Annotated in this window: 55 protein-coding genes and 1 pseudogene (1 of these 56 cut by a window edge); 27 read left to right on the top strand and 29 right to left on the bottom strand. The window is 67.2% G+C overall.

What is annotated here, in order from left to right:
- Positions 1-173: 173 nt before the first annotated feature.
- The 6 genes from K309_RS39660 to K309_RS0100030 form a co-directional block, all read right to left on the bottom strand.
- Entirely contained in the window at positions 174-440 is a 267-nt protein-coding gene (locus K309_RS39660) for a hypothetical protein (protein WP_084402316.1), read from the bottom strand.
- Between the two features lie 95 nt (positions 441-535).
- Positions 536-1,318 (bottom strand): enoyl-ACP reductase FabI, encoded by a 783-nt coding sequence (gene fabI / locus K309_RS0100010; RefSeq protein ID WP_029044488.1) that lies wholly within the window; start codon positions 1,316-1,318, stop codon positions 536-538.
- 71 nt (positions 1,319-1,389) lie between these two features.
- Positions 1,390-2,580 (bottom strand): acetate/propionate family kinase, encoded by a 1,191-nt coding sequence (locus K309_RS0100015; RefSeq protein ID WP_029044489.1) that lies wholly within the window; start codon positions 2,578-2,580, stop codon positions 1,390-1,392.
- A 4-nt stretch (positions 2,581-2,584) separates the two neighbouring features.
- Positions 2,585-3,523: a phosphate acetyltransferase gene (locus K309_RS0100020; protein WP_029044490.1), complete on the bottom strand. Its 939-nt coding sequence runs from the start codon at positions 3,521-3,523 to the stop codon at positions 2,585-2,587.
- Positions 3,524-3,589: 66 nt separating this feature from the next.
- Positions 3,590-5,911, bottom strand: coding sequence for a DUF3141 domain-containing protein (locus tag K309_RS0100025; RefSeq protein WP_029044491.1), 2,322 nt, complete (start codon positions 5,909-5,911; stop codon positions 3,590-3,592).
- A gap of 150 nt (positions 5,912-6,061) precedes the next feature.
- On the bottom strand, positions 6,062-6,649 hold the full coding sequence (locus K309_RS0100030) for a hypothetical protein (protein WP_029044492.1): 588 nt from the start codon (positions 6,647-6,649) through the stop codon (positions 6,062-6,064).
- 321 nt (positions 6,650-6,970) lie between these two features.
- On the opposite strand from K309_RS0100030, the gene K309_RS0100035 reads away from it, so the two are divergent.
- Complete coding sequence (locus K309_RS0100035) at positions 6,971-7,492, top strand: hypothetical protein (RefSeq protein ID WP_029044493.1); 522 nt, start codon at positions 6,971-6,973, stop codon at positions 7,490-7,492.
- 70 nt (positions 7,493-7,562) lie between these two features.
- On the opposite strand, the gene K309_RS0100040 is transcribed toward K309_RS0100035, so the two are convergent.
- Positions 7,563-7,748: a hypothetical protein gene (locus K309_RS0100040; protein WP_029044494.1), complete on the bottom strand. Its 186-nt coding sequence runs from the start codon at positions 7,746-7,748 to the stop codon at positions 7,563-7,565.
- A 391-nt stretch (positions 7,749-8,139) separates the two neighbouring features.
- Between K309_RS0100040 and K309_RS0100045 the strand changes: the two genes are divergently transcribed.
- The 3 genes from K309_RS0100045 (at position 8,140) to K309_RS0100055 (ending at position 10,447) form a co-directional block, all read left to right on the top strand.
- Positions 8,140-8,433, top strand: coding sequence for a CppA family protein (locus K309_RS0100045; RefSeq protein ID WP_029044495.1), 294 nt, complete (start codon positions 8,140-8,142; stop codon positions 8,431-8,433).
- A gap of 176 nt (positions 8,434-8,609) precedes the next feature.
- Positions 8,610-9,518 carry a 2-hydroxy-3-oxopropionate reductase gene (locus K309_RS0100050; RefSeq protein ID WP_029044496.1) on the top strand — a complete coding sequence of 303 codons (909 nt, stop codon included), beginning with the start codon at positions 8,610-8,612 and terminating at the stop codon, positions 9,516-9,518.
- Between the two features lie 44 nt (positions 9,519-9,562).
- On the top strand, positions 9,563-10,447 hold the full coding sequence (locus K309_RS0100055; protein WP_029044497.1) for a DMT family transporter: 885 nt from the start codon (positions 9,563-9,565) through the stop codon (positions 10,445-10,447).
- A 158-nt stretch (positions 10,448-10,605) separates the two neighbouring features.
- Here the strand turns inward: K309_RS0100055 and K309_RS0100060 are convergent, their stop codons facing one another.
- Together K309_RS0100060 and K309_RS0100065 are read right to left on the bottom strand one after the other, a co-directional pair.
- Positions 10,606-11,199: a flavin reductase family protein gene (locus tag K309_RS0100060; protein ID WP_064737415.1), complete on the bottom strand. Its 594-nt coding sequence runs from the start codon at positions 11,197-11,199 to the stop codon at positions 10,606-10,608.
- The gene (locus K309_RS0100065) at positions 11,196-12,374 is read right to left on the bottom strand and encodes an acyl-CoA dehydrogenase family protein (RefSeq protein WP_029044499.1); all 1,179 of its coding nucleotides are present in this window, start codon (positions 12,372-12,374) and stop codon (positions 11,196-11,198) included. Before K309_RS0100065 ends, K309_RS0100060 begins: the two co-directional genes overlap by 4 nt.
- Before the next feature lie 148 nt (positions 12,375-12,522).
- On the opposite strand from K309_RS0100065, the gene K309_RS0100070 reads away from it, so the two are divergent.
- Positions 12,523-13,527: an AraC family transcriptional regulator gene (locus K309_RS0100070; protein ID WP_029044500.1), complete on the top strand. Its 1,005-nt coding sequence runs from the start codon at positions 12,523-12,525 to the stop codon at positions 13,525-13,527.
- 90 nt (positions 13,528-13,617) lie between these two features.
- Here K309_RS0100070 and K309_RS0100075 read toward each other — a convergent pair whose 3' ends face one another.
- A complete protein-coding gene (locus K309_RS0100075) occupies positions 13,618-13,761 on the bottom strand; it encodes an entericidin A/B family lipoprotein (protein WP_029044501.1) in 144 nt (47 codons plus the stop codon).
- Positions 13,762-14,023: 262 nt separating this feature from the next.
- Here K309_RS0100075 and K309_RS0100080 point away from each other — a divergent pair, with 262 nt between their 5' ends.
- The 4 genes from K309_RS0100080 to K309_RS0100095 all read left to right on the top strand — a co-directional run bounded on the left by K309_RS0100080 (position 14,024) and on the right by K309_RS0100095 (position 17,728).
- Complete coding sequence (locus K309_RS0100080) at positions 14,024-14,311, top strand: DUF2188 domain-containing protein (RefSeq protein WP_029044502.1); 288 nt, start codon at positions 14,024-14,026, stop codon at positions 14,309-14,311.
- Between the two features lie 191 nt (positions 14,312-14,502).
- On the top strand, positions 14,503-14,700 hold the full coding sequence (locus K309_RS0100085) for a hypothetical protein (protein ID WP_029044503.1): 198 nt from the start codon (positions 14,503-14,505) through the stop codon (positions 14,698-14,700).
- Positions 14,701-14,844: 144 nt separating this feature from the next.
- Positions 14,845-15,174, top strand: a complete 330-nt coding sequence (locus K309_RS0100090) for a hypothetical protein (protein ID WP_064737416.1) — start codon at positions 14,845-14,847, stop codon at positions 15,172-15,174.
- A gap of 358 nt (positions 15,175-15,532) precedes the next feature.
- A complete protein-coding gene (locus tag K309_RS0100095; RefSeq protein WP_369796383.1) occupies positions 15,533-17,728 on the top strand; it encodes a VTT domain-containing protein in 2,196 nt (731 codons plus the stop codon).
- 27 nt (positions 17,729-17,755) lie between these two features.
- Here K309_RS0100095 and K309_RS0100100 read toward each other — a convergent pair whose 3' ends face one another.
- Together K309_RS0100100 and K309_RS0100105 are read right to left on the bottom strand one after the other, a co-directional pair.
- Positions 17,756-18,238: a DUF1579 domain-containing protein gene (locus K309_RS0100100; RefSeq protein ID WP_029044506.1), complete on the bottom strand. Its 483-nt coding sequence runs from the start codon at positions 18,236-18,238 to the stop codon at positions 17,756-17,758.
- 157 nt (positions 18,239-18,395) lie between these two features.
- Positions 18,396-18,761, bottom strand: a complete 366-nt coding sequence (locus tag K309_RS0100105; protein WP_029044507.1) for a DUF2880 domain-containing protein — start codon at positions 18,759-18,761, stop codon at positions 18,396-18,398.
- A gap of 156 nt (positions 18,762-18,917) precedes the next feature.
- On the opposite strand from K309_RS0100105, the gene K309_RS0100110 reads away from it, so the two are divergent.
- From K309_RS0100110 to K309_RS35650, 3 genes are all read left to right on the top strand, one after another.
- Positions 18,918-19,409, top strand: a complete 492-nt coding sequence (locus K309_RS0100110; RefSeq protein WP_029044508.1) for a flavodoxin family protein — start codon at positions 18,918-18,920, stop codon at positions 19,407-19,409.
- Positions 19,410-19,492: 83 nt separating this feature from the next.
- Positions 19,493-19,765, top strand: coding sequence for a hypothetical protein (locus tag K309_RS0100115; protein WP_029044509.1), 273 nt, complete (start codon positions 19,493-19,495; stop codon positions 19,763-19,765).
- Between the two features lie 84 nt (positions 19,766-19,849).
- On the top strand, positions 19,850-20,728 hold the full coding sequence (locus tag K309_RS35650) for an SDR family NAD(P)-dependent oxidoreductase (RefSeq protein ID WP_232232281.1): 879 nt from the start codon (positions 19,850-19,852) through the stop codon (positions 20,726-20,728).
- A 72-nt stretch (positions 20,729-20,800) separates the two neighbouring features.
- Here the strand turns inward: K309_RS35650 and K309_RS0100125 are convergent, their stop codons facing one another.
- Together K309_RS0100125 and K309_RS0100130 are read right to left on the bottom strand one after the other, a co-directional pair.
- Positions 20,801-21,751, bottom strand: coding sequence for a BON domain-containing protein (locus K309_RS0100125; protein WP_029044510.1), 951 nt, complete (start codon positions 21,749-21,751; stop codon positions 20,801-20,803).
- Positions 21,752-22,024: 273 nt separating this feature from the next.
- Positions 22,025-22,237, bottom strand: coding sequence for a hypothetical protein (locus tag K309_RS0100130; protein ID WP_029044511.1), 213 nt, complete (start codon positions 22,235-22,237; stop codon positions 22,025-22,027).
- Between the two features lie 195 nt (positions 22,238-22,432).
- Here K309_RS0100130 and flhC point away from each other — a divergent pair, with 195 nt between their 5' ends.
- From flhC to K309_RS0100145, 3 genes are all read left to right on the top strand, one after another.
- The gene (flhC, locus tag K309_RS0100135) at positions 22,433-23,017 is read left to right on the top strand and encodes a flagellar transcriptional regulator FlhC (protein WP_035876450.1); all 585 of its coding nucleotides are present in this window, start codon (positions 22,433-22,435) and stop codon (positions 23,015-23,017) included.
- A gap of 133 nt (positions 23,018-23,150) precedes the next feature.
- Positions 23,151-23,531: a hypothetical protein gene (locus K309_RS0100140; RefSeq protein WP_029044513.1), complete on the top strand. Its 381-nt coding sequence runs from the start codon at positions 23,151-23,153 to the stop codon at positions 23,529-23,531.
- A gap of 395 nt (positions 23,532-23,926) precedes the next feature.
- A complete protein-coding gene (locus K309_RS0100145; RefSeq protein WP_029044514.1) occupies positions 23,927-24,805 on the top strand; it encodes a lipid A biosynthesis lauroyl acyltransferase in 879 nt (292 codons plus the stop codon).
- A gap of 7 nt (positions 24,806-24,812) precedes the next feature.
- Here K309_RS0100145 and K309_RS0100150 read toward each other — a convergent pair whose 3' ends face one another.
- On the bottom strand, positions 24,813-25,670 hold the full coding sequence (locus K309_RS0100150; protein WP_035876452.1) for an IclR family transcriptional regulator: 858 nt from the start codon (positions 25,668-25,670) through the stop codon (positions 24,813-24,815).
- Between the two features lie 113 nt (positions 25,671-25,783).
- Between K309_RS0100150 and K309_RS0100155 the strand changes: the two genes are divergently transcribed.
- From K309_RS0100155 to K309_RS0100170, 4 genes are all read left to right on the top strand, one after another.
- Complete coding sequence (locus K309_RS0100155) at positions 25,784-26,554, top strand: enoyl-CoA hydratase/isomerase family protein (protein ID WP_029044516.1); 771 nt, start codon at positions 25,784-25,786, stop codon at positions 26,552-26,554.
- Positions 26,555-26,564: 10 nt separating this feature from the next.
- Positions 26,565-27,779, top strand: coding sequence for a CaiB/BaiF CoA transferase family protein (locus K309_RS0100160; protein WP_029044517.1), 1,215 nt, complete (start codon positions 26,565-26,567; stop codon positions 27,777-27,779).
- Between the two features lie 13 nt (positions 27,780-27,792).
- A complete protein-coding gene (locus K309_RS0100165; protein ID WP_029044518.1) occupies positions 27,793-28,959 on the top strand; it encodes an acyl-CoA dehydrogenase family protein in 1,167 nt (388 codons plus the stop codon).
- A 63-nt stretch (positions 28,960-29,022) separates the two neighbouring features.
- A complete protein-coding gene (locus K309_RS0100170; RefSeq protein WP_029044519.1) occupies positions 29,023-30,015 on the top strand; it encodes a Bug family tripartite tricarboxylate transporter substrate binding protein in 993 nt (330 codons plus the stop codon).
- 15 nt (positions 30,016-30,030) lie between these two features.
- On the opposite strand, the gene K309_RS0100175 is transcribed toward K309_RS0100170, so the two are convergent.
- A complete protein-coding gene (locus tag K309_RS0100175; RefSeq protein ID WP_029044520.1) occupies positions 30,031-30,915 on the bottom strand; it encodes a LysR family transcriptional regulator in 885 nt (294 codons plus the stop codon).
- A 119-nt stretch (positions 30,916-31,034) separates the two neighbouring features.
- Between K309_RS0100175 and K309_RS0100180 the strand changes: the two genes are divergently transcribed.
- The 7 genes and pseudogenes from K309_RS0100180 to K309_RS41475 all read left to right on the top strand — a co-directional run.
- Positions 31,035-32,588 carry an AMP-binding protein gene (locus tag K309_RS0100180; RefSeq protein ID WP_029044521.1) on the top strand — a complete coding sequence of 518 codons (1,554 nt, stop codon included), beginning with the start codon at positions 31,035-31,037 and terminating at the stop codon, positions 32,586-32,588.
- 18 nt (positions 32,589-32,606) lie between these two features.
- Entirely contained in the window at positions 32,607-33,812 is a 1,206-nt protein-coding gene (locus K309_RS0100185; protein WP_029044522.1) for an acyl-CoA dehydrogenase family protein, read from the top strand.
- Between the two features lie 63 nt (positions 33,813-33,875).
- A complete protein-coding gene (locus K309_RS0100190) occupies positions 33,876-34,865 on the top strand; it encodes a tripartite tricarboxylate transporter substrate binding protein (RefSeq protein WP_029044523.1) in 990 nt (329 codons plus the stop codon).
- A gap of 28 nt (positions 34,866-34,893) precedes the next feature.
- Positions 34,894-35,994 carry a CaiB/BaiF CoA transferase family protein gene (locus K309_RS0100195; RefSeq protein ID WP_029044524.1) on the top strand — a complete coding sequence of 367 codons (1,101 nt, stop codon included), beginning with the start codon at positions 34,894-34,896 and terminating at the stop codon, positions 35,992-35,994.
- Between the two features lie 135 nt (positions 35,995-36,129).
- Positions 36,130-37,293 (top strand): AAA family ATPase, encoded by a 1,164-nt coding sequence (locus K309_RS0100200; protein WP_029044525.1) that lies wholly within the window; start codon positions 36,130-36,132, stop codon positions 37,291-37,293.
- Between the two features lie 162 nt (positions 37,294-37,455).
- Positions 37,456-38,148: an aspartate/glutamate racemase family protein gene (locus K309_RS0100205; RefSeq protein WP_029044526.1), complete on the top strand. Its 693-nt coding sequence runs from the start codon at positions 37,456-37,458 to the stop codon at positions 38,146-38,148.
- Positions 38,149-38,533: 385 nt separating this feature from the next.
- Positions 38,534-38,824 (top strand): annotated as a pseudogene (locus K309_RS41475) (DUF1016 N-terminal domain-containing protein); the annotation flags it as partial.
- A gap of 26 nt (positions 38,825-38,850) precedes the next feature.
- Here K309_RS41475 and K309_RS0100220 read toward each other — a convergent pair.
- The 13 genes from K309_RS0100220 to K309_RS0100280 all read right to left on the bottom strand — a co-directional run bounded on the left by K309_RS0100220 (position 38,851) and on the right by K309_RS0100280 (position 55,202).
- Complete coding sequence (locus tag K309_RS0100220; RefSeq protein WP_029044528.1) at positions 38,851-40,350, bottom strand: aldehyde dehydrogenase; 1,500 nt, start codon at positions 40,348-40,350, stop codon at positions 38,851-38,853.
- Complete coding sequence (locus tag K309_RS0100225; protein WP_029044529.1) at positions 40,347-41,249, bottom strand: DMT family transporter; 903 nt, start codon at positions 41,247-41,249, stop codon at positions 40,347-40,349. Before K309_RS0100225 ends, K309_RS0100220 begins: the two co-directional genes overlap by 4 nt.
- On the bottom strand, positions 41,246-42,493 hold the full coding sequence (locus tag K309_RS0100230) for a Zn-dependent hydrolase (protein ID WP_029044530.1): 1,248 nt from the start codon (positions 42,491-42,493) through the stop codon (positions 41,246-41,248). The genes K309_RS0100225 and K309_RS0100230 overlap by 4 nt, the downstream gene beginning before the upstream one ends.
- A gap of 32 nt (positions 42,494-42,525) precedes the next feature.
- A complete protein-coding gene (locus K309_RS0100235; RefSeq protein WP_029044531.1) occupies positions 42,526-43,605 on the bottom strand; it encodes a histone deacetylase family protein in 1,080 nt (359 codons plus the stop codon).
- A gap of 32 nt (positions 43,606-43,637) precedes the next feature.
- The gene (locus K309_RS0100240; RefSeq protein WP_029044532.1) at positions 43,638-45,350 is read right to left on the bottom strand and encodes a thiamine pyrophosphate-binding protein; all 1,713 of its coding nucleotides are present in this window, start codon (positions 45,348-45,350) and stop codon (positions 43,638-43,640) included.
- Positions 45,347-45,679, bottom strand: coding sequence for a cupin domain-containing protein (locus K309_RS0100245; protein ID WP_029044533.1), 333 nt, complete (start codon positions 45,677-45,679; stop codon positions 45,347-45,349). The genes K309_RS0100240 and K309_RS0100245 overlap by 4 nt, the downstream gene beginning before the upstream one ends.
- The gene (gene gabD, locus K309_RS0100250; RefSeq protein ID WP_029044534.1) at positions 45,676-47,145 is read right to left on the bottom strand and encodes an NADP-dependent succinate-semialdehyde dehydrogenase; all 1,470 of its coding nucleotides are present in this window, start codon (positions 47,143-47,145) and stop codon (positions 45,676-45,678) included. Before gabD ends, K309_RS0100245 begins: the two co-directional genes overlap by 4 nt.
- 35 nt (positions 47,146-47,180) lie before the next feature.
- Positions 47,181-48,443 (bottom strand): 4-aminobutyrate--2-oxoglutarate transaminase, encoded by a 1,263-nt coding sequence (gene gabT, locus K309_RS0100255; RefSeq protein WP_029044535.1) that lies wholly within the window; start codon positions 48,441-48,443, stop codon positions 47,181-47,183.
- Positions 48,444-48,495: 52 nt separating this feature from the next.
- Positions 48,496-50,133: an ABC transporter ATP-binding protein gene (locus K309_RS0100260; RefSeq protein WP_029044536.1), complete on the bottom strand. Its 1,638-nt coding sequence runs from the start codon at positions 50,131-50,133 to the stop codon at positions 48,496-48,498.
- Positions 50,134-50,164: 31 nt separating this feature from the next.
- Entirely contained in the window at positions 50,165-51,004 is an 840-nt protein-coding gene (locus tag K309_RS0100265; RefSeq protein ID WP_029044537.1) for an ABC transporter permease, read from the bottom strand.
- Positions 51,001-52,005: an ABC transporter permease gene (locus K309_RS0100270; protein ID WP_029044538.1), complete on the bottom strand. Its 1,005-nt coding sequence runs from the start codon at positions 52,003-52,005 to the stop codon at positions 51,001-51,003. Before K309_RS0100270 ends, K309_RS0100265 begins: the two co-directional genes overlap by 4 nt.
- Positions 52,006-52,164: 159 nt before the next feature.
- Positions 52,165-53,769 carry an ABC transporter substrate-binding protein gene (locus K309_RS0100275; RefSeq protein ID WP_029044539.1) on the bottom strand — a complete coding sequence of 535 codons (1,605 nt, stop codon included), beginning with the start codon at positions 53,767-53,769 and terminating at the stop codon, positions 52,165-52,167.
- Between the two features lie 77 nt (positions 53,770-53,846).
- Positions 53,847-55,202, bottom strand: coding sequence for an ArgE/DapE family deacylase (locus K309_RS0100280; RefSeq protein WP_029044540.1), 1,356 nt, complete (start codon positions 55,200-55,202; stop codon positions 53,847-53,849).
- A 172-nt stretch (positions 55,203-55,374) separates the two neighbouring features.
- Here K309_RS0100280 and pdxR point away from each other — a divergent pair, with 172 nt between their 5' ends.
- Positions 55,375-55,675: the 5' portion of a MocR-like pyridoxine biosynthesis transcription factor PdxR gene (gene pdxR / locus K309_RS0100285; RefSeq protein WP_029044541.1), read on the top strand. It continues 1,295 nt past the right edge of the window; 301 of the gene's 1,596 nt are visible here — the first part of the coding sequence; it begins with the start codon at positions 55,375-55,377; its stop codon lies beyond the right edge, outside the window.

Genomic DNA, 55,675 nt, shown 5'->3' on the forward strand with positions numbered 1-55,675 from the left:
CAACACGTGCCCATCGCGTGCGACCGGATCGCAACAAACCTCGTCCGCCTCGCCCAAAGCCTCATCGACATGCCGCTTATAAGGCTTGTTGATGCTTACAGTAACTTGGGTGGATTGCCTGTCGGCCGGGGCTTGCATAGCCCAGGGATGCGAGCGCGAGCGCCGCCCGGCTTCTAATATTTAATGTCCCGAGCGGTCTCGCGGCCCTGTTGCTTGGTTTGACGCTTGTCTTGCCGGCAATTGGCATTGCTTTGCTGGTTGGCGGCACGGCAGTCCTGCTTTGTCTGCCTGGAGTCCTGGCGTGTTTCTTGGCGAACGTCACGGCCGGCACGGCGCTGTTGCGCCTGCTCCGTCGCCCATGACACGCTGATAAATGTGGCATTGGCAAGCACCGAAGCTGCCACCAGAGAAATCAGCCGCACAGAATAGTAATGGCGCATATCACCTCCCCGATGGATCACCCTTCTTCCGTCAAACTACTTTAGTTTCCGCATGGAAGCCTGGCTAGCTGGTACGGTCGCGCATAGCCCCCGTTTCACGCCATGATATTGACGCCGCCATCCACATACAGCGTTTCGCCCGACAGCCGCCGGGCGTACGGCGTAGCCAGGAAGGCGCAGGTGTACCCGACATCCATGATGTCGACCAGCTCGCCTAGCGGAGCGCGCTCCACGGCGTCGGCAAGCATCAGGTCGAATCCCTTCAGCCCTGACGCTGCGCGGGTCTGCAGCGGCCCGGGCGAGATCGCATGCACGCGGATGCCGCGTGGGCCCAGCTCGTACGCGAGGTAGCGTGACACCGCTTCCAGCGCCGCCTTCACCGGACCCATGACGTTGTAGTTCGGCACAACCTTGTTGGCGCCGTGGTAGCTCATGGTAAGCATGGTGCCGCCATCGGCCATCAGCGGCGCTGCCAGCCGGGCCATGCGCACGAAGGAGTGGCAGGACACATCCATGGCCCTGGCAAAGCCTTCGGCGGAGCAATCGAGCAGGCCGCCTTGCAGATCTTCCTTCGGCGCCCAGGCGACCGAATGCACCAGGATGTCGAGCTTTCCCCATTGCTCTGCAATTCGCGCGAACAACGCGTCCATTTCCGCCTGGCTCGTGACATCCAGCGGGAGAAAGATGGAAGCGTCAAGCTGCTGCGCGAGCGGCTCGACATACTGGCGCGCCTTTTCGCCGGCATAAGTCATCGCGATCTCCGCGCCCAGCTCGCGGAAGGCCTTGGCGCACCCATAGGCAATGGAATGTTCGTTCGCAATCCCGCAGACCAGTGCGCGGGCGTTGGCGAGGATCGGATGTTGCTGCACTGCAGTCATGTCACTCTCCGGATTCATCATTGCCAGTGAGCCGTCGGACCATGCCGGTCCCTGATCGGCAACGGCGGCGATCATTGTGCGGGCGCTGCGAGGACCTCCCTGGTATGCCGGGCAATCATCAGCTCCTCGTTGGTCGGGATGACCCAGACCGGGACCTTGCCCGAAGCCGGGCTGATGCGCGGCCCGTCGCTGGCGTTTGCCGCAGAATCGACGCTCACCCCCAGCCATGCCGCCAGCTGGCATACGCGCTCGCGGATCGGCGCGGCATGCTCGCCAATGCCTGCGGTAAAGACCAGCGCGTCCAGCCCCTGCGCGGCGGCGGCCAGCGAGCCAAGCTCACGGGCGATGCGGTACGTGTACAACTCCACCGCAAAGCGGGCCTGCGCATCGTCGCTGGCGAGCAGCGCGCGCATGTCGCTCGACAAGCCGGAGACGCCAAGCAGCCCGGATTTTCGGTAAATCATGTCCTCGATGGCGTGGGCATCCATGCCCAGCTCGCTGATCAGGTACAGGATCACGCCCGGATCGAGGCTGCCGCATCGGGTCCCCATCGGCAGGCCGTCCACCGCGGTAAAGCCCATGGTGCTGGCGACGCTGCGCCCTGCCACCAGCGCGCACATGCTGCTGCCGTTGCCGAGGTGCGCCACCACCGTGCGGCCCGCGGCAGCGCCCGCATCGACACTTGGGAGGACGCTGGCGATGTACTCGTAGGACAGTCCGTGGAAGCCATAGCGCCTGACGCCGCGCGCGGTGATCTCCGCCGGCAAGGCGAATGCCTGTGCCACTTCCGGCTGCGCCCGGTGGAAGGCGGTATCGAAACAGGCGACCTGCGGAAGCTCCGGACGCCGCTCGGCGAGGATGCGGATCGGCTTCAGGTTGTGGGGCTGGTGCAAGGGAGCGAGCGGGCAAAGCGTGTCCAGCTCGGCCAGCAGCGCATCGGTCACCCTTGCCGGCTGGGTGAAGCGTACCCCGCCATGCACCACCCGGTGCCCCACCGCGCTCAGCGTATGCCCTTCCCCGTGGCCACGCAGGAAGTCCGCCAGGAAGGCGATGGCCCCTTCGTGTCCGAGCTCGGTGCCGGCGTCCCACCGCCTGGATTCGATCTCGGCGCCCGCCGCGTCGGTCGCGCGAAAGGCCGGCGCCGTATAGAGACCTTCGAGGCTGCCGCGCAGGACGAGCCTCAGTGCGTCCTCATGGGTGTCATAGGCGCAATACTTGATGCTCGACGAACCCGCATTCAGGACCAGGATCAGTTCGGCCATGGCATCACCCCGAAACCTGGCCGGAATCCCGGCGTGCCTTGGCCACCAATGCGGCCACCGCGCACGAAGCCAGCCGGGTCGTGACGGAGTCGGCGCGACTGGTCAGGATGATCGGGACCCGCGCACCGAGCACGATGCCGGCGGCATCGGCGCCGGCCAGGAAGGTCAGGCTCTTGGCCAGCATGTTGCCGGCGTCCAGATCCGGCACCAGCAAGACATTGGCGCGCCCGGCCACCGGCGAATCGATCTTCTTGATCCGTGCCGCATCCAGGTTGATGGCGTTGTCCAGGGCAAGCGGCCCGTCGACGACGGCACCGGTAATCTGGTGGCGATCGACCATCTTGCACAACGCGGCGGCATCGAGCGTGGATGGCACCTTGGGGTTGACCGTCTCCATCGCCGAAAGAATCGCCACGCGCACCTCCTTGACCCGCAAGGCATGGGCCAGGTCAATCGCGTTCTGCAGGATGTCGGCCTTTTCGGCCAGCGTCGGGGCTATATTGACGGCGGCGTCTGTGACGATCAACGCGTCCTCGTGCCCGGGCACATCCATCACGAAGCAGTGGCTGATGCGCCGGGCGGTGCGCAAGCCGCTGTCGCCCCTGACCACGGCTCCCATGAGCTCGTCGGTGTGCAGGCTGCCTTTCATCAGCGCCTCAGCCTTGCTTTCGCGCACCAGTTGCACGGCGGCAGTCGCCGCCGCATGGCTATGCTCGGCGTCGACGATCGGATACTCGCGGATGTCGATGCCGGCGGCCCGCGCGGCGTCCTCGATGCGCGAACGTGGCCCCACCAGGATCGGTGCGATCAGGCCCAGCCGGGCGGCCTCTACCGCCCCTTCCAGCGAAGCCTGGTCGCACGGGTGCGCCACCGCGGTTGGCGTAGGCGGCATGGTCTTGCAGTAATCAATCAGACGCTGGTACTTCTCATGCTTGGCATTCATGGGTTACTCCTGCGCCAGGATCGTGGGTTTCGGTAGGCTGCGCGGCATGTGCCCGCTGCCCGCTCGCTAGGAGGCGCGGCTGAGCGGCACGGCCGCACCGCGCGCGCGCTCCGGCCTGGCGCCCAGCACCGTGCGGATCCGCTCCAGCATTGCCGCCTGCTCGGCAGTGGGCGTCGCGCCAAGCAGGCGCTCATCGGCATGCAGCTTCTCCGCCAGCGCCTGCAGCCGCTGGCGGTCGGCCTGATGCCTGAGCAAGGCCGGCAGCGCCGCGAGCGCCTGCTCGGGCGCGTACCGCGTGATCAGTTCCTGCTGGCCGCGGATCTTGCGCCAGGCGTGCGGCTCCAGTTCCGGCAGCAGATCCGCATAGTCCGTGACCAGTTCCTTGCGCAACTCGAGCCGGGACAGCGGCAGGGGCTCACCCTTGCGGCTCAGCAGGCATGCCAGCCGGGCCGTGGCCTCGGCGTATCCGCCCTCTCCCACGGCGGCCAGCGCCGCCTGGACTTCCGGCAGGTCCTGCGGCGCGGTGGCCGCTGGCGCACCCGTGCGGGCGAGAGTCTCGCTCCTGGGCTTGAACGGGAACAGGTTGGCGTACACATTGAAGAAGGTGTATTCGGTCATCGCATCGCGCACGGCACGGTATGCGTCCAGTCCGGCGCTGAGCATTTCCGCGCCTGCCTGCTCCTGCTGCCGCAGCGGATGCTCCGGTTCCAGCGCTTGCCGGTTGGCGCGTACCATGTCGGCGGCTGGCTTAAGCCACGCCATCCACGGATTCAGGTCCGAGAACAGCCAGTTCTGCACGCGCAACGGATGGAATTCGCGCAGCACGCGCGCTGTCATGTCATTGGAAAGCGCCTGGACGTAAGGCTGCGCGAACAGCTCGTAGGCGCGCTGCGTGAAGTCCGACAGGTTGGCGACCGTCTCGAACGGCTTCTCGTCGACGCGCTCGAAGCGGTTGAGCCTGCTGGCAATCTCCTCGAGCGAGTGCTCCTCGAGTTCAACCTCATACTCCACGCCCTCGCTGCCCTTGCGCTCGTGGATAACCATGCCGTAGAGCCCCGGCGGCAGCAGTTCGATGCTCTTGAGCACCGAGACGATCTGCGCATGCTCCTTCTGCGCGACCTTGCCGGAGACAAAGATGCCGAGATGGCCGACACTCCGGTGCATCATGCCGACAATCACCTGGCCGCGAGCCTTGATCTCCTCGGTACTGCCGTAGATGTCAACAACCCAGTTGAAGGCCTGCTGTGGCGGGGTGATGTTGTCGCCCATCGAGGCAAACAGGACGATAGGCGCGCGGATCTCGCGCAGATCGAACGCCTTGCCGCTGGCCGCCTTGACGTCTCCGCTCCAAAGCCTGTTGCCGACGAACAGATTGCGCGTGATCCATTCGATCTCCTCGCGGTTCATCAGGTAGTAGCCGCCCCACCAGCGTTCGAACTCCAGAAAGCGCGGCGGCTCGGTATCGGCCTTTTTGTACAGGTTGTAGTACTTGTCCCAGAGACTGTTGGCCGGATTCAGGTTCTCGAAATTCTGGACCAGCCAGGCGCCGTCGAACTTGCCGTTGCCGAGGTCCGCCGTGTACGAAGCGAGCCATGTTCCACCCAGGAGCCCGCCGGAATAGCGCATCGGGTTGTCGCCCTCGCCCTCGCTCCAGGCACCGCTCCAGTACGACATCGGCGCGCCGTTGATCACGATCGGCCCGGTGTCATCCGGGTCCGAGGCGCCGAGCATCATCGCAGCCCAGCCGCCCTGGCAATTGCCGATGATGGCCGGCTTGGCGCTGTGCGGATGCAGCGAACGCACCTTCTTGATGAACTGTTGCTCGGCCTCGCATACGTCCAGCAGGGTCTGTCCCGGCTCGGGATCGCGAAAGAAGATGACGAAGTACACCGGATGACCCGCACGCATTGCCACGCCCACCTGCGAGTCGTCCTTGAAACCGCCGATGCCTGGGCCATGGCCCGCGCGCGGATCGATGATGACGTAGGGGCGGCGGCTGTCATCGATCTTCACGCCATCGGGCGGCGTGATCTTCAGAAGCGCATAGTTGACGGGCCGTTCGAACTGGCGCCCATCCAGAACCGTCTCGTAGCCGAAATGCAGGACCGGCTTGAGGCCCTGCATGGTGTTTTCGACAAAGTTGTTGCCCCGTTGCCTGAGCGTGTCCCAGAACAGGATGGCCCGCTGCATGCTGTCGATGGCATAGGCATAGCCGCTCATCGGGTCCATGCCGGCCATCGCCCTGGACGGACCGGTGCCCGGATCTCCAACGGCTTGCTGCATGCGGCCACCATAGGCCTCCTGCGCATGCTTCAGCCGCTTTTGCAGCACCATGCCGGTCTTGAGACCAACTTCACGCGCGTGAACCAGTTGCTTTGCTGCGTCCATGCCGTTCTCCGCTAGACAATTCTGTGACAGGGGAGCCAAGGAAGCGGGGCGGCCCCGGTTCGACACGATTCCGCGCCCCGACCGCGGCCACCAGAAGGGGGCCAGGGGGCCACATGGTTGGCGCGCCTGGCCTGGGATAATCCTGCGCTGCTACTTGCCTGCGGCCGGCTGGACGGACACAGCAACGGCCTCGGTATAGACCGCTTCGACCCGGTCGCCCTTCTTGATTTCCTTGAGACGTTCCGGATCCTCCACCATAAGGTCCACGGTGCGTCCTTTCGGACCTTTCAGGGTTACGGTCCTGGCGCTGGTGTTGACCGCGACAACGTCCGCTGTGACGGTAACTTCCCGCCCGACCGTGCCGCCTGGCTTGGCTCCCGACGCGGCACGGTCCGAGATCTCGCGCTCAGTCATTGCAAGCGGGCCCTTCCCCTTCTTGAGGCTCATGGTCAGCGCTTCCTTGTACTCGATCGTGACGGTATCGCCGACCTTGAGTTGCTCGAAGTTCCTCGCCTCCGGTCCCACGACAAGATCCGTGGTCTTGCCATCGGCGGATTTAAGCGAGACCGTTCGCGTCGGCGCATCGATCTTGACGATCCTGGCGGTGAGCTTCGCCGTGCCGGTCGCTGTCGCCTGTCCGGGTGACTGCGTGACACCCACGCGGGTTTCGGGCTGCGCCCACGCAGAAGCGGCCGCCGCCACCATCACCGCCGCAGCCAATAGGGTTGTCCGTTTCATGCTGATTTCCTCTGATCAGGTTTGCACTACGCTCATCCGGGATTGCCGCCCCTCGCTTCAGGTGAAGCGCTCTCTCGGCACGAGGGCGGTGATCTTGTGGCTTTTCCGGAACATGTCGGGGATGCGCCCGCGCGGCGTGTCCAGGGTGTCAGCTCCAAACTCTAGCGTCAGCCGCGATGGCAGCCGTACTGAATCTTTTCGGACGATGAGATAAGAAAAGTTTCCGTCTCGGGAGGCCCAATGAATGAGTGAGCATCCGATTGGACTCTGCCTGCTCTAAGCTGAACTGGCGCGGAGTCACCAATCGACTGGAGAATGATCATGCGTTATCGCCTGTTCGCCTGCTTGACCGCTATCTTGGCGACCCTTGTGCTGGGCGCCTGCGCTAGCCTTCGGCCCCTTGAAACGGCACAGGGGATGCTCGGCGGCCCGCAGAGTGCCGTGCGAGATACGTTCGGGGCTCCCACGGAAACCTTCCAGCTCGCTGACGGCACTACCCGGTGGATCTATTCGAAGCAGCCGCTCGGCTTTGAAGTCTACGCGGCAGACTTCGACGCAAACGGCAAGCTGACAAGATTTCGGCAGATGCTGACCGAGAAAGAGATTTACGAGGCGCGCCCCGGGGTGTGGACCAAGCAGGATATTGCCGAGCGCTTTGGCCATCCGCGCGAGCCCATCGAGTATTACCCGCTGATGAAGCGCGAAGCCTGGTCCTACCGGCTCTATGCGGGTGCTTACATGCCGGCGCATTTCAGCGCCTACTTTGATGAACGCGGCGTGCTCGACCGGACCATGATCATTGTCGACGCGATCGGAGGCGACGCGCGCGACAGTAGCAAGTAGGTACGGCCTTGGCATCGCTAACGCGCTTTGCCTGCCGCATCCGATGTTGCCTGCGGCAGCAACTTTAGTGTCAGGCTACATGCGGCGAAACGTCGGAGCGGGTTCGTTTCTTGTCAAAGATGGCCACCAGTATCAGGCCAAGGGACGGGCTGAACAGCATCGAGAATGCCGTCCAGGCGACACCGGAGCGGCCCAGCGCATTGGCAACGAACCCGACTGAAATGGAGAAGATCAACCAGCAAGCGATAGCGAACATGACTCAAGCACGAATGGGATCCGAGGGGCGTCGCCGGAACGGTGGAAGGAGAGCGACGGCTTCCACCAGTTTCGGAAATCCTGGCCCATGCGTTTGATTTCCCGAGACAAAATCTTTGCAATTCGGGACAGCCGGGAAAGTACTACACCGGCTTCCCTCGCCACCGGGCGCTCTCGCTATCGCCGCCGCGATCACTCCATGGCGTGTCCTGGCTGCCAGGAGATCACCAGCAACGGCTTCAACCCGCCGGAAGCCAGCCCGCCCGACATCCCGAGCAGCAAGCCTGCCCCGATATGAGCTCGTAGCCAGAACGCCACAGACTTTTCTTGCATCCACCAGAATACTGTATATATTTACAGTACCTGTATGGATGAACAGTAGGAGTCTGGCCATGGAACACCTGATCCGCGTGCAAAACGACTACGACCGCCAGGTGCTGGGCTGGCTGCGCGGGCGCATCGGCGATGCCGCGCTGCAGACCGTGGCCCTGCGCCTGGGCCGCGAGCGCAAGCCTTACCTGTCGACGATCTGCCGCAGCCTCGGCATCCGCCCGCCTGGCCGGCGCCAGTTCGCCGCAGAGGCAGCGCGCATGCACCGGACCGTGGGCGACCAGTACCTGGCCCGCATCCGCGAGATCCTGGGCCAGCGTCCGGGCGATCCGGCCAAGGATGCCGCATGCCGCTGAACCCGCCAGCGCGGCGCACCAACGTGCGATAAGCCCCGCTGCCAGCATTGGCTCGGGGCTTTTTCTTTGGTCCGGCCGGCGCACCTATCCGCAGCCTCGTCGGCGCGCGACTGACTATGATCAGAGTTATGCGCCCGCCCATGCGCGGCGCTCCTACGCAACCACCGGACACTGTCATGAGCAAGATCGGATTTATCGGGCTTGGCGTGATGGGCAAGCCCATGGCGCAGCACATCGTCGACGGCGGGCATACCGTGTTCGCCCATACCCGCAGCGGCGTGCCGCAGGCCCTGCTGGACGCGGGCGTGCAGGCATGCAGCAGCGCCGAGGAATTGGCGCGGCAGTCGGAAACCATCATCCTGATGCTGCCTGACACGCCCGACGTGGAGCAGGTCCTGTTTGGCAAGGAAGGTGTCGCCGACGGCCTTGCCGAGACGGCGGGCGGCGTCACGGTGATCGACATGAGCTCGATCTCGCCGATTGCCACGCGCGAGTTCGCGCGCTGCATCGAGGCGCTGGGCGTGGACTATGTCGATGCGCCGGTGTCCGGCGGCGAGGTTGGCGCCAAGGCCGGCACGCTGTCTATCATGGCTGGCGGCAAGCAGGAAGTGTTCGACCGCGTGCTGCCGCTGCTGCAGCTGATGGGCAAGAACATTGTACGCGTGGGCGAAGTTGGCGCGGGCCAGGTGGCCAAGGTGGCCAACCAGGTGATCGTGGCGCTGACCATCGAGGCCGTCGCCGAGGCACTGGTGCTGGCCGCGCGCGCCGGCGCCGATCCCGCGCGCGTGCGCGAGGCGCTGATGGGCGGCTTTGCCAGCTCGCGCATCCTTGAGGTCCATGGCGAACGCATGATCAAGCGGACCTTCGATCCGGGCTTCCGCATCGCTTTGCACCAGAAGGACCTGGAACTGGCGCTATCCACCGCGCGCCAGCTGGGCGTGGGCTTGCCCAATACGGCGTCGTGCCAGCAGCTGTTCAATGTGTGCGACGGCCTGGGCGGCAGCGGCTGGGACCATTCCGCGCTGGTGCGGGCAATCGAGCACCTGTCGTCGTTCGCCATCGGCGACACGCCGCCGGCAGCCTGAGCCCGGCCGCCGCTTTGTCTGGCCTGCATAGACCCCTGGCCCGCATGCCGAGTGCGAACACCGTCCTGCAGACCACGCTGGCCATGCTGGCCTTCGCCGGCAATTCCCTGCTATGCCGGCTGGCTCTGGAAGGCACCACCATCGACGCGGCCAGCTTTACGCTGGCGCGCGTCACCGCGGCGGCCGCGGTGCTGTGGATCATCGTGGTGGTGCAGCACCGTCTGCTGCGCTCTGACACCATGGCGCGGTTCCCGCCCCTGGCCGGCAACTGGGTCTCCGCGCTGGCGCTGTTCTGTTATGCCGCGGCGTTTTCGTTCGCCTACCTGCGCCTGGGCGCCGGCACAGGCGCGCTGCTGCTGTTCGCTGCCGTGCAGGCCACCATGACGGGCTACGGACTGGCGGCCGGCGAGTCGCTGCGCATGCAGCAATGGATCGGCCTGGCGCTCGCGCTTGCCGGGCTGGTGTGGCTGTTGCTGCCGGGACTGGCCACGCCGCCGCTGTTGTCGTCGCTGCTGATGATCCTGGCTGGCGTCGCCTGGGGCATCTATTCGCTGCACGGCCGGCGCAATGCCGATCCGGTAACGACCACGGCTGGCAATTTCCTGCGCGCGGTGCCGTTGGCGCTGGCGCTGGCCGCGGTGATGCAGGCGCAGCGTTCGCTGGACCAGGCTGGCCTGGTGTACGCGCTGCTGTCCGGCGCGGTGACGTCCGGGCTTGGCTACGTGGTCTGGTATGCGGTGGTGCCGCGCCTGCGCGCGGCCACCGCCGCAACGGTGCAGCTGAGCGTGCCGATCATCGCCGCGGTGGGCGGCATCGTCCTGCTGGATGAAGCGCTGACGCTACGGCTCGCCGTCAGCGCCGTGGCAGTGCTCGGCGGCATTGCGCTGGTGATTGCCGGCAAGTCCCGCGGAGCAAGGGTGCTGCGCTAGTGTCCTGTCCCGGAAATAGCTTGCCAAACTGAAATCGTCCAGTTGGCCGTCAGGCTAGGCGCGAGGAGGCGCCATAGCCGTAGCTATGGCAACGACGAGCAACGACGCATGGCGGACAACTGGGCGATTTCAGGGTGAGCTATTTGCGGGACAGGACACTACGCCGCGCCGGCGTCGATGCTCGCCATCCCTTCGCCAAACCCGCCGCCATGGAACACCAGCGGCGCACCGGGCGACGCGCCGTAGGCCACCACCTCGACCACAAACACCACGTGATCGCCGAACCTGCGCAACGCGCGGTGCCGGCAGATAAACGTCGCCAGCGCGCCGGCCAGCAGCACTGTTCCGCACGGCCCGGGGCGGCAATCAACGCCGGCAAAGCGGTCGATATCACGCCCGGCAAAACGCCGGCACAAGGCCAGTTGTCCGCTGCCCAGCACGTTGATGGCATGGCAGGGCGCGGCGCGCAGCGCCGGCAGGCTGCCGGATTCGCACGCCAGGCACCAGAGCAGCAGCGGTGGCGCCAGCGATACGGAAGTGAAGGCGTTGATCGTCACGCCGACCGGCCTGCCTTCCGCATCGGCCGCGGTCACCACCGTCACGCCGGTGGCGAACTGCCCGAGCGCGTCGCGCAACGCGCGCCGTGCCCCGGCGTCGTGGCCCATGCCGCCGGAGGCCCCGCCCAGGTCATCGCCGCCGCTGTCGTTGCAGGCCTCGGTGGCATACGGCAGCGGGGCAAGTGCGGGCATCATTGCGCGGCCTGCCGCACCTCGCCGGAAGGCGCATCGATATCCAGGCCCAGCGCCATGCGCCCGGCGTACTCCTGCTGCGCACCGGCCTGCAACGGATGGAAGCGCGCGCCCTGCGCATCGCGGAAGCGCCGCTCCAGCCCGGCGTCGCGATAGAAGCCCGCGCCGCCGGCCAGGTCCATGGCCACTTCCACTGTCGCCAGCACCGCGCGCGCCGCCAGCGTGCGTGCGCACATGATGCGGTTGGTGGTCACCGCACCCGGCGCTTGCCCCGCCGCTGCGTCGAACATCGTATCGAGCGCGATGCGCGAGGCTTCCGCTTCGTTGCAAAGGCGGCCGGCCGCCTCCACCGCATGCGCGTTGAGGCGGCGCTGCCGCGCCAGCCGCAGCGCGATGTCGCGCGCCGCTTCGGCAATGCCGACGTAGACCGCATAGATCAGCGGCAACGCAATCATCGAGACGGTATGCATCATCGGATGCCAGACGCCCTGCGGGCGGCGCGCGGCGACGGCGGTGTCGGGCACCAGCACGCCTTCGAGCAGCACATCATGCGAGCCCGTGCCGCGCATGCCCAGCGTGTGCCAGTTCGACATCACGCTTACACCGGGGCTCTTCATCGGCAGCGCGAAATGCAGCACCGTGGGCCCCGCGTCGGGATCGTCGTACACCGCGCAGGTCATGAACAGGTCCGCCGCCGGCGCGCCGCTGGCGAAGATCTTGCGCCCGTCCACGCGGAAGCCGCCATCGACACGCGTGGCCTTGCCGCTGCCCTGCAGCCAGTCCGAACCACCGCTGCCCAGCAGCACCATCTGCTCGCCCGCCACGCGCTTGAGCAGCCCTTCCACCGGCGCCTTCTGGTTGCGCCAGCGCCATGCCGCGGTGGCCACCGGGTGCGTGTGCATGGCAAAGGCCAGGGCGGTCGATCCGCAGTACTTGCCCAGCTCGCGCAGCACGGCGCCCAGCTCCTGGTGCGACAGGCCGGCACCGCCCAGCTCCTGCGGCACGGCGGCGGCAAAGAATCGGTGCGCACGCAGGTCGTCGTAGTTCGCGCTGACGAACTGCTCGCTCGCGTCGATCTCGGGGGCGCGGGTGTCGAAGGTGCGGCCCAGCGCCGCGGCAAGTGCGAGCCAGTCGGCCTGCGCACCTGCGCTGGCATCGGGGGCGGTAACTGTTTCCATGGTGTTGTCTCCGGCTTGTCTGAACCGTGCCCCGCTGTCGTTGTCCGGCACCGTGGCACGGTGCTAGTATCGGAGCCCGGTCCCCTTGCCCGTATGATCGGGCGTCCGGCTTTCTTGCGCGAAACACCGGATCTGGAGGAAAGTGACCATGGATGCCTTGTCCGACCTGCTGCGCGCCGTGCAACTGAGCGGCGCCGTCTTCCTCAACGGCGAATTCAAGTCGCCGTGGTGCCTGGTGTCTGAAGCGGATGCTGAATTGCGCGCCGCCTTCCTGCCCGGCACCGATCGCGTCGTCTCCTACCACCTGATCACCGAAGGCGTTTGCTGGGCCCGTCTTCTCGGAAGCACGGGGCCGGGCGTGCGCGTCGAGAGCGGCGAGCTGCTGGTGGTGCCGCAGGGCGAGCCGCACGTGCTGGGCAGCGACCTGCACCTGCAGCCGGTGCAGTCCGCACCGCTGGTCGCCGACATGCTGCGCAACAGCCCGGGCGAAGTCATGCGCGTGTCATACGGCGGCGGCGGCGAGACCACGCGCATGGTGTGCGGCTTTCTCGGGTTCGACGACACCATGGGCAACCCGCTGCTGACCTCGCTGCCGCGCCTGTTCAAGGTGGGACTCGACAACGGCATCGAGTCGGCGTGGCTTGCCACCGCGCTGGCCTTCGCCACATCGGAAGCCGCCGAGCCGCGGGCGGGCACCGCCACGGTGCTGGCCAAGCTGTCGGAACTGCTCTTCGTGCAGGCGGTGCGGCGCTGCATCGACACGCTGCCGGAAAACGAAATCGGCTGGCTCGCCGCGCTGCGCGATCGCTACGTGGGGCGTGCGCTGTCGCGCATGCACGCGCGCCCGGCCTACCCGTGGACGGTGGACGAGCTGGCCGGCAACGTCGGGCTCTCGCGCTCGGCGCTGGCGCAGCGCTTTACCGACCTGCTCGGCCAGCCGCCAATGCAGTACCTCGCGCACTGGCGCCTGCGCACCGCGGCGGCGGAACTGCGCAGCGGCAACCGCTCGATCGGCGAAATCGCCGGGGCGGTCGGGTATGACTCAGAGGCGGCGTTCAGCCGCGCTTTCAAGCGCGAGTTCGGCCTGCCGCCGGCGAGCTGGCGCCGCAGCCGCACCGACGAAGAGCGCGTGGCCGTGACGGCCGCGCATTAGACCCGCTCTCAGAGATTCCCTGCGAACGAAAACGGCCCGTGCCTGGGGCACGGGCCGTTGGCCTCCGTGTCGCCTGCGATCCGCAGGCGATTACATTTTCTGCTTGGTGTTTTCCGCCGCGCCTTGCACTTTCTCGCCGCCGCGTTCGATATCCTTGCCTGCACCGGCCATGGTGTTGCAACCCGTGACCAGCATCACGCCAGCGAGGGCAAACAGAGCAAATAGCTTTCTCATGACGATCTCCTTGCTTCTTGTGGAAGCGGCATGCGCCGCAGGATGGAATAGCTCGGGATGGCTTGACCGGGCAGCTTCATGCCCAACCGGCAATTGGATCGTAGCAACCGGCAACCGCGCGAAAAGTCGGCTTTCGTCCTACCCCGATGTCAGCCGACGGCGCGACCTGTCCGCGCGGTGTAGGACAGCGACCGATACCCGCGCGGCGCGGCTTCGCTTAGAAATGTAGGGCCACACTTGTCCACTTCCCTGGGAGACCACCATGACGTCACGCAGTATCCACGTGCTTCCTGCCGCCACCGAGAACGACAACGACAATGCCGCCCGCGACGGCGAATGGGCCCTGACCATCGAAGGCATGGACGGCATGGGCGCTGGCGAGGAAGCCACGGCGCTGCACTTTCCCACCCAGGAAGCCGCCATCGCCGCGGGCTGGGTGCGGGCGCGCCAGGATGGCGTGCCACTGTGCATCCATGGGCGCGATGGCCTCGTGCGCGAGCGCAAGATCTATTGCCGCGACGCCAGCACGATGTCCGGCCTCAGGCATTGAATACGGTCCAGCGGACTGGAAACGGCGGCCCGCACCCGGCATTCGCACCCGTCTGGCTGTAGCCGGCAATCGTTCACTGGTTCATTGCGCAGTCAAGATTAAGCCAGATCGATCAACGGCGTGGAAATTGCTGGATGCAATCGACGGGTTCAGTGCCAATACTAAGAACAGGCACTTACAGAGATCCCGTCATGTCCCGCATCCTCAGGTTCCGTCCGCTCGACATCTATCCCGACCCGCTTGAGGCCAGGATCGCCGAACTGCGCGAAATGGCCACCGACGTGCACGACAGGCAGGTCCGCCGATGGCGCCGCCAGAACGACGCCGCCGGGTCGGCCGGCGGCCCGGACCACCGGTTTCCGTGTGGCGATCCGCAAACCCGGCACTGAAGGCGTTCCCGACGACGCGCCGCAAATGTGAACAAGTGTCATATCCGGTTGGCAAAGATATGACCCCTGCGAAAGAATGGATTCCCGCATCCGGCATGGCCCGAAAAGGGTCAGGCGGATGCACCAATCCTCTGACGCAGCGACATGGATCGAACCACCCGGGAATGCGTGCTGGCTCTGATGAACTGCCTGCGTGCCAAGGGGCCCATGCCCCGGCACCGGCTTGCCGCCGCCAGCCGCCTGAGTGCCGCGGAACTGACCCGCGCCCTGAAATCGGCCCGCCAGATGGGCGTGGTCGCCTATGCCGGCGAACCAGATGTGGCCGCGCAGGCCGATACCTTGCTGGTACTGACCGGCAGGCCGCTGCCGCCGCCGCGCAAGGTCACTCCGGCCGTACGCGAGAACACGCCGCACTTCCAGCCGTTGCTAGACGCCTGGGGCATCGCACGCCCGGCGCGCCGCCCGGCATCGTAAGAACTGCCGGCGCCGCTTCGCCGGCAGTGCGGTTCTTACAAAGGCGGCTACGGCGAACAAAACAAGCGACGCACACGCGCCGCACATCCAGCGCCCCACCGCACCGTCAATCCCGTAGCGGCGTGCGCCGCTTCCATTGCGCCAACGCTCGCCGGCCTCCCGGCACGCCCCTCCGGTATGGAATTTGCGTGACGCTTAAGGCTTATCCCCGTGAGCGCGCGACATGAGGCCAACGAATCCGCCCGGCACCCCGGCGCAGCCAACGCCGGACACTCCGCATCCATTGCATGAACCGCCTCCCTTTACGCTGGAACCGGGGCGCAACTGCTGGCGTGTCGAACCTTGCCGCCGCTTTGCCATGCTCGTCGACGGCGACGCCTATTTCCGCGCGCTGCGCGAAGCATTGCCGCGCGCCGAGCACACCATCTTTATCCTCGGCTGGGACATCGACAGCCGCATGGAACTGGTGCCTGAAGGCGCGCAGGACGGCCTGCCCGACGGGCTGCGCGACTTCCTCTGCGCACTGGCCGACCGCCGTCCCAATTTGCGCATCTACATCCTGAGCTGGGACTACGCCATGGTGATGGCGATGGAGCGCGAATGGCTGCCTTCGGCCAGCGCGCACTGGCAGGCGCACCGGCACCTGTCGTTCCGCCTGGACGGCAACCATCCCCCAGGCGCCTCGCACCACCAGAAGGTGGTGGTGATCGACAGCAAGGTCGCTTTCGTGGGCGGGCTGGACCTGACGCTGCGCCGCTGGGACGACAACAGCCACGCGCCATGCGCGCCGCTGCGCGTTGCCGAAGGCAAGTCCTATCCGCCTTTCCATGACGTCCAGTGCGCCCTCGATGGCGAGGCCGCCACCGCGCTCGCCATCCTGTGCGCGGCGCGCTGGCTGCGCGCGACCGGGCGCAAGCCGCGTCCGCCAGCGGCAACATCCTCGGATCCCTGGCCGCCCAGCCTGGCGCCGGAACTGACCGACGTGCGCGTCGGCATTGCCCGCACCATGCCGGTGTGCGAGGACGAGCCAGGCGTGAGCGAGATCCGCAGGCTGATGCGCGACGCCATTGCGTCAGCCCGGCACAGCATCTACATGGAAAACCAGTACTTCAGCTCGGGCGAGATCGCCAAGGCGCTGGCCGCGCGGCTGGGGCGAGAAGACGGGCCGGACATCGTGCTGGTGTCGCGGCGCAACGAAAGCGGCTGGCTGGAGGCGCACAGCATGGGGGTGCTGCGCGCGCGCCTGTACCGGCGCCTGCGCGCGGCGGACAGCGGCGACCGTTTCCACCTGTACTGCCCCGAGATCCCTGGCCTGCTGCCGGAATGCGTCAACATCCACAGCAAGGTCACGGTGATCGACGACGATATCCTGACCATCGGCTCATCCAACCTCAGCAACCGTTCGTTGGGCCTGGATACCGAATGCAACGTGGTCGTGACCTCGGGCGGCGACCCGCGCGTGCGTGAAGCCATCGCGGCGATGCGGGCCCGGCTGCTGGGCGAGCACCTGGACGTCGCGCCCGAGGCATTCCAGGCCAAGGTGGCCGAAACGCGCAGCCTGCTGGCGGCCATCCGCGCACTGCAGCGAACCGATGGCCGCACGCTGCAAGACTACGCGCCGCCGCTCCCGGACGACCTTGATGCCGCCTCGCCGGCCGACCACCTGCTGGACCCCATCGAGCCCATCGATACCGACCAGGTGCTGGCCGAGTTCGTCAGCCACGAAGCGCGCCCGCGCGTGATGGGCCGTGTCGGCGTGATGGTGGCGCTGGCGCTGGGGCTGGCGGGGCTGGCTTTCGCCTGGCGCTACACGCCGCTGCGTGAATGGGCGGATTTCCGCGCGCTGCTGGCCGTCGTCGAGCGCCTGGACGACATGCCCATGGCGCCGCTGGCGATGATGGGCATGTACCTGGCCGGAGCCGTGACCATGCTGCCGGTGACGCTGCTGATCCTCGTGACCGTCGTGGTGTTCGGGCCGCTCTACGGCGCCGCGCTGGCGCTGGGCGGCACCATGCTGAGCACCGGCGCGGGCTACCTGGCGGGCCGCCTGCTCGGCCGCAATACCGTGCGGCGCTTCGGCGGCCGCCGGCTGAACCGGGTCAGCCACCAGCTGAGCAGGCATGGCGTGCTGGCGATGGTGGTGTTGCGGCTGGTGCCGATCGCACCGTTCTCGCTGGTCAACCTGGTGGTCGGCGCCTCTCGCATCAGCCTGCGCGACTGCCTGGCAGGCACGGCGCTGGGGATGCTGCCGGGCATCGCGATCTCGGCCTTCCTGGTCGACCGCGTTGCCGCCGCGGCGCGCGACCCGGGGCTGGCGACTTTTGCCCTGCTGGCGCTGGTGCTGTTGCTGCCCGCATCGCTGCTGCTGTTGCTGCGGCGCCGGCGGCGGCGCAATGCCGAACGCCGCAAGGCGGAACGGCGCCGGCCAGTGAATCGACAGGATGGCCAGCCCGATAGCCCGCCGGACAACCAGCAGGACGACCAGCATCACGGGCCAGGCGGTCCCGGGCGCCGGATGGCGCGCGTCGCCCATGCCGCGGGCGAGCGCACCTGAACCTGAGCCTCAGGAACGGTCGCCGCGCTAGCGCTTGCGGCGGTAGGTGGCCTTCATGATCTCGGTCCACTCGCCGTTCTCGCCTTGCATGAACGACGTCAGCGTCCGTTCGTTGTCATCCTTGAAGGCGATCACATCGCGGTACTGGACCGTGCGGCCATTGCCCGAACAGTCCGGTCCCTCGGCGCGCAGCGTCAGCTGCTGGCCGCCGGCATCGAGGTCACCCTCGTAGACCCACAGGTAGGTCATCATCGAGCCGATGAAGGTACCGACGAAATGCTTGCGGGCCGGGTCGTAGCCCAGCGTCATCAAAGTGGTGGCGGGGCCGCACCCCGGCATGTCGCCCTGCGCCGTGCCCTGTACCCAGAGCTCGCCAATAGCGGTCACGCGCTCGGGGATGTGCCACTTCTGCGCAGGCAGGTCCGGTCCCATCACGGCCTCGCCTTCGGCCATCCATTCGCCTACCAGCCGTTGCAGCCAGCGGTGTTCCTTCTGTGCTTCGGTCTTCATGCAGGGTCTCCTCGCGTTTGCGGCCACTGCGCCCGGCACGGGCGTTTGTGGATGCCGTACACATAGACTAGCAAACGAAATGGACAGCATCCACATTTCTTTGCCAGATGCCGCGTATGCTGCGCAGGGAGCGCACTGCCTGACTGTCCGGCTGGATTTACTGCGGCAGACGCACCTTGGGCACCACGAACTGGTTGCCGGGCGCACGCATGACGTCGCACTGGACCTTGGCCTTGCGCACCGCGCCGTCCTGCGCGAGGTACTCGACATCGCCCACCACGCTGTAGGCGTCTTCCGCGACCTTGCGGGTCTTGCCACTGACCCACTTGAAGCTGCCGGGGTTGGGCAGCGCGGCCTTGACCGCCTTCATGCACGCGATCGGGGCTTCGGGTGCCTCGTCGCGCCCGCGCGGCTTTGGCGCGTCTTCCGCAGCCTGCACAGCCGCTGCGCAGCCAAGCGACAACGCCAGCACCAGCGTGGCGGACAGGGAACGCGGAGACAGCGGCGGGCACGGCGAAAGCATCTTGGAAACTCCTGGGAGCGGGGGCGTAAACTTGCACAGGCGCCACATTCTAACGCCGGCGCCCATGCCGGTCAGTCCGCCGGCGCGTTGTAAAAGTTCCCAGGTCGCCACTGGCTCCCGGCGTGCTACAGTGACCCGGCGCATCCCATTCGCACCATGAAAACGCTGTTGATCGTCTACCACACCATGACCGGCGGCACCCGCCAGATGGCCGAGGCCGCCGCGGCGGCGGCGCGCACACAGGAAGGCGTGGTCGTCGTGCTCAAGCGTGCGGCCGAGGCCGGCCCGGACGATGTGCTGGCTGCCGACGGTTACCTGTTCGCCACGCCGGAAAACCTCGCCGCCATCGCGGGGATGATGAAGGACTTCTTCGACCGCTGTTATTACCCCGCGCTGGACCGGATCAACGGCCGCCCCTACGCCACCATGATCTGCGCCGGCAGTGATGGCCAGAACGCACTGCGCCAGGTCGAGCGCATCGCCACGGGCTGGCGCCTCAACCCCGTTGCGCCCGGGCTGATTGTCTGCACGCACGCGCAGACGCCGGAGCGCATCCTCGCCCCCAAGCAGGTCGAAGCGGACGACCTGGCACGTTGCGCGGCGCTGGGCGAAGGCCTGGCGGCGGGCCTGGCGCTGGGAGTCTTCTGAGCGGCCTGAGGCCCATGCCTGCGTGATTCCGCCCGGGAACGGGACTTGCACGGCAATAGCATCCGCCCCTTGAGCGCAGCGCCATGGAAGATCCCGAAGTCACTGCCGCGGAAGCCCGCCGCGATCCGCTGGACAGCACCGCCCGCGGCTCCATGCGCGTGGTCGAGGCGCTCACGCAGACCGCGCTGGTACTGATGGCGGCCACGCTCGCCTGGGTACTGTGGCGGCGCACCGACGCCTTTGCGTGGTTCGGCTCGCTCGCGCCCGCGGCATGCGCGGCGCTGGCCCTGCTGGCGACGATCGTGGCACTGCTGGGCGTCTGGTTCGGCATACATGCCTGGCGGCGAGTGGGCTGAGGCAGTCCCGGCTGGCGGCATGTGTCGCTAAACCTTACAACGCGGCGGTAAGAATGCCCTCCGCTGCCCGTCCCGGAGGCCATCGTGGCTGATATTTCGTCTCCTTCTCCTTCCCCGGTCCGCACCGGCCTGCTTGCCGTAGTCACCGGTGCCTCGTCAGGCATCGGCTATGAATTGGCGCGCTGCTGCGTGCAGCGCGGCTATGACCTCGTCATTGCCGCCGATGAGCCGCAGATCGAAATTGCCGCCGTGCAACTGCGCGACGAGGGTGCCCAGGTGGAGGCGCTGGTGGCGGACCTCTCCACGCCGGCCGGCGTGGAGCAGTTGTGCGCGGCCTTCGACAACCGCCGCGTCGACGTGCTCTGCGCCAATGCCGGCCGCGGCCTCGGCCACGCGTTCCTTGACCAGGACTTTGCCGACATCCAGCGGGTGCTGGAGACCAACGTGACGGGCACCGTCCACCTGTTGCACCGGGTGGGCCAGCGCATGCGCGAGCAGCGCAGCGGACGCATCCTGATCACGGGTTCGATCGCCGGCTTCATGCCCGGCACCTACCAGGCGGTTTACAACGCCACCAAGGCGTTCCTGGATTCGTTTTCATACGCGCTGCGGCACGAATTGCTGGGCAGCGGCGTCACCGTGACCTGCCTGATGCCCGGCGCAACCGAGACGGAGTTCTTCGAGCGGGCCGACCTGCTTGACACCAGGATCGGCCAGCAGAAGAAGGCCGACCCCAGCGAGGTCGTGCGGATGGGCTTCGATACGATGATGCGCGGCGAAGGCGAAGTCATCACCGGGTGGCAGAACAAGCTGCGCGCGGCGATTGCCATGGTCACGCCAGCCGACGTGCTGGCCGAGCAGCATCGGCGCATGGCGCAGCCGCGCAGCGAGGCCGACGACCGGCTGCCGCCGGAGGAACCGCCTGACACCCCATCACCTGGCCAGCCGCGCCGCGACGCTTGAACGCAACGGCGAGCGGGCCGCGCCAGCGGCGCAGCCCTGTGCCATCGCGCGGGAAGCGCAGAAGCGCGGGAATCAGATGCGCGTGGTGCCCCCGGTGCTGTCCCGGCCGGCACCCGGGCCGCCGCTGCCCGCTTCCATGCCGCCACCATAGCTGCTGGCGGTCGACCCGGTCGCGCTGCCGGCACTGCTGACGCCGCTGACATGGCCTTGCCCGCCCCCGGCGGAACCGGTGCGGCGTGTATCCCCGGCACCCTCGGAAATTCCCGAGACGCCAAACGGTCCCGCAGCGCCGAGCCGGATCCCGTTATGGACCTCGCGCACGCCGAACACGTCGTCGGCGATGTCTTCGATGCAGTACTTCTGGCGGCGATCACACACGTTGCCGCTCAGCCGCACCACCCCGCCCTCCACGTCGACCTCGACGTCCTGCACATCGACATGGGGCGCATGGGCCAGGCGCTCGCAGATTTCTTCACGGATACGCTCGTCGCTGCGCTGGTAGCCCCTCGGGCCGACGCGATCGCGCCCGCGCAACTGCTGGCCAATCCTCCCTTCGCCCGGACCCTGCCTGCCGAAATCGGCGGCGCTGCGCCCGGGCGAAGCGTAATCGGAAATGCCGTAACCCTGGCCATGCTCGCTTCGGCGCGAGCCCGTGCCGCCCTGGCGGCCGGTCATAGCCTGGCCGCCGTGACGGCTTTCCCCCCACTCGTCGCGCACGTTGCCGCCCTGGTCCGAGCCGCTGCCGCGCCACGCTTCCTCGTCGTCCCACGGTGCCCGCTGGCCGGACCTCTGCCAGTCTTCGCCGCCGCCCTGACGGCTGCCGTAATAGCCTTGCCCCTGGATATCGCCGCCGTGGCGCTGGCGGCCTTCGTATCGCCCTTCGCCATAGTCGCGGGCCGGCCCGCCCGACTGCCCGTAGCGTCCTTCGCCATAGCCGCGCGGGTCGTCCGCGCGGTCGCGGCGCGGCGCCTCTTCGTCGCGCCACCACGAGCTGCTGCTGCCTTGATTGCGGAATGGATGCATGGTTGGTCTCCTGCCGATCGGAACTGCGGGATGGGAACTGCGGCGCCGGCATGCAGCCGCGCCGCACCGGTTGCCAGAGGGCGCAAGTTCCGTACCACTGAGGCAGACATCCCGGCGCCGCTTGCTGTGATGCAACGCAAGCCAACGCACGCCAACGCAACGGCGGGCGCCCTGTAAAAAGCGCCCGCCGTTGTAAGGCATCCTTGCGATGCCTGGGAGACCCCGGATGTTCGTCAAGAGGATCCTGGCGTGGATCCCCGATGATGCATCGCCTCAGGCTGCCAGTGACTCCGCAAAGCCCAGCGCGGATTCGCTGCCGTCCTGGTCTTCCTGCATGAGCAGCTCGACGCCACGCCGCTTTGCCGCGGCTTTGCCGATATTGACGGCGACGTCCCGGTCCTCGCAATGAACCAGGCCCTTGCGTGCACTTTCGACCGTCAGTTCCCAGCCCTGGGGCGTCTGCCTGATGAGGAAGTTCGCAGCCATGGGTAGCTCCCGAGTCGTTTACGTGTTCCTGAAGCGTAGCGCATGGGTGCCAGGGAAAAATCGGCGTCCGTCCTAAACCGTGTGGGCACTTCTCCTACACATCCGGCCGAAAAGCGACGTTTGATGCATATCAGAGTTATAACAACACCCCGATTCATAAAATCCATCGCAATTTAGCGAAAACAACCTGAAACGATGGATCTGCGCACCGCCACGGCCCCGCCAAACCCGACCCCACTGTCCCCCGGCAAGAGCGTGCTGCATGACGTCGAGCAGACCCAGCTGGCGATCGAACTGATCGGGGTGGGTGCACGCCTGCAGGTGCTGGAATCGGCGCTGTCGTTGCCGCGCGTGCGGCTGGTCCGGCTGTACAAGGAATTGCGCGGGGCATCGCCGCCAAGGGGCATGCTGCCCTTTTCGACCGACTGGTTCGTGACTTGGCGGCCCAATGCGCATGCGTCGATGCTGCTCAATGCCTATCGCTTCATGCGCGACGCCGGCGGGCTGGCGGGTATCCGCGCGGTGCTGTCGGGCTACCGCGTCTACCGGGAGCAGCTGTCCGTAACCGGGGAAACCGCGGAACTCAGCTTCACGCGCGCCTGGACGCTGGTGCGCTTCCACGAGAACGGCATGCTGCAGCTGGAGCGCTGCCGGCGCTGCGCAGGCGACTACGTGGTCCACGCCCATGGCCCGCGCCGGCACTATGTTTGCGGCCTGTGCATGCCGCCCGCGCGTGCCGGCAAGGGCCGCAAGGCGGCCGCGCGCAGGACGGTGGCCTGAGCGCGCCGTGGCGGGCATTGTTTCCTGCCGCACTGTCAGCGCCGCCTCGGCCTTCCAAGATAGGCAAGTCAGCCAGACCGGCCAGCCGCGCGCATGCACGCGGTCTTCACGATTGTCCTCGGGGAGCCTGCCGATGTTCAGGATCAACCTGCTGTCCCGCATACTCGGCGCCGCGGCGCCACCCCAGGCCGCCAACGATGCAGGCAACCTGGCGCCCGCGCACGCCGTGCCCACTGCGCCCGCGGCGCCAGCCAGCCCGGACCCGCTGGCCACCAACCTGAAGACCCAGGGTGATGCCATGGTCCAGTACGGCGCGCGCCTGCTGGTGATACGGGAACTGCTCGGCGCCCTGGCCGCCGGGCTGCCGCCGGCGGCCCAGGCCGGGGTGGAGCGGCGCTTCCGCGTGCGCGTCGACCAGTTGCTGACGCTGACCGACGACCGGGGCCTGCCGGCGGAATTCCACGACACGCTGCTGGCGGAAATCAACTACTACCTCGGCGAACTGAAACACTGAGGGCGAAGCGCTTCCGCGGGGCGCCAGCGCAGCCGTAAGCCTGTGCGTGTGCGCCTGTGCCCCGCCCGTTCGCGCGGTGCGTGACGGGCACTTGTCGTCGTTGTAACACCTCGCTACAAGCCACCCTGCCGCAACGTGCTACAGTGCGCGTTTAGCATCAGGGCAGCGCAAATGCGCGCCATGGTCCGCTTTCCGGCATCTTTCTTGCCATTTCCGACGCGCACACAGTGCGCACCAGGCGGCGCCCATTGACGTGCCGGGGCCGCCGGCCATCGTTCTTGCCGACCGCGCGCGCCCCGCCCGCCCTCGCCCGCCACCTGCCGTGGCGCCGAATCATCGCTGTGCAGCCGCGCGCCTGGACGCCGCGCTGCCGCCATCGCCCCCACAGGATCCACATGACCCATCGGCTCCGGGCCGCGCTCACCGTCGCTGTCTTCAAGCTGTTTGCCGCACTGCCTTATGGCGTGACGGCGCGCCTGGGAGAGGCGATCGGCAAGCTGCTGTACCAGATCCCCAGCCGCCGGCGCCGCATTGTGCTGACCAACCTGGCGCTGTGCTTCCCCGACATGGATGAAGCCAGCCGCCAGCAGCTGGCACGGCGGCATTTCGGCCACGTCTTGCGCAGCTACCTCGAGCGCGGCGTGCAATGGTTCGGCGATGCCGGGCGGCTGGACCAACTGATCGAGCTGGACAGCCGCATCGACCTGTCCACCTGCGCCGAGCAGCCCACCATCTTCCTGGGTTTTCACTTCGTCGGAATTGAAGCCGGGTGCATGTTCTATTCGATCCGCCACCCGGTCGCATCGCTGTACACCAAGATGTCGAGCCCGCTGCTGGAAGAGATCGCGCGGACGCAGCGCGGACGCTTTGGCGCCGAGATGATTCCGCGCAGCGGCAGCGGCAAGCAGGTGGTGCGCACGCTGCGTGCCGGCTGCCCGGTCATGCTGGCGACGGACATGGACTTCGGCCTGCCCGATTCGGTGTTCGTGCCGTTCTTCGGCGTGCCGGCGTGCACGCTGACGTCGGCCTCGCGGCTGGCCAGCATGACGGGCGCGCGCGTGGTGCCGTTCACCACCGAAGTGCTGCCCGACTACCGGGGCTATCGCCTGCGTATTTTCGACCCGCTGGAAGGCTTTCCGTCCGGCTCCGTGGAGGAGGATTCGCGCCGCATGAATGCCTTCCTGGAAACGCAGATCGCGACCATGCCGGAGCAGTATTACTGGGTCCACCGCCGCTTCAAGAACCGCCCCGCCGGCATGGCACCGGTGTACTGAACGGGCGCTAGCCGCCCCCGGCGCGCTGCCACGCCGACTGGATATCGTCCATCAGCCGCACCAGCTTCGCTGCATAGCGGGCGTTGTCGCGCCTTCGCTCGCAGGCTGAATACGGAAAGCTGATGTTCAGGCCATAGAGCTGCTGGTCGGGGCCACGGAATGCCGCGCCCACCGCCAGCAAATGCCCGAGCTGATAAGCGGCGGTGCAGAAGCCGCGCTGTTGCGACTGCTCGATCGCCCGCAGCACGCGTGCGCGCATCTCCGGCCAGGCCTCTGCCTGCCGCGCCGCAATGCCTTCCAGCAGGTCCTCCCGCACGCCGTCCGGCTGTGCTCCCAGCCATGCCAGCCCGATCGATGTCAGTTCCATCGGCACGCGCGTGCCCGGCACCACGCGCCGCGTGCGCGAAACGCTGTCGCGGCTGTGCCGGATCGAGGCCAGGTACACCATGTCGAGCTTGTCGCCCACCGCCAATCCCACGTTGACCTTGCCGGCCTCGGCCACCCTGCGCATCAGCGGCAGCGCAATATCCGCGGCGCGGTTGGCGTGGCGGAAGGCATCGGCCAGGCTCAGCACCACCGGTGCAAGCCGGTAAGCGCGTTCGTTGACGTCGTAGCGCAGGAAGCTGGCGTCCACCAGCGAGCGCGTCAGCCGGCTGACGGTCGGCCGTGGCAGGCCGGTGCGCGCGGCCAGTTCGGCATTGGTCAGGCTGGTGGTGCCCACGCGGAAAGCGCGCAGCAGCACCAGCCCCCGTTCCAGCGACTGGCTGCCGGCGGTGTCGCGGGTAAAGCGGCCGGTCTGGTGGGTCGCGCGGCGCGTCGACACCGCTATGGGTGCTTCGGGTGCTTCGGGTGCTGTTTCGGCCATCTCCGCATAATTTCAGTAAGTGAAATCCGAGTATAGCGGCGAGGCCCGGCAGGGCGAATACTGTGGTCTCTGCCGGCCTTTGCCCCGGCCCACACCACAGAGGAGCGCCCCGCATGTCATCCGACGCCGATATCCAGCTCAGCCGCGACGGCCACGTCGCCCGCATCGTGCTGTCCCGTCCGCCGCACAACTTTGTCGATGCCGACGTGATGCGCCGGCTCGCGGACACCCTGCTGGCGCTGGATGACGACCCGGGCTGCCGCGCCGTCGTGCTGGCCTCCGGAGTCAACGCCTTCTGCGCGGGCGCCGACTTCAGCGGCGCCGGCCAGGGCGAGGTCGCCAACGACCCGGCCAGCTTCTATGTGCATGCAATGAAGCTATACCGCAACCGCAAGCCCATCGTCGCCGCGGTGGAAGGCGCCGCCGTCGGCGCGGGACTCGGCCTGGCATTGGTGGCGGACTTCCGCGTGACCTGCGCCGAGGCGCGCTTCAGCGCCAACTTCAACCGGCTCGGCTTCCACCCCGGCTTCGGCCTCAGCGTGACGCTGCCGCGGCTGGTCGGCGAACAGCAGGCCGCGCTGCTCTTCTACACCGGCCGCCGCATTTCCGGCACCGACGCCGTCGCCATCGGCCTGGCCGATGAACTGGTGGCCAAGGCTGAAGTCAACGGCCGCGCCATGGCGCTGGCGCAGGAGATCGCCAGCTCCGCGCCGCTGGCGGTGGAGACCACGCGCGCCACGCTGCGCGAAGGACTGGCGGACCGGATCGCCGAGGTTAACCAGCGCGAGCTGGCCATCCAGCGCGGGCAGTTCCGCAGCGAAGACTTCCGCGAAGGCGTGGCCGCGATGGCCGAGCGCCGCACTCCGGTGTTCCACCGCCGCTAAGGAGCAACCCGTGCCTGGACAACACACCCGTGCCACGCCCGCAGGCCCGCTCGACGGCATCCGCGTGCTGGACCTCACCGCGGTCGTGCTCGGCCCGCTGGCCACGCAGGTGCTGGCCGACTTTGGCGCCGACGTGATCAAGATCGAAGGCCCGGAAGGCGATCTGATGCGCGCCAATGGCGTCTCGCAGCATGCCGGCATGAGCTCGATCTACCTGGCGCTGAACCGCAACAAGCGCTCGGTCGTGCTCGACCTGAAGACTCCCGAGGGCGCCGAAGCGCTGCGCGCGCTGATCGCCGGCGCCGACGTGCTGGTGCACAACATGCGCGTGGCGGCGATCGAGCGGCTGGGCTTTGGCTACGAGGCGGTCGCCCGCATCAATCCGCGCATCGTCTACTGCGTCGCCACCGGCTTCGGCCAGGACGGCCCGCACCGCGACAAGCCCGCCTTCGACGACATCATCCAGGCCGGCTGCGGACTGGTGGCACTGGGTGCCGGCAACGGCGAGCGGCCGGAATACGTGCCCAGCCTGATCGCCGACAAGACCACCGGGCTGGCGCTGGCCAACGCAGTGCTCGCCGCGCTGCTGCATCGCGAACGACATGGCGTGGGCCAGTCGGTCGAAGTGCCGATGCTGGAGACCATGGCCGCCTTCGTGATGACCGAGCACCTGGGCGGCCTGACCTTCGAACCCGCTCCCGCCGGCGCGGGCTATGCGCGGCTGCTGCAGGGCGGCCGCCGCCCCGCGCCGACGCGCGACGGCTGGATCTGCGCGCTGCCCTATACCGAGCGCCACTGGCATGCCTTCTTCCGCGCGGTCGGCCGCGACGACCTTGCCGACCGCTACGAAGTCAGCGACCGCGCGCAGCGCAATGCCAATATCCGCGCGCTGTACGGCCATCTTGCCGAGCTGACCCCGGAGCGCAACACCGAAGAATGGATGGCGCTGTTCGAATCGCTCGACATCCCCGCCACGCCGATCTACGGGCTCGATGCGCTGGTCGATCACCCACACCTGCAAGCCGTGGGCCTGTTCCAGGCCACGCAGCACCCCACCGAGGGCCCGTTGCGCGAAGTACGCCCCGCCGCGCGCTTCTCGGCCACGCCGCTGTCGTTGCGCCGCCATGCGCCAGCACTGGGCGAACACACCGCCGAAGTCTTGCAGGAAGCCGGCATCACCCTGCCCGCCGTGCATGCTGGCACACCCGCCGGCGCCCAGGACTAACAAGGAGACACGCATGAATTTCCAGCTCGATGAAGAACACCGCATGCTCAAGGACCTGGTCGCGCGCTTCGTGCGCGAGCAGCTGATCCCGCTGGAGCCGGCGGTGCTGGCCCGCGAGGCCGGGGGCGGGCAGCACATGCTGCTGCCTGAAGAACACGCGCGACTCGATGGCCTGTCGCGCGAGCTTGGCCTGTGGGGACTGGACGCGCCCACCGAAATGGGCGGCGCCGACCTGCCCGTGGTGGCGATGGTCGGCGTCAACGAGGAACTCGGCAAGACCATCACACCCTACGACCTGCCGCCGGATTCGCCCAACCTGCGCATGCTGATGCTGACCGCGAACGACGCCCAGCGCGAGCGCTACCTGGATCCGTATGCGCGCGGCGAAACGGTATCGGCCATCGCCATTTCCGAGCCCGGCGCCGGCGGCGACCCCGCCATGATGACCACGCGCGCCGAACGCGACGGCGACCACTGGGTGCTCAATGGCCGCAAGATCTGGATCAGCCGCGCGGCGCGCGCCGACTGGACCATCGTGATGGCAGTGTCCGACAAGGCGAAGGGGGCGCGCGGCGGCATCTCGGCCTTTATCGTCGAGCGCGGCACGCCCGGCCTGCGCGTTGAGCGCCGCATCCCGATGATCGGCGGCCATTCCACCTATGAAGTCGTGCTGGAAGACTGCCGCGTTCCCGCCACGCAGTTGCTTGGCACCGAAGGCCAGGGCTTCGCGCCGATGCAGGCGCGCCTGTCCACGCGCCGCGTGCAGATGGCCGCGTGGTGCATCGGCCGGGCGCAGCGCGCGCTCGACATGATCTGCGAATACGCGCCGCAACGGCAGACCTTCGGCGCCCCGCTGGCACAGCGCCAGGCGATCCAGTGGTGGGTGGCGGACGCCGCCACCCGCATCCACGCCTGCCGCCTGATGACGTACGAAGCCGCCAGCCGCATCGATGCCGGCGAGGAGGCGCGCACACAGGTCTCGATGATCAAGGTCTTCGCCACCGAAATGGCGTGGGAAGTGATTGACCAGGCGATGCAGACCTTTGGCGCGATGGGCATGACCAAGGAACTGCCGCTGCAGCAGATGGCCAACGAGACCCGGCTGATGCGCATCTACGAAGGGCCCAGCGAAGTGCACCGCTGGGTGATCGCGCGCGACCTGCTCGGCCTGCGCCGCTGAGTCTGACCGACCTCTTGCACCGGCGGAGAACACGCCGGGCTTTTCCGACCGAAAGGAGACACCATGCAACAGCCTTACAGTTCGCGCCGCCGCTTCCTCGGGCTCGCCGCCGCGGCACTGGCAGCCGGCATCGCACCGCTGCCGGCGCTTGCCGCCGAGGACGCCTTCCCCTCGCGCCCCATGCGCTTCATCGTGCCGTTCCCGGCCGGCAGCGGCACCGACACCACCGCGCGCATGTTCGCCAAGAAGATCGGCGAGCTGACCGGCCAGGGCGTGGTGGTCGAGAACAAGCCCGGCGGCAACGGCTTTATCGGCGTGCAGACCGCGCTGAACGCGCCGGCGGACGGCTACACGGTGTTCATCGGCAGCAACTCCACGCTGTCGACCAACGCCGCCACCTTCCGCAAGCTGCCGTATGACCCGCTGACGGATTTCGCGCCGATCACGCTGCTGTCGCGCGGGCCGTGCGTGGTCATCGTGCCGGCCGGCTCGCCCTACCGGACGCTGGCGGAATTGCTGGACGACGCCCGCAAGCGGCCCGGCGCGCTCAACTACGGCACGGGTTCGATCTCGTACACGCTGTACAGCGAATGGCTCAACGAGCTGGCGAAGATCAAGACCACGCCGGTGCCGTACAAGGGCGCGGGCGATGCCATCAACGGCGTGATGGCGGCCAACGTGGACTTTGCCGTGGTCGATGCCACCGGCGCGATCGAACTGGTGCGCGGCGGCAGGATCCGCGCGCTGGCCTATACCGCGCCGCAGCGCTCGCCGCTGTTGCCTGACGTGCCGTCGATCGTCGAGGCGGGCCTGCCCGACTTCCTGGCCTACAACTGGGTGGCCGCGGCGATTTCCGCCAGGACGCCGCCGGCGGTTGTGAAGCGCCTGCAGGACCTGTTCACGCAGGCCGGCAACGCGCCCGACGTGCGCGACTACTACACGCGCCAGTCGACCAAGCTGATCCTGTCTTCGCCGGCGGAAATGCTGCAGTACCAGAAAGACGAGATCGTGCGCTGGAAGCGGCTGGCGGCGGTAGCCAAGATCCCGCTGCAGTAATCCGCCGAAGCCCGCTCAGCGGCTGTGCTCCCGCAGCAGCGCCGTCAGGCGCTGCGCCAGCGGCGACAGATATGCGCCGGCGCGGCTCAGCACGCCGATCCGCCGGCGCAGGTCCAGCTCTTCCACTTCCAGCGGCAACGCGCGCAGGCCGCGCTGCATGGCGTCGCCGCCGGCATTGGCGATGCTCAGCATCTGCGTGCCCTGCATCAGCGCGAACAGCGAGGTGCTGCCGAAATCGATCTCGACGCGCGGCTGCGGCGCCGGCAGGCCGCGCTGGCGGAAGGCGGCATCGACCTGCTGCCGCAGCGTGATGTGCGCTTCCGGCAGCAGCCATTCCTGGTCGGCGAGGTCCGCAAGGCGCAGCCTGCGCCGGCGCAATAGCGCATGGCCCTCGTCGGCGACCACCACCAGCCGGTCGTCAAACAGCGGCTCCACCGCAAAATCCGTCGAAGCCTGCACCGGGGCCACCGCGAGATCGAGTTCGCCCGCGGCGAGCAGGTCCAGCAGGTCACGCGCCAGCCGGCGCCGCAAGCGCAGCCGCGCCACCGGGCGCTCGCGCATCAGCTGCTGGCACGCTCCCAGGATCACGCCTCCCGGAATCGACGGCGAATAGCCCACGCGCAGCACGCCCTGCTCGCCGGTGCGGATGCCGAGCATTTCCTTGATGCCGTCCTCGTATTCCAGCCGGATACGCCGCGCCCGCTCCAGGAAGCGCGCGCCGGCGTAAGTGGCGGTCATGCCGTTGGCAGTACGTTCGAACAGCGGCAGCCCGGCCTGCGCCTCCACCCGCTGCACCGCCTTGGTCAGGGCCGGCTGGCTGATCCCCAGGGCCTCCGCCGCCCTGCCGATACCGCCGTGCGCCGCCACGGCGAGGATGTATTCCAGGTCCCGCGTCTCCATTGCCTCACATTCCTGATAGTTATGGCTTTATAGCCATTGCCGCATTGTGGTGATGGACGCCATCTTACAGACTTAGGCGCAGAGCCATAGCACAACATCATTCGCATCACGGAGACAGCATGAGTTTCGCGTATTTCCTGCGCCGCGCCGCGCGCTACTGGGGCGACCAGCCCGCCATCCTCTACCAGGACCAGGTGGTGACCTACCGCCAGCTGGACGAGCGCTCCACCCGCCTGGCCAATGCGCTGCTGGCGCTGGGGCTGCAGCGCGGCGACCGCGTGGCGGTGCAGGCGCGCAACCGGCCCGAACTGGTCGAACTGGAATGCGCGCTGTACAAGGCAGGCCTGGTCAAGGCAGCACTGAATCCGCGCTTCACCGCGGCGGAAGCCAGCGACGTGGTCGAGAACTGCACGCCGCGCGTGCTGATCGCCGGCCCCGGCTACACCGGCTACTCACGCTCCACGCCGGGCTTCGGCAGCGTCGAGACGTTTATCGCCATTGGCGAGGCGCCCGCCGGCTATGTCGGCTACGAATCGCTGCTGGCCAACGCCGGCACCGCCGCGCCCGATATCGTCCCCGCCGCCAGCGACCTGGCCGTGCTGCACTTCTCGTCCGGCTCCACCGGCAAGATCAAGGCGGCCATGCAGACCTACGGCAACCGCATGGCGGCGCTGCGCAAGATGGTGGCCGGCATGGACCGCCCGGCTCGCCCCGGCGACCGGCTGGCGCTGATCGGCCCGGTCACGCACGCCTCCGGCATGCTGATGCAGCCCTACCTGTACCTGGGCGCGACGCTGGTGCTGTTCGACAAGTTCGAGCCCGCGCACTTCCTCGCCGAGGTGGCGCGGCTGCGCATCACGCACGTGTTCATGGTGCCGGCGATGATCAACATGCTGATGGCGGAGCCCTCGCTGGCGCAGGCCGACCTGTCCAGCCTGAAGACGCTGGCCTACGGCGCCGCACCGATGGCGCCGGCGCGCATCCGCGAAGCCTGGGAGCGCATTGGCCCGATCCTGTCGCAGGGCTATGGCGCCAGCGAATCCACCTCAGGCGTCACGCGCCTGTCGACCGCTGACCACGCCGACGCGATCGCCAATCATCCCGAGCGCCTGGCCTCATGCGGCCGCGCGCTGGGCGAGACCGAAGTGCGCGTGGTCGACGAGCAAGGCCGCGAGGTGGCAGTGGGCGAGATCGGCGAACTGGTGATCCGCGGCGAAGACGTGTTCCAGGGCTACTGGGGCGAGCCCGCGCTCACCGCCGAGACCATCGTCGACGGCTGGCTGCATACGGGCGACATGGCACGCGTGGACGACGCCGGCTACCTGTACCTGGTCGACCGCAAGAAGGACATGATCATCTCCGGCGGCTTCAACGTGTACCCGACCGAGGTCGAAGCCACGCTGTACCAGCACCCCGACGTGCTCGAAGCCTGCGTCATCAGCGTGCCCGACGACACCTGGGGCGAGAGCGTCAAGGCCGTGGTCACGCTGCGCCCGGGCCGCGAAGCCAGCGCGCAGCAGCTGATCGCGCACTGCCGCGAGCGCATCGCCGACTACAAGTCGCCGCGTTCGGTCGACTTTGTCGCCGAGCTGCCCAAGAACGCCAGCGGCAAGCTGGCCCGCAAGATCGTGCGCGAACGCTACTGGCAAGGCGTGGCGCGCCGCGTCAACTGACTAGCCGAGGATCCCGCCATGTTCGATCACCTGACCAACCCCGTGCTGGTGGAAACCCGCGCCGGCATCCGCCGCTTTATCGACGAAGAACTGCGCCCGCTGGAGCAGGAACTGGGCCTCGGTTCCGAAGACCCGTGGCCGCGCGAGGTGCTGCGCAAGGTCTGGCGCCGCTCTTACGAACTGGGGTTCTATGCCGCCTGCCTGCCGGAATCGCTCGGCGGCAAGGGGCTGAACATCCAGGAGCAATGCGCGCTCAAGGCCGACCTGGCCGCCAGCGGCTCGACGCTGGCCGCGCACGTGCTGGGCGACCTGGGCGGCCCGCCGCGCGTGGGCAACATGCTCAAGTACGCCACGCCGGCGCAACTGAAGCAGTACTTCGAGCCCGTCATCCGCGGCGAGAAGTCGACCTGCTTCGCGCTGACCGAAACGCATTCCGGCTCGGACGCGCAGAGCATCAGGACCACCGCAATCGCCGACGGCGACGAGCTGGTGATCAACGGCGGCAAGCACTACATCAGCGGCGCGCCGTTCGCGGACTTCGCCATCGTCATGTGCGTGACGGATGCCACCACTACGCCGCCGGCGATCAGCGCGGTGCTGGTCGACCTGAACCTGCCGGGCGTGACCGTGACCAATGAATACGTGCCGATGTCGGGACAGCATATCGACGGCGATATCCGCTTCGACAACGTGCGCGTGCCGCGCGCCAACATCTTCGGCGGCGAGGGCAACGGCTTCAGGCTGGGCATGTCGCGCATCAACGTGAACCGCTTGCTGCACTGCCCGTCGATGCTGGGGCTGGCCATGCGCGCCTACGAGTCGTCGGTGGAATACGCCGGCAAGCGCCGCCAGTTCGGCGGCCCGATCGCGCGCTTCCAGGCGATCCAGCACATGCTCGCCGACATGGCCGCGGCGCTGTGGGCCTGCGAAAGCATGATCGCGCACACCGCGGCGCTGGCCGATGCCGGCGCGGACCTGCGCATGAAAGCCGCGGCATGCAAGCTCTTTGTCTCGGAACGCTGCTTCGAAGTGGCCGACAAGGCGGTACAGATCCACGGCAACGTGGGCGTCACGCGCGGGCATCCGGTCGAGCAGACCTTCCGCAAGTTGCGCATGTTCCGCATCTTCACCGGCACCAGCGAGATCCAGCGCAACACCATCGCGCGCGCGATACTGGAGCCGCTGCAGCAGCAAGCGCAGCCGCCGAAGCAGCAACAGGCTTGACCGTGCCGGCGGCACGGTCGCCGCCGGCATCAGGACAATACAACAAGACCACGGAGACCTAGCATGAACCGCCGAGAATGGCTCGCCACCGCTGGCGCCGCCGCGCTGGGAAGCGCCCTGCTGCCCGCCCGCGCCGCCGCGCCCGCCAATTACCCCAGCCGTCCGATCCGGCTGATCGTCCCGTTCATCGCCGGCAGCACGCCGGACAGTACCGCCCGCACGCTGTCTGCGGAGCTGGGCCAGAAGCTCGGCCAGCCGCTGGTGGTCGAGAACATGCCTGGCGCCGGGGGCATCATCGGCGCCACCGCGCTGCGGCGTGCGGCGCCCGACGGCTACACGCTGGGCATCCTCGCCAATACGCATGTGATCAACGTGCACATGTACCGCAAGATGCCGTACGACCCGGCGCGCGATTTCACGCCGATCACGGCGCTGTCCGGCGGTCCGACCGCGCTGGTCGTGCCCGCATCGTCGCCGTACAAGACCGCGGCCGAGCTGGTCGCCGCGATGAAGAAGGCGCCGGGCAAGTTCAACTATGGCTCCGGCGGCAAGGGCAGCATCGCGCATCTGGCGGTGGAAGCCATGCTGCACCAGACCGGCTGCGACGCGGTCCATATCCCTTACAAGGGTGCGCCGGAAATCATTACCGCCATGCTGACGGGGCAAACCCAGTTCGGCATGCCGGTGCTTGGCACGGCCACCCAGTACGTGCGCAACCAGCAGGTGCGCGTGCTGGCCGTCACCGCCGCGGCGCGCTCGCCGTTCTTCCCGGACGTGCCAACAATGGCCGAAGCACTGCCGCCCGGCTTTGTCATCGACAACTGGAGCGGGCTGTTTGCGCCGGCCAATTTCCCGGCCGAACTGGCGCAGAAGCTGCATGCCGCGGTCGCCGCGCTGCAGAATGCAGGCGTTTTCGACGCTCAGCTCAAGGCCAGCGCGGGCGAACTGCGCCGCAGCGCCACCCCGGCCCAGTTTGGCACCGTCGTGGCCGCGGACAACTCCCGCTACGGCGAGTTGATGAAGTCGATTGGCATGGTCGGCGATTTGGGCTGAGCGCACTGCTTTTGAACCGGGATGACACATGAAGCCAGAATGGTCCTGCCTGAAGGACGTCACCATCATCGACGCCAGCCAGCTGCTGCCCGGCCCGCATGCCTGCAGCCTGCTGCGCCAGTTGGGGGCCGATGTGATCAAGGTGGAGCAGCCCGGCAGCGGGGACTCCATCCGCCAGCTCGGTCCGGCGGCCTATGCGCAGTTCAACCGCGGCAAACGCTCCGTAGCGCTCGATCTCAAGAGCGAGGCTGGCCGCGAAGCCTTCCTTGAACTGGCCCGGAATGCCGACGCCGTGGTGGAAGGCTTCCGCCCGGGGGTCATGAAACGGCTGGGACTCGACTATGCGGCATTGGCCGCCGTCAATCCGGCGATCGTGCTGTGCTCGGTCTCGGGCTTTGGCCAGACCGGACCTTATGCCGGCCATGCGGGACATGACCTCAACTACCTTGCACTGGCCGGCTACTGGGCAACACCGGTGCAGGTGCACGACAAGGTCTCGCGCCCGCGCGTGCGGGTGTCTGACTACGCGGCCTCTGGCTATGCCGCGCTGTCGCTGGCCGTAGCCATCATGAGCGCGCGGCAGCACGGTCGCGGGCAGCATCTGGACGTATCGATCCACGACGCCATCCTGTCGTTGACCGCCCACGGCGCCTGGGCCGCGCGCGGACACGAGGCCGCGCCGCAGGAATCGCCGACGGTGATGCCGGAAAACGACCTGTTCGAGACGCGCGACGGGCGGCATCTGGCGATGGGGATTCTGGAGAACAAGTTCTGGGTCAATCTGGGCGAGGCGCTGGGGGAGGAATTTCCCGCGCTGCGCGATCCGCGATATGCCACGCGGGCCGGGCGCTATGGGCATAAGCTGGCGGTCAATGACCTGCTTGCGGCGGTCTTTCTTACCCGTGATCTGGCAGAGTGGGAGGCATTCTTCGGACCGCTGGATATACCGTTTTCGCCTGTGCTTGCGGCAGGGGAATTGTTTGAGGATGCGCACGTGCAGGCGCGCGGGGTGGTGCGGCGCCCGGCAGGAGAAGATGGGATTGCGGTGAACTTCCCGGTCAGGTTCTCTTTAGGATTGCCAGCGGGGGAGGACTTTGTGGCCGCTGTTGGAAAGGGGGCTGCGGGCTAAGGAGTTCTCGAGGCCGGCAAAAAGCATCTTTTTCATCACTTCTATCCCCGCACAGGGCCGGTCAACCCCATCAATTAGCAAGAATTATTTTCTGGCTATAATTATTGGGATTTCATAATTTCCAATAAGTGCGCCATGACACACATCTATCGTCGCCCGGCCCTTGCAGGCCAGATGGCGCAGCAGTTGCTCCACCCCAGCGTACTGGACGAAGGGCTACGGTCGGGCTTGTTCCTGTCCGGTTTACGGCGCACGGGGAAAACGACGTTTCTTATCAACGACCTCGTCCCTGCTCTGGAGGCCGAGGGTGCGATCGTCATCTACGTCGATCTCTGGAGCGACACGCAACGCAGTCCAGCGTCCCTCATCCTTGCCGCGGTAAAGAAGACGCTTGCCGAGCTGGAGCAGCCGGGCTCAGCGGCCCTCAGGCAGCTCAAGCGGGTGTCGGGTGCCGACTTTGGCGCCTTTGGCCTCAAGTTCGGGTTCAAGCTGGAGAGCGTTGGCGAGCCCGGCGGCGCTACGCTGGCCCAGGCCCTTGCCGAAGTCATCGACAAAGCCAGCACCAACGTGGTCCTGATCGTGGACGAGGTCCAGCATGCCATTACCTCCGAGGAGGGCAATCGCATGCTCCTGGCCCTCAAGGCCGCCCGCGATGCCGTCAATCCGCGCCCCAATACGCCTGGCTACTTCATTTTTGTTGGCACCGGCTCGCACCGTGCGCTGGTTGCCGACTTGACTGCGCGCCGCAACCAGGCCTTCGCAGGCGCTACCTCGGTCTCTTACCCCGTGCTCGGGGAAGACTACGTCGCTCATCTGCTGGAACGCTTGTCGGCAGAAGAGTTCAGCGCCCGCCCATCGCTGGACGTTGCCGTGCAGGCGTTCCGGGCACTGGGCAACCGGCCGGAAGAGATGATCAAAGCCTTGCGGCAACTGCATTTCCATTTGCCTTCCGGAAGCAATCCGGACGAGCACTTGCCGGTCATCGCCAACACGCTCCGCTCGACTGCCGCCGATCTTGAACTGATGAAGCTTGAACAGCTGGGCGGACTGGCTACCGCAATTTTCGATCGCATTGCATGCGCTGAAGGCGACGCCCGCGGCCTGTTTTCAGGCGAGTCCGCCGCTGCCTACTCGGCTGCTCTGGGACGTGAAGTCCGTATCGAGGAAGCGCAGCCTGTGGTCAATGAGATGATGGCGACCAATCTGATCATGCGCAAAGGGCATGGAGTGTATGGCGTGACGGACCCGTTCGTGCAGGAGATCTGGCTGGAGCGCAAGTCGCTTGAAGGCAAGTTGTAGCGGGCGGCAAGGCCGCCGCCGCCTTTCACATCTCGCCTTCATCGCATTTCGTGCCGGCACTGGCCGGGTGGAAATCAGCAGAACTGTCCCTGTCCGCTACCGCCCTTTCCTTGCTAATTTTCTCGACGTCAAAGCGGCCAGCTGCGCAAGGGGAATGAGAGCATGAAGACCATCGGCCTGATCGGCGGCATGAGCTGGGAGTCCTCCGCCGAGTACTACCGGTTGATCAACCAGGAAATGAAAGCCCGGCTGGGCGGGCATAACAACGCCCGCAGCCTTATGGCCACCGTCTGCTTCGAAGAGATCAAGGCACTGCAGCACGCCGAGCAATGGGATCAACTTGGCCAGCTCATGCAGCAGGCCGCACGGCAGGTCGAGGCTGGTGGTGCGGATTTCGTGCTGCTCTGTACCAACACCATGCATCGCGTGGCGCCGGCGATCGAATCTGTGCTCAACGTGCCTTTCATCCATATCGTCGACCCGACGGCGCAAGCGTTGCGGCAGGCCGGCATCAGGCGCGTCGGCTTGCTCGGCACGCGCTTCACGATGGAACAGCATTTCTACCGCGGGCGGATGCGCGAACTGCATGGCATCGACGTGGTGGTGCCCGAGCAGGCGGACCGCGACCGAGTGCACGATGTCATTTACGAAGAGTTATGCCACGGCATCGTGCGCGATGAGGCAAGGGCCGAATACCAGCGCATCGTCGCCGCGCTCGCGGCGGGTGGCGCCGAAGGCGTGATCCTCGGCTGCACGGAAATCACGCTGCTGCTCGGGCAGGGTGACGTGGCGCTGCCGGTGTTCGATACCACGGCGCTGCATGCGCAGGCGGCGGTAACGCTGGCGCTCAGCTGAGCGGCTAAGTCCTTCCTTGGGGAATCTCTGAGGCGCTGGCCTGCGTGATTCCTGCACGCTTGCCGCGCCAAACCTCTGACCGGCGTTTCCAACCTCGCTGTCTGACCCGCCGCCCTCACCTTGCGGATGAGTGGCGAGCATTCACTTAGTGAGGAGTGATTCATGTCGATCGAACCTATCCAAACCAATGTCTGCCTGCATCAAATCCGCGCCGGTATCGAAGGGTGCTCGCGCTATTGAAGCAGCTGAGCGTACGTTCCGAAGAATGCTTCAGTGCGCTGTGCCTGCTGGGCATGGTGCAGGCGAAGCTGGCCGTATTGATGGACGCGGGTCCGCTTTCAGCGTAGCAGCGCATGCGTTGGCGGCGCTTCGGCATCCGCCAATGCGCAACCTCGAGCTTGTAGACAACAACATGACCCACGCGTTGTACCAACATTGGCCAGCAGAGAAGATTTGCCAGACACTGCCTGGCAAATGTGTGCCAAACGAGTCACTCGACCTTTCCATCCTTGCGCAAGCTTTTCGCCTGCCGTGGTCCGCCTATGTGCGCCTGATCTCAGTCAAGAACTCTTACGCGCGGGACTTCTACGAAGCCGAGGCATTGCGCTGTGGCTGGAGCGTGCGCCAGCTTGACCGTCAGATCGGCAGCCAGTTCCATGAGCGCACGGCACTCTCCTGACCATGGGGCCCCTCCGTCCATGGTTACCCCAGGCTTATCCACGTAGTCTTCAAATCGGTGTACTTGTCCAACGCATGCAGCGACTTGTCCCGTCCCGATCCCGACTGCTTGACCCCGCCGAATGGCACCGTGATATCGCCATCCATATAGCAGTTGACCCACACCAGCCCCGCCCGCAGCCGCCGCGAAACCCGGTGCGCGCGCGACAGGTTGGCGGTCCACAACCCTGAGCCCAGCCCATACGGCGAATCGTTGGCCATGCGCACGACTTCGTCCTCGGTGTCGAACACGGTCACAGCCAGCACCGGGCCGAAGATTTCCTCGCGCACGATGCTGAGCGACTGGGTCGGACATTCAAAGATGGTGGGCTGCAGGAAGTAACCGCCGGTATCGGTACGGACGCGCTCGCCGCCCAGGCGCAGCCGCGCGCCTTCGCGCTGCCCGCCTTCCACGTAAGACATCACGCGATCGAGCTGGCGCGCGTCGACGATGGCGCCCATGGCGGAGGCGGGGTCGAGCGGATCGCCGGGCTGCATCGATCGGGCATGGGCCTCCAGCTTCTCCATGAAGGCGTCATAGATGTTGCGCTGGACATAGAGGCGCGAGCCGGCGATGCAGATCTCGCCCTGGTTGTTGAAGATGCCGATGGCGGCCGCTTGCGCGGCGCGGTCGAGGTCGGGGCAGTCGTCGAACACAATGTGCGGCGACTTGCCACCGCATTCGAGCCAGACACGCTTCAGGTTGGACTGGCCGGAATATTCCATAAAGCGCTTGCCGGTGGCCGTGGAGCCGGTGAAGGCGATGCAATCCACATCCGGATGCAGGCCGAGCGCCTGTCCGGCCTGCGCGCCCAGTCCCGGCACCACGTTGAAGACCCCGGGCGGAATGCCGGCTTCAGCGGCCAACTCGGCGAGCCGCAGCGCGGTCAGCGGCGACTGCTCGGCCGGCTTGAGGATGACGCTGTTGCCCGCGGCCAGCGCCGGCGCCACCTTCCAGCTGCCCATCAGCAGCGGATAGTTCCACGGCACCACGGCCGCTACCACGCCGAGCGGCTCGCGCGTGATGGTGGCGAGCACGTTGCCGCCGGTGGGCGCGATTTCGTCGTAGCGCTTGTCGATGGCCTCGGCGTACCACGCGAAGGTGCGCGCCGCTTCCGGAATATCGTAGGCCAGCGTGTCGCCGATGGCCTTGCCCATGTCCATCGTTTCCAGCAGGGCCAGTTCTTCGCGGTGGGATTCGATGAGCGCGGCGAGGCGCAGCAGCACGGCCTTGCGCTCGCGCGGCGCCAGTCCGCACCAGATGCCTTGCTCGAAAGCCTGGCGCGCCGCTGCGACGGCACGGTCGACGTCCGCCGCGCCGCATGCCGCTACTTTGGCCAGTACGGTGCCGGTGGCGGGGTTGATGGTGTCGAAGGTGGCGCCGTCGGCGGCATCGGTCCATTCGCCGCCGATGTAGGCGCGGCTTTGCGGGTGCAGTGCGGCCGCCCGGGCCTGCCAGTAAGGCAGATCGCGTGTTTCGCTCATGGGGTTCCTCGATTGGTTGACAGGGCCGCGGGCGACGGCAGCGTCTGCGTCAGCCCGGCCAGCACGATCAGGGCGATGCCGGCCAGCGCCAGCGCGTCGGGCCAGCGGCCGAACCACAGCGCGCTGTAGACCAGCGCCAGCAACAAGTGGAAATAGTTCAGCGGGGCCAGGCGCGATGCCGGGGCGCGCTGAAGGGCCAGGATCAGCAGGACTTGCGCCGCCGCGCTCATCAGGCCCATGGAAAGGATCGCCAGCCAGTCGGCCAGATCCGGCCACACCGGCGGCGGGAAGAACGGCGCCGGCACGCCGGTGGCGACCATGCAGATCAGCGCGGCAAAGCCGTACTGCACGCGCGCATCGACCTGCCCCGCCATGCGCCGCGTCAGCAGCTGCAGCATGGCATAGGCCAGCGTGGCGGCCAGCATCAGCACCGTGCCAAGCCACGACACGGCGCCGCCGGGGCGTACGATCAGCAGCATGCCGCAGAAGCCCGCGCCTACCGCCAGCCATTGGCGCAGGCCGACCTTCTCGCCGAGCATCCACGGAGACAGGCCCACCACCATCAGCGGCGCCATGAAATAGATGGCGGTGGCTTCGGCCAGCGGCATCCACAGCAGCGCGGTCATGAAGCAGGTGCCGACCACCGCCAGCATCAGGCCGCGCAGCACCAGCAGGCCGCGGTGCGGCGTGCGCCAGAAGTGCAGTTGGCCGGATCCGGCGAGCATAGCCACGGCTACCGCCAGCGTGGCGCCGTAGCGCACCGCGTTGAGAAACGGCGCGGGATAGCGGCCGACAAGGTGCTTGGCGGTGGCGTCCACGGTAGCGAACAGCGTCACCACGCACAGGAACAGCAGCCCGCCACGCCACCAGTCGGGCATACCCCGCGCCGCGGCGGTCATGCGCCCGCCTGCGCGACCATCGCACCGAGCAGCACGTTGGCGCCGGCTTCGAGGTGCTCGGGCCGGGCATCTTCCACTTCGTTGTGGCTGATGCCGTCCTTGCAGGGCACGAAGATCATTGCGGTCGGCGTCACGCTGGCCATGTAGACGGCATCGTGTCCGGCGCCGGTGACGATGCTCTGCTGGCTGTACCCGCGCGCCACGGCCTCGCGGCGCACGTGGTCGACCAGTTCCGGCGCGAACGGGGTCGGCGGGAAGTACTGCACGTCGTCGATCTTCACGTCGAACGTTGCGCCTGTGGTACTGCCCTGCGCCAGCGCCTCGCACGCGGCGCGGAAGCGGGCATCCATCTCGGCCAGCTTGCCGGCATCTTCGTGGCGCAGGTCGACCGTGAATTTCACCGCGCCGGGAATCACGTTGCGCGACCCGGGGTGGAGATTGACCACGCCGACGGTGCCGCGGCCGTGCGGCGCGAAGTCATGGGCGATGCGCACCACTTCCTGCATCACGTGGGTCGCGCCATAGAGCGCATCGCGGCGCAGCGGCATCGGCGTGGGGCCGGCGTGGGCCTCCATGCCGGTCACGGTCACGTCGTACCAGCGCAGGCCCAGCGAGCCGGTGACCACGCCGATCACGTTGTCCGCCGCTTCCAGCACCGGGCCCTGCTCGATATGGGCCTCGAAATATGCGCCCACCGGCCGCCCCCCTACTTCGCCGGTGCCGGCATAGCCGATGGCCTGCAACTCATCCGCCACGCGCTTGCCGTCGGTATCGGTGGCGTCCAGCGCGGTCTGCAGCGGGAAGATGCCGGCGAACACGCCCGAGCCCATCATCACCGGCACGAAGCGCGTGCCTTCCTCGTTGGTCCAGATGGCCAGTTCGAGCGGCGCTTCGGTGGTCACGCCATGGTCATTGAGCGTGCGCATGACTTCCAGCCCCGCCAGCACGCCGAAGCAGCCGTCGAACTTGCCCCCGGTCGGCTGCGTATCGATATGGCTGCCGGTCATCACCGGCGGCAGTGCGTCGTCGCGCCCCGCGCGGCGTCCGAAGATATTGCCGACGCGGTCCACCGTCACGGTCAGACCGGCGTCGCGCATCCAGCCGCAGACCAGGTCGCGGCCCTGCCCGTCGAGCGCGGTCAGCGCCAGCCGTGCATTGCCGCCCTTGGGCGTGGCGCCGATTTGCGCCAGGTCCATCAGCGCTTGCCACAGGCGCTGGCGGTTGATGGCGATCTTGCTAGTCATTGCAGTTCTCCCAGTATTGGTGATTGCGCCATTCATGCTGATGCGGTCGCAGGCGCGAAACCCGCCAGAAATGCATCCAGCCCGCGACCGATGGCCTCGACCTCATAGCCGCCCTCCTGCACCACCACCGTCGGCAGGCCCAGCGCATGGATGCGCTCGCCGATGCCGCGGTAGCCATCCATGCTGACCTTCAGGACGCTGATGGGATCGTTCTCGTAGGTATCGAAGCCCAGCGCCAGCACCACCGCTTGCGGCCGATAGTCGCGCAGCGCGTCCAGCGCGCCGTCCAGCGCCGACAGGAACTGTGCGTCGCCACTGCCGTGCGGCAGCGGGAAGTTGAGGTTGTAGCCGTAGCCCGCGCCATAGCCGCGCTCGTTCGCATAGCCGGTGTAAAACGGGTAGTAGTCGGCCGGATCGGCATGCAGCGAAATCGTCATCACATCGGAGCGGTGATAGAAGATCTGCTGCGTGCCGTCGCCGTGGTGCGCGTCGACGTCAAGCACCGCCACCTTGCCGAAGCGCGCCAGCAGCGCCTGCGCGGCGATGGCGGAGTTGTTGACGTAGCAGAAGCCGGCCGCGCGGTCGCTGTGGGCGTGGTGGCCGGAGGGACGGCACAGTGCGTACGCCATGCCGGCGCCGTCCTGCCGCTCGCAGACATGGCGTGCCGCCGCGACTGCGCTGTGCGCGCCGCGCAGGATCGCGCGCCAGCTGTCCGGCCCGAGCGGGCAGCTGAGGTCGCCCAGGTAGTAGCCGGCCTGGGCGATCACCGAATCGGTGGGACACACCGGACGGCGCGGCTCGCCGACCTTGCCGTTGTGATACGGCGAGAGATTGGGCAGGACCTCGATGCCGGGCTCGAAGCCGGGGCGCGCCAGTTCCTGCCAGCGCGCGTAGGCGCTGGCGAGGAAGTCGAGATAGTCCGGACTGTGCACCGCCTCCAGCGGCGCGCGCCCGCAATCGGGCGGCGCCGCCAGTTCGATGCCGCGCGCGGCCAGCGCGCGCTGCAGTGCCGCTGCGCGGGCCGGCACGTCGGTCGGCTTGCACAACCGGCCCGCGCGCATGAACTGGCGGGGCTCGTGCAGCAACTGATCATCCGAGAAGAAGGCACGCATGGTGTAGATGGGTTGTGATAGGAAGCGCCGGCTCAGCCTGCCGCCTGGCGCGCCAGCGCCGCCGCGCGGATGCCGGACAGGGTCATGCCGGGCGCGATGCCGTCGGGGTCGTAGCGCAGCTCCAGCAGCGCGGGCATACTGTGCGTGCCGGCAAAGTCGAGCGCGCGGTCCAGTGCGGGGCCGAATTCGGCGTCGCTGGCCACCACTTCGCCGTAGCCACGGTAGGCGCGCGCCAGCTCGGCGAATTCCGGATTCTCGAAGCCCAGCGCAATGGTTCGCCCGGGAAACTCGCGTTCCTGGTGGGCGCGGATCGTGCCCCAGATGCCGTTGTTGAACACCAGCACCACGATGCCGAGGCGGTACTGCATGGCCACGCCCAGCTCCTGCAGGTTCATCTGGAAGCAGCCGTCGCCGGCATAGCAGACCACGGTGCGGTCCGGGTGCTCCAGCTTGGCCGAGATCGCCGCCGGCAGGCCGTAGCCCATCGAGCCCACGGTGGGCGCCAGGCTGGTGCCGACGCCCTTGTAGCGGTAATAGGTATGCGGGAAGACCGCGTAATTGCCGGCGCCGACAGTGATGCACGCATCCTCCGGCAAGCGTTCGCGCACGAGGCAGGCGGCCTGGTTCAGGTTCAGCGGACCCGGAGCAGGCAGCGCCTTCTGGCTGTCGAGGTAATCGTGCCGCGCGCGCTCGACCAGGGCCGCGCGGTTGTGTTCGCGCGCCGGGCGCAGGCCGTCCACCGCGGCCGCGAACGAGACGACGTCAGCAACGACAGGCACCTCCGCGCGGAACACGCGGCCCAGCTCCTCCGGATCGGGATACACATGCACCAGCCGCTGGCGTGGCAGCGGACTTTCCACCACGGTATAGCCCTCGGTGGTGGCTTCACCCATGCGGGTGCCGACGGCGATCAGCAGGTCCGACTCACGGATGCGCGCGCGCAATGCCTCGCCCATGCCCCAGCCGACATGGCCGGCGTAGTTCGGGTGGTGGTTGTCGAAGCACTCCAGCCGGCGCCACGCCAGCCCCACCGGCAGGCCGAAGCGTTCGGCGAAGCCCTCCATCTGCCGCATCGCCTCCGGGGTCCAGCCGGAGCCGCCGATCATCAGGAACGGGCGCTCGGCCTGCTCCAGCATCGCGGCCAGCGACGCCAGCGCGTGCGGCGCCGGGGCGGCGTGGCTGCGCACGTAACGCGGCATGTCGGCCACGGTGGCCTTGCCCCACAGCGTGTCCTCGGGCAACGCCAGCACCACCGGACCGGGCCGGCCGCTGGTGGCCACCGCGAAGGCGCGCGCGATGAACTCGGGGATACGATCGGTGCGGTCGATCTGCGCGACCCACTTGGCCATCTGGCCGAACATGCGGCGATAGTCGATTTCCTGGAAGGCTTCGCGCTCGTAGAAGTCGTTGCCGACCTGCCCCACGAACAGGATCATCGGCGTGGAGTCCTGGAACGCGGTATGTACGGCGATGCTGGCATTGGTGGCGCCGGGGCCGCGCGTGACGAAGCAAACGCCGGGCTCGCCGGTCAGCTTGCCGTGGGCTTCGGCCATGTAGCCGGCGCCGCTTTCCTGACGGCAGACGATCGGCGTGATCGCGTCCTGGTGGTCGTACAGCGCATCGATGCAGGGCAGGTAGCTTTCGCCCGGCACCAGGAACACGCGCCGCACGCCCTGGATGCGCAGCTGCTCGACAAGGATCTGCCCGCCATTGCGCTCGTGCAGGTTGTGATGGGCTTGGCTCATTGGCAACTTCCTCCGCCCGCGGCGCCGGCCGCCGGCTTGATCTCGATCTCCACGAACACGCATTCGCCTTCGTGGGCATTGATGACGTTGTGCTCCACGCCGGCCGGGCGGTAATAGGCCTGGCCGGCGACCAGCTGGCTGGTGACCTCGCCGGCTGGCGTCTGCAGGCGCAGCGCGCCGGTGGTCATCGGCACCACCACGTAGTCGTAGCCATGGCGATGCTGGCCGGTCTCGGCGCCGGGCGCGAAGCGCCACTCGGTCACGACCACGCGCTCGTTGTCGACCTGCACGGTGCCGACGGCCCTGGGCCGGTCTTGCGGCGCGCTCATCGGCCCACCCCGCGGTCCAACCCGCCCATGCACAGGTATTTGATCTCCAGGTATTCGTCGAGGCCGTACTTCGAGCCCTCGCGCCCCAGGCCCGACTGCTTGACGCCACCGAACGGCGCCACCTCGTTGGAGATCAGGCCGGTGTTGATGCCGACCATGCCGTATTCCAGCGCCTCGGCCACGCGCCAGACCCGGCCGATATCGCGGCTGAAGAAGTAGGAGGCCAGTCCGAATTCGGTATCGTTGGCCATCTCGATCGCTTCCTCGTCGGTGGAGAAGCGGAACAGCGGCGCCAGCGGGCCGAAGGTTTCCTCCCTGGCCACGCGCATCGCGGGCGTCACGTCAGCCAGCACGGTCGGCTCGAAGAAGGTGCCGCCCAGCGCATGGCGCTTGCCGCCGGTGAGCAGGCGCGCGCCCTTGCCGAGCGCGTCGGCGATATGCGATTCCACCTTGGCCACTGCGTCCTCGTTGATGAGCGGGCCCTGCAACACGCCCGGCTCGACGCCATGGCCGACCTTCAGCTTCGCCACTGCCGCGACCAGCTTTTCGGCGAACGCGTCGTAGACCTTGTCGTGGACATAGAGCCGGTTGGCGCAAACGCAGGTTTGCCCTGCATTGCGGTACTTGGAGGCGATGGCGCCCTCCACCGCCGCATCGAGATCGGCGTCGTCGAAGACGATAAAGGGCGCGTTGCCGCCGAGTTCCAGCGACAGCTTCTTGATGGTGTCGGCGGATTGCCGCATCAGGATGCGGCCCACCTCGGTCGAGCCGGTAAAGCTCAGCTTGCGTACCACCGGGTTGGCGGTAAGCTCGCCACCGATGGCAATGGCGTCGCCGGTGATTACGCTGAACAGGCCCGCCGGCAGCCCTGCACGCTCGGCCAGCACGGCCAGCGCCAGCGCCGACAGCGGCGTGTCCTCGGCCGGCTTGAGCACCATGGCGCAGCCCGCGGCCAGCGCCGGGCCCGCCTTGCGGGTAATCATGGCGAGCGGGAAGTTCCACGGCGTGATCGCCGCGCACACGCCCACCGGCTCCTTGACCACCAACAGGCGCTTGTCGTTGGCGGGCGTGGCCAGCACGTCGCCGCTGACGCGCTTGGCTTCCTCGGCGAACCATTCGAGGAAGGAGGCGGCATAGACGACTTCGCCCTTCGCCTCCGCCAGCGGCTTGCCTTGCTCGGTGGTCATCAGCAGCGCGAGGTCGTCGGCATGCGCCAGCATCAGCTCGTACCAGGCGCGCAGCACCGTGGCGCGCTCGCGCGCGGTCTTGCGGCGCCAGCCAGCCTGTGCTGCCTGCGCGGCGTTGATAGCGCGGCGAGCTTCGGCCGCGCCCATGCTGGGCACGGTGCAGATCAGGGCGCCGCTGGCGGGGTCGGTAACAGCGAAGGTGGCGCCGCTGTCCGCATCTTGCCAGCTGCCGGCGATATAGGCCTGCGCGCGCAGCAGGCCGGTGTCCTTGAGTTGCATGGGTAGTCTCGTTGGTATTGGTGGAAATGGACAGGTCAGCGCGTCAGTGCCTCGGCCAGGATGTCCAGGCCTTCGTTCATCACCGCGTCCTGGATCGTCAGCGGGAACAGGAAGCGGATGACGTTGCCGTACACGCCGCACGACAGCAGCAGCAGGCCCTTTTCCAGCGCGCGGTTCTGCACCGTGCGCGTAAAGTCGGGATCGGGGCTGCCGTCGGCCTGGCGGAATTCCACCGCCACCATCGCGCCGACGCCGCGCACTTCGGCGATCTGCGGCACACGCGGGCGCAGGCTTTCCAGGCGCGTCATCAGGCGCTGGCCCAACTCGGCGCCGCGTTCGATCAGCTTTTCGCTTTCGAGCACGTCCAGCACTGCCAGCGCCGACGCCACCGCCAGCGGATTGCCGGCATATGTGCCGCCCAGTCCGCCGGGCGCGGGCGCGTCCATCACTTCGGCGCGGCCGCACACTGCCGACAGCGGCATGCCGCCGGCCAGGCTCTTGGCCATGGTGGTCAGGTCAGGCGCCACGTCGTAGTGCTCCATCGCAAACAGCTTGCCGGTGCGGCCGAAGCCGGTCTGCACTTCATCGGCGATCAGCAGGATGCCGTGCTCGTCGCAGGCGGCGCGCAGCGCGCGCACGAACTCTGCCGGCGCCACGTTGAAGCCGCCCTCGCCCTGCACGGGCTCGAAGATGATGGCAGCCACGCGCTTGGGATCGATGTCCGCCTTGAACAGGTGCTGCAGCGCCTTGAGCGAGTCTTCTGTGCTGACGCCGTGCAGCGCGCACGGATACGGCGCGTGGTAGACCTCGCCCGGGAACGGCCCGAAGCCGATCTTGTACGGCGCGACCTTGCCGGTCAGCGCCATGCCCATCATGGTGCGGCCGTGGAAGCCACCGGAGAAGGCGATCACGCCGGGCCGGCCAGTGGCGGCGCGGGCGATCTTGATGGCGTTTTCCACCGCCTCGGCGCCGGTGGTGAAGAATGCGGTCTTCTTGGCGCAGCGGCCCGGCGCACGACGGTTGATCTTCTCCGCCAGCTCGATATAGCTGGCGTAGGGCACGATCTGGTAGGCGGTATGGGTGAAGCGCCCCAGCTGCTTCTCGACGGCCTCGACCAGGCGCGGATGGCGGTGGCCCGTATTAAGCACGGCGATGCCCGCGGCGAAGTCGATATAGCGCTTGCCCTCGACATCCCAGATCTCCGAATTCAGCGCGCGCTCGGCGTAGAAATTGCACATCACGCCCACGCCGCGCGGGGTGGCGGCGTCCTTGCGGCGAACCAGTTCGGCGTTCTTCATCACTTCTCTCCAGTTGTCTTTGCGGTTGCGACGTGGTTGGTGCCCGCGCCGCTCAGGCGGCGGCGCGGATCAGTGTGGGATCCCACTCCTTGCCGGGGATCGCGCCGATCAGGCGCTGGGTATAGGCATGCTGCGGCGTGTCGAAGATCTGCCCCGGCGGGCCGGACTCGACCACGCGGCCCTTGTGCATCACGATCACGTGGTGGCAGATCTGCGCGGCGACGCGCAGGTCATGGGTAATGAAGATCAGGCCGATGTTCAGGCGCTTCTGCAGGTCGGCCAGCAGTTCCAGCACCTGCGCCTGCACCGAGACGTCGAGCGCCGAGACCGACTCGTCGGCCACCAGCAGCTTCGGTTCGAGCGCCAGTGCCCGCGCGATGCCGATGCGCTGGCGCTGGCCGCCGGAGAACTGGTTGGGATAGCGGTCGAACGCGGACGCCTCCAGCCCCACCAGTTGCAGCAGCTCACGCGCGCGCGCCTGCGCGGCCGCCAGCGGCACGCCGTTGGCGACCGGGCCATCGGTGATGATGCGTCCGACGGTATGGCGCGGATTGAGCGATGCAAACGGGTCCTGGAAGATCATCTGCACGTCGCGGCGCAGCGGGCGGAACTGGCGCTCGGACAGCCGCGCGATGTCCTGGCCATCGAACATCAGCGCGCCGCCGTCGATATCCGTCAGGCGCAGCAGGCATTTGCCGATGGTCGACTTGCCCGAGCCGGATTCGCCGACGATGCCCAGCGTTTCGCCCCGGCGCACCGTGAAGCTGACGCCATCCACCGCATGCACCACGCGCTTCCTGGTGAAGAGGCCGCCGCCGGTGACATAGGTCTTGCGCAGGTCGCGCACTTCCAGCACGGTCTCGCTCCCGCTGCGCCCGCGCTCGCCGGCACGGCCATGCGGCACCGCGCCGATCAGGCGCCTGGTGTAGGGATGCTGCGGACGGTTGAGCACCTGGTCGGCACTGCCCATCTCGACCAGCACGCCCTTCTCCATCACCGCCACGCGATCCGCGATCTCGGCGACCACGCCGAAGTCATGGGTGACGAACATCACGCCCATGCCCTTCTCCGCCTGGATACGGCGGATCAGGTCGAGGATCTGCGCCTGCGTGGTGACATCGAGCGCGGTGGTCGGCTCATCGGCGATCAGCAGTGCCGGCTCGAGGGCCAGCGCCATGGCGATCACCACGCGCTGGCGCTGGCCGCCCGACAGGCGGAACGGAAAGGCATGCATCAGCGTGGCCGGATCGGGCAGTCCGACGAACTCCAGCAGTTCCAGCACGCGGCGCGCGCGCGCCTCGCCCGGATAGGCGTTGTGCACGCGCATGACCTCGGCGATCTGGTCGCCCACGGTCATCACCGGATTCAGCGCGGACAGCGGCTCCTGGAACACCATGGCCATGTCCTTGCCGCGCATGCCGAGCAGCGTGGCTTCGTCCTGCGCCAGCAGGTCGCGACCCTTGAACAGGATCTGGCCCTCCTCCGGCTTCAGGTAGGCCGGCAGCAGGCCCATGATGGCGTTGGCGCTCATCGACTTGCCGGAGCCCGATTCGCCGACGATGCAGAGGATCTCGCCGGCATGCAGGTCATAGGAGATATCGCGCACCGCATAGGGCCGGTCGCCGCCCGCGGGCAGCGCGATCGAAAGATCGCGGATCGACAGCAGGGGCGCTTGGTCGCTGGTCTTCATCACTTTGTCCTTTGCATTTCCAGACGGGCGCTCACTCGCCGCGGCGGCGCAGTTGCGGGTTCATGGCGTCGTTCAGGCCCTCGCCGATCAGGTTGATCGACAGCACCGTCAGCAGGATCGCCACGCCGGGCCACACGCTCATCCACCACGCTTCGCGGATCATGGTGCGCGCCGCGCCGATCATGAAGCCCCAGCTCATCATGTTGCGGTCGCCCAGGCCCAGGAAGGCCAGCGCCGATTCGGTCAGGATCGCGGTGGCAACCATGAACGACGCGGACACGATGATCGGCGACATGGCATTGGGCAGGATCTGCGTGGCGATGATGCGCACCGGCTTCTGCCCGATTACCACCGCGGCCTGCACGAACTCGCGCTGCTTGAGCGACAGGAATTCGCCGCGCACCAGGCGCGCCACAGGCGGCCAGGACACCACCGAGATGGCGGCGACGATGGAATAGATCGAGGGATTGAAGATCGCCACGATCACCACGGCCATCGCCAGTTGCGGAATGGTCTGGAAGAACTCGGTGATACGCATCAACGCATCGTCGACGCGGCCGCCGCAATAGCCGGCCACCGCGCCCACGGCGATGCCGACGGCAAGCGCCACCGCGGTGGAGATCACGCCCACCAGCAGCGAGACCCGCGCGCCATACAGCATGCCGGCGGTGATGTCGCGGCCAAGCATGTCGGTGCCGAAGGGAAGCGCCGGGTCGGTGAACGGCTGCACCAGCGGCTCGGCCACCATCAGCCAGGGCGACTCTTCGTAGAAGATCGGCGCAAGCACGGCAAGTGCCAGCACTCCCAACAGCACCAGCAGGCCGATCACCGCGCCATAGTTGCGGCAGTAACGTTGCAGGAAGGCTTTCATGCGTTGGCTCCCTTGCCGCCCGCGGCGATGCGCGGGTCGATAAAGCGATAGATCACATCGGTCACCAGGTTGAAGAACACCACCAGCGCCGAGGTCACGAAGAAGATGCCGAGCAGCAGCTGGTAGTCGCGTTGCAGCAGTGCATCAAACATCAGCCGGCCGATACCCGGCCACGAGAACACGGTCTCGGTCAGCACCGCGCCGCCGGCCATCTGGCCCAGCTGGATGCCGGCGAAGGTAATCACCGGCAGCAGCGCGTTGCGCAGCACATGCACGCGGATCACACGGCCGGCGGGAACGCCCTTGGCGCGCGCGGTCTTGACATAGTCCATGCCCATCACCTCCAGCATGGAAGCGCGCGTCAGGCGCACGTACACGGCCATGAAGAAGCAACCCAGCGATACCGTCGGCAGGATCATGTGCAGCGCCACGTCCTTGACGCGGGCCAGGCCGGTGTAGCCGGCGCCGATGGTCTCCATGCCGAAGGCAGGCAGCCAGCCGAGCACCACCGAGAACAGGATGATGGCCATCAGCGACAGCCAGAACAGCGGCGTCGCATACAGCAGCAGCGCGCCCGACATCACCGCGCTGTCGATCCAGCGGCGACGGTTTTCGTAGCGGGTGCGGGCCGCGATCACGCCTAGCAGCACGCCCAGCACGATGGAAAAGAGGAAGGCCCCGCTCATCAGCAGGAAGGTCGCGGGCAGCCGGTCGAGGATCAGGTCCAGCACCGGCAGGTGGTTGCGATAGGAGTAGCCCAGGTCAAGCTGCGCCACGCCCTTGAGATAGATGCCGAGCTGGGTCATCACGGGCTTGTCGAGCCCGAACTGCTCGCGCAGCTGGCTGACAAAGGCGGCATCGCCGGCACCGGCTTCGCCCGCCATCACGGTGGCCGGGTCGCCCGGCGCCATCCGGATCAGGAAGAAGTTGATGACGACCACGCCAAGGACGACCACGACGGCCTTCCCGAGACGCGCGCCAAGAAAGGATAGAAAGTTCACGGCTTGCTCCACGCTGGCGGCCGGGTCTGGCCACCACGGCACTGGGATGCAGCTGGCCCTCGCCATTCCCCATGCGGGGCGCGGCGATGGCAGCGGATTTCAGGCTTCGGGATTACCTGCCCGCGCCGGCTCAGGCGCGGACAGTGGCTCCGGTCTCGCTCAGTTCTTCTCGATCGAGACGTTGTCGAAGGACTCGTTCAGGCCGATGGCGGTAGTCACGAGGTTCTTGACATGCTTGCGGTACAGCGTGGGGAACTCCACCTCGAACAGGTTGGCGTTGGCCACGTCGGTCACCAGGATCTTCTGCAGCTCGCTGTACAGCTTCTGGCGCTCCGCGGTATCCATGGTCGATCCGGCCTTGGCCCACAGCTCGTCGGCCTTCGGGTTGCTGTAGCCCTGCACGTTGGCGAACGGCGTGCCCTTGACGATATTGCGCGTCACGTAGAGCCGCTCGACGCCCAGCGCGGGATCGCCGTACTGGTACGTGTAAGTGGTGGTCAGGTCGAATTCCCAGTTGCTGACGCGCGCCGACCAGGTGCCGGCATCGGCCGACTCGATGCTGACCTTGAAGCCGAGCTGCTCGAGCATCTGCTTGACGTATTCGTCCAGGCGGTCCCAGTTGGCGCCGTACGAGGTCGACAGGATCTTGACCGGGTACTTGCCCACGTCGACGCCCGACGCCTTGACCAGCTCGCGCGCCTTCTTCAGGTTGAAGTCGTACTCGGGCATGTTCTTGTCGAAGAACAGCGTGGTCGACGAGAACGGGCTGACCGCCGGCTTGCCCATGCCGAAGAAGATGTTGTTGACGATCATCTTGCGGTTGAGCACGTGCATCACCGCCTGGCGCACCTTGACGTTGTCGAACGGCGGCTTGCGCTCATTGAGCAGCATGCTGGCCATCGGCGAGAACATTTCCCAGCCCTTGGTGGTGTATTCCACGTTGGGCAGCGCGCGCAGGCGCTTGACGTCGACGTTGTCGACATCGCCGCCGCGCAGCACCTGCACATCGCCCCTCTCGAAGGCGACCGCACGCGAGGCGGAATCCGGGATCACGTAGAACACCAGCTCATCCAGGTAAGGCTTGCCCGCTTTCCAGTAGTTGGGATTCTTCGCCAGCTTGATATAGGCGCCCTTCTTCCACTCCTTGAACATGAAGGGGCCGGTGCCGACCGGCTTCTGGTTGGCCGGGTTGTTGCGGTAGTCGGTGCCGTCGTAGATGTGCTTGGGCATCATCGGCATGGTGCCGGTCTCGAACATCGAGATGAACGGCGGGAACGGTTCCTTGAGCTTGATCTCGACGGTGCTGTCGTTGACCGCGCGGATCGACGCCATGTACTTGTTGATGACCGCGCGCGTGCGCACGTGCACGTCGCGCAGCATCTTGTCGATCGAGAACACCACGTCGGCCGAGGTGAAGGGCTTGCCGTCGTGCCATTTCACGCCCTTCTGCAGCTCGAAGGTATAGGTCAGGCCATCCGGCGAAATGGTCCACGACTTGGCCAGTTCCGGCTGCGGCTTCAGGTCGGGGCTGTAGGTCAGCAGGCCCTGGTAGATCTTGCCGGCGACGTACTGGGTCGGCGCCTGCGAGTTCATCGCGCTCACCAGGATCGGCGGCTCGGGCTGGACGATACCGGACAGCGTGCCGCCCTTGGTCTGGGCCATGGCATTGCCTGCCGGCAATGCCAGCGGCAGCAGCGAGAGGCCGGTGGCGGCGAGCGCCATCGACAGCACACGCTTGGTCAGTCGCATCGTGAATCGGTTCATCGGGCAGTTCCTCAGTTTGGCTCGTTTTGTTGATGGCTTCGGGATGGCAGCGCCGGTTGTGCTTGCGCGCGGCTTCTTCAGGCCGCGTCGCCGGCCGGTTCCACGCCGCACCAGTCCACCAGGAACTGGGCCAGCGTCGTGGTCACTCGCACCATGCTTTCCAGCGACACCGACTCGTCGATGCCGTGGATATTGCGGGCCTCGGGCCCGTAGCAGGTCACCGGCGTTTCCAGTCCGATGCGGAAATGCCTGGCATCGGTGGTTGCCGTGGTCGCCTCGCGGCGGATCGGCGTGCCATTGACCTTGCGGTGCGCTTCGCCCAGCGCCTGCATGCTGGGCACGTCGAGGTCGAATTCGCAGCCGGGGGCGTGGAAGCCTTCATAGCGGATGCGCAGTTCAAGATTGCTGGCCAGGCGCTCGACGGTCGCGCGGATGCGCGCTTCGACCGTGGCTTTGGCCTCGTCGATATCCAAGTTGGGGAAGAAGCCGATGCGCACGCCCAGCGTGCAGGTGCACGGCACCGACGAGTTCCACTCGCCGCCCTGGATCTGGCCGAGATTGAAGTTGATCGGGTGGGCGTGGTCCCGGTACGCCGCCGGCCGGTGTTCCGGGCGGTTCCATTCGGCTTCGAGCTGGCGCAGGTCTTCCATCACCGCGATGCCGGCCTCGACCGGATTGACGCCGCTGGTCATGTAGGCCGCGTGCGCCGGCTTGCCGGTCAGGTCGATGAACATCCAGAACACGCCGACCTGCGCGCTCATCAGGCTCTCGCCCAGCGGCTCGGGAATGATCACGGTGTCGAAGGACGCCAGCTTGCCGGCACCGACCGCGCTGCGCAGCGCGGCCACGGTGGCCAGCGCGCCGTTGCCGGTGTTCTCTTCCTCCAGCACGGCATTGAAGCCGACCGCCCCGGCCGGCTGCAGGCCCAGGCTGGCAAGCGCCTTGAACGCGGCCAGCGCGCACACGATGCCACCCTTCATATCGCCCGCGCCGCGGCCGTAGAGCCAGCCGTCCTTCACCACCGGCGCGAACGGCGACTGGCTCCACATCGATTCCGGACCGGTCGGCACCACGTCGAGATGGCCGTTGAACAGCACCGAGCGGCCGCCCTTGCGGCCGGGCCGGTGCGTCGCCAGCAGGTTGTAGCGGCCGCCATCCGGGCAGCACGCCGGCGAATACATCGGCAGGTGGCGGATGTCCTCGGTGCGCAGCGCGATGCGCTCGGAGGGCAGGCCCAGCCCGGCCAGCGCGCCTTCGATGAAGTCCGCCGCGGGCTGCTCTTCGCCCGACGGGCTCTTGGCCGCCACGAAGCCGGACAGCGTCTCGACCATATAGGGCAGGAGTTCGCGCACGGCTTGCGAGAGCTCGGCGGTGGTGGGTACCGCCACCGGGTCGGAGGACGGGCTGGCCGTGAGGGAATCGGGACCTGACATGAAAGCTCCTGGCAAACGTGGGCGCATGAAGGGGACGCATGAAGGGGGCGCAATGCCAACGCAGCGGGCGCCACTGACAAAAACTTCGCGATGACGCCGACCACGGATGGAAAACTAAACGATCGTTGGTACCATAGGTAGGTCCATATTCACGATATTTGCTGGAGCCACTTTGAAGGAAACGATTCTGTCCGAGTTGTTGCTGCAGCGGCTGGAGCGTCCGGCGGGGACGCAGGCGGAGCGCAACGGGACGCATATGAACCGCCAGCTGTATGAGCTGATTCGGCAGGAAATCCTTGCTGGCTCTATCTCCGCGGGCAGCAAGCTGCCCGCATCGCGGCTGCTGGCGACGGAGATAGCGGTTTCCCGCAATACCGTTTTGTACGCGTATGAGCAGTTGCTGGCGGAAGGCTATGTCACGGCATCGACCGGACGTGGCACCTTTGTCTCGCAGACTTTTCCCGACCATAGTG

The organism is Cupriavidus phytohabitans (assembly GCF_000426345.1).
Classification (GTDB): Bacteria; Pseudomonadota; Gammaproteobacteria; order Burkholderiales; family Burkholderiaceae; genus Cupriavidus.

Bases quoted from the DNA above. Each gene is read 5' to 3' on its own strand.
- K309_RS0100025 (WP_029044491.1), bottom strand. From the start codon at position 5,911: ATGGACGCAGCAAAGCAACTGGTTCACGCGCGTGAAGTTGGTCTCAAG.
- K309_RS0100200 (WP_029044525.1), top strand. From the start codon at position 36,130: ATGACACACATCTATCGTCGCCCGGCCCTTGCAGGCCAGATGGCGCAG.
- K309_RS0100260 (WP_029044536.1), bottom strand. From the start codon at position 50,133: ATGAAGACCAGCGACCAAGCGCCCCTGCTGTCGATCCGCGATCTTTCG.
- K309_RS0100030 (WP_029044492.1), bottom strand. From the start codon at position 6,649: ATGAAACGGACAACCCTATTGGCTGCGGCGGTGATGGTGGCGGCGGCC.
- K309_RS0100020 (WP_029044490.1), bottom strand. From the start codon at position 3,523: ATGAATGCCAAGCATGAGAAGTACCAGCGTCTGATTGATTACTGCAAG.
- K309_RS0100235 (WP_029044531.1), bottom strand. From the start codon at position 43,605: ATGCGTGCCTTCTTCTCGGATGATCAGTTGCTGCACGAGCCCCGCCAG.
- K309_RS0100240 (WP_029044532.1), bottom strand. From the start codon at position 45,350: ATGAGCCAAGCCCATCACAACCTGCACGAGCGCAATGGCGGGCAGATC.
- K309_RS0100125 (WP_029044510.1), bottom strand. From the start codon at position 21,751: ATGCATCCATTCCGCAATCAAGGCAGCAGCAGCTCGTGGTGGCGCGAC.
- K309_RS0100070 (WP_029044500.1), top strand. From the start codon at position 12,523: ATGGATGCCTTGTCCGACCTGCTGCGCGCCGTGCAACTGAGCGGCGCC.
- K309_RS0100105 (WP_029044507.1), bottom strand. From the start codon at position 18,761: ATGCTTTCGCCGTGCCCGCCGCTGTCTCCGCGTTCCCTGTCCGCCACG.
- K309_RS0100050 (WP_029044496.1), top strand. From the start codon at position 8,610: ATGAGCAAGATCGGATTTATCGGGCTTGGCGTGATGGGCAAGCCCATG.
- K309_RS0100085 (WP_029044503.1), top strand. From the start codon at position 14,503: ATGTCCCGCATCCTCAGGTTCCGTCCGCTCGACATCTATCCCGACCCG.
- K309_RS0100175 (WP_029044520.1), bottom strand. From the start codon at position 30,915: ATGGAGACGCGGGACCTGGAATACATCCTCGCCGTGGCGGCGCACGGC.
- K309_RS0100190 (WP_029044523.1), top strand. From the start codon at position 33,876: ATGAACCGCCGAGAATGGCTCGCCACCGCTGGCGCCGCCGCGCTGGGA.
- K309_RS0100180 (WP_029044521.1), top strand. From the start codon at position 31,035: ATGAGTTTCGCGTATTTCCTGCGCCGCGCCGCGCGCTACTGGGGCGAC.
- K309_RS0100035 (WP_029044493.1), top strand. From the start codon at position 6,971: ATGCGTTATCGCCTGTTCGCCTGCTTGACCGCTATCTTGGCGACCCTT.
- K309_RS0100080 (WP_029044502.1), top strand. From the start codon at position 14,024: ATGACGTCACGCAGTATCCACGTGCTTCCTGCCGCCACCGAGAACGAC.
- K309_RS0100015 (WP_029044489.1), bottom strand. From the start codon at position 2,580: ATGGCCGAACTGATCCTGGTCCTGAATGCGGGTTCGTCGAGCATCAAG.
- K309_RS0100205 (WP_029044526.1), top strand. From the start codon at position 37,456: ATGAAGACCATCGGCCTGATCGGCGGCATGAGCTGGGAGTCCTCCGCC.
- K309_RS0100065 (WP_029044499.1), bottom strand. From the start codon at position 12,374: ATGGAAACAGTTACCGCCCCCGATGCCAGCGCAGGTGCGCAGGCCGAC.
- K309_RS0100040 (WP_029044494.1), bottom strand. From the start codon at position 7,748: ATGTTCGCTATCGCTTGCTGGTTGATCTTCTCCATTTCAGTCGGGTTC.
- K309_RS0100185 (WP_029044522.1), top strand. From the start codon at position 32,607: ATGTTCGATCACCTGACCAACCCCGTGCTGGTGGAAACCCGCGCCGGC.
- K309_RS0100225 (WP_029044529.1), bottom strand. From the start codon at position 41,249: ATGACCGCCGCGGCGCGGGGTATGCCCGACTGGTGGCGTGGCGGGCTG.
- K309_RS0100275 (WP_029044539.1), bottom strand. From the start codon at position 53,769: ATGAACCGATTCACGATGCGACTGACCAAGCGTGTGCTGTCGATGGCG.
- K309_RS0100145 (WP_029044514.1), top strand. From the start codon at position 23,927: ATGACCCATCGGCTCCGGGCCGCGCTCACCGTCGCTGTCTTCAAGCTG.
- K309_RS0100055 (WP_029044497.1), top strand. From the start codon at position 9,563: ATGCCGAGTGCGAACACCGTCCTGCAGACCACGCTGGCCATGCTGGCC.
- K309_RS39660 (WP_084402316.1), bottom strand. From the start codon at position 440: ATGCGCCATTACTATTCTGTGCGGCTGATTTCTCTGGTGGCAGCTTCG.
- K309_RS0100095 (WP_369796383.1), top strand. From the start codon at position 15,533: ATGCTCGTCGACGGCGACGCCTATTTCCGCGCGCTGCGCGAAGCATTG.
- K309_RS0100045 (WP_029044495.1), top strand. From the start codon at position 8,140: ATGGAACACCTGATCCGCGTGCAAAACGACTACGACCGCCAGGTGCTG.
- K309_RS0100100 (WP_029044506.1), bottom strand. From the start codon at position 18,238: ATGAAGACCGAAGCACAGAAGGAACACCGCTGGCTGCAACGGCTGGTA.
- flhC (WP_035876450.1), top strand. From the start codon at position 22,433: ATGGATCTGCGCACCGCCACGGCCCCGCCAAACCCGACCCCACTGTCC.
- K309_RS0100170 (WP_029044519.1), top strand. From the start codon at position 29,023: ATGCAACAGCCTTACAGTTCGCGCCGCCGCTTCCTCGGGCTCGCCGCC.
- K309_RS0100220 (WP_029044528.1), bottom strand. From the start codon at position 40,350: ATGAGCGAAACACGCGATCTGCCTTACTGGCAGGCCCGGGCGGCCGCA.
- K309_RS0100060 (WP_064737415.1), bottom strand. From the start codon at position 11,199: ATGATGCCCGCACTTGCCCCGCTGCCGTATGCCACCGAGGCCTGCAAC.
- gabD (WP_029044534.1), bottom strand. From the start codon at position 47,145: ATGCAACTCAAGGACACCGGCCTGCTGCGCGCGCAGGCCTATATCGCC.
- K309_RS0100245 (WP_029044533.1), bottom strand. From the start codon at position 45,679: ATGAGCGCGCCGCAAGACCGGCCCAGGGCCGTCGGCACCGTGCAGGTC.
- K309_RS0100140 (WP_029044513.1), top strand. From the start codon at position 23,151: ATGTTCAGGATCAACCTGCTGTCCCGCATACTCGGCGCCGCGGCGCCA.
- K309_RS0100165 (WP_029044518.1), top strand. From the start codon at position 27,793: ATGAATTTCCAGCTCGATGAAGAACACCGCATGCTCAAGGACCTGGTC.
- K309_RS0100280 (WP_029044540.1), bottom strand. From the start codon at position 55,202: ATGTCAGGTCCCGATTCCCTCACGGCCAGCCCGTCCTCCGACCCGGTG.
- K309_RS0100130 (WP_029044511.1), bottom strand. From the start codon at position 22,237: ATGGCTGCGAACTTCCTCATCAGGCAGACGCCCCAGGGCTGGGAACTG.
- K309_RS0100075 (WP_029044501.1), bottom strand. From the start codon at position 13,761: ATGAGAAAGCTATTTGCTCTGTTTGCCCTCGCTGGCGTGATGCTGGTC.
- K309_RS0100230 (WP_029044530.1), bottom strand. From the start codon at position 42,493: ATGACTAGCAAGATCGCCATCAACCGCCAGCGCCTGTGGCAAGCGCTG.
- K309_RS0100110 (WP_029044508.1), top strand. From the start codon at position 18,918: ATGAAAACGCTGTTGATCGTCTACCACACCATGACCGGCGGCACCCGC.
- gabT (WP_029044535.1), bottom strand. From the start codon at position 48,443: ATGAAGAACGCCGAACTGGTTCGCCGCAAGGACGCCGCCACCCCGCGC.
- K309_RS0100150 (WP_035876452.1), bottom strand. From the start codon at position 25,670: ATGGCCGAAACAGCACCCGAAGCACCCGAAGCACCCATAGCGGTGTCG.
- K309_RS0100115 (WP_029044509.1), top strand. From the start codon at position 19,493: ATGGAAGATCCCGAAGTCACTGCCGCGGAAGCCCGCCGCGATCCGCTG.
- K309_RS0100265 (WP_029044537.1), bottom strand. From the start codon at position 51,004: ATGAAAGCCTTCCTGCAACGTTACTGCCGCAACTATGGCGCGGTGATC.
- K309_RS0100195 (WP_029044524.1), top strand. From the start codon at position 34,894: ATGAAGCCAGAATGGTCCTGCCTGAAGGACGTCACCATCATCGACGCC.
- fabI (WP_029044488.1), bottom strand. From the start codon at position 1,318: ATGACTGCAGTGCAGCAACATCCGATCCTCGCCAACGCCCGCGCACTG.
- K309_RS0100090 (WP_064737416.1), top strand. From the start codon at position 14,845: ATGGATCGAACCACCCGGGAATGCGTGCTGGCTCTGATGAACTGCCTG.
- K309_RS0100155 (WP_029044516.1), top strand. From the start codon at position 25,784: ATGTCATCCGACGCCGATATCCAGCTCAGCCGCGACGGCCACGTCGCC.